42 protein-coding genes and 7 pseudogenes (2 of these 49 only partly in view) are annotated in these 57,671 nt (G+C 67.2%); 27 read left to right on the forward strand and 22 right to left on the reverse strand.

Annotated elements, in window-relative coordinates:
• Window positions 1-1,296: pseudogene (locus tag OMK73_RS32325) on the reverse strand (sensor histidine kinase N-terminal domain-containing protein) (its annotated part extends 57 nt beyond the left edge of the window); the annotation flags it as partial.
• A 282-nt stretch (window positions 1,297-1,578) separates the two neighbouring features.
• Complete coding sequence (locus OMK73_RS32330; RefSeq protein WP_006158053.1) at window positions 1,579-2,265, reverse strand: response regulator; 687 nt, start codon at window positions 2,263-2,265, stop codon at window positions 1,579-1,581.
• A gap of 297 nt (window positions 2,266-2,562) precedes the next feature.
• On the opposite strand from OMK73_RS32330, the gene recA reads away from it, so the two are divergent.
• The 10 genes and pseudogenes from recA to OMK73_RS38515 all read left to right on the forward strand — a co-directional run bounded on the left by recA (window position 2,563) and on the right by OMK73_RS38515 (window position 12,659).
• On the forward strand, window positions 2,563-3,636 hold the full coding sequence (gene recA, locus OMK73_RS32335) for a recombinase RecA (protein ID WP_267605599.1): 1,074 nt from the start codon (window positions 2,563-2,565) through the stop codon (window positions 3,634-3,636).
• 148 nt (window positions 3,637-3,784) lie between these two features.
• Window positions 3,785-4,252 carry a recombination regulator RecX gene (gene recX, locus OMK73_RS32340; protein WP_267605600.1) on the forward strand — a complete coding sequence of 156 codons (468 nt, stop codon included), beginning with the start codon at window positions 3,785-3,787 and terminating at the stop codon, window positions 4,250-4,252.
• A 312-nt stretch (window positions 4,253-4,564) separates the two neighbouring features.
• The gene (locus OMK73_RS32345) at window positions 4,565-5,239 is read left to right on the forward strand and encodes a DUF2889 domain-containing protein (RefSeq protein ID WP_267605601.1); all 675 of its coding nucleotides are present in this window, start codon (window positions 4,565-4,567) and stop codon (window positions 5,237-5,239) included.
• A gap of 69 nt (window positions 5,240-5,308) precedes the next feature.
• Window positions 5,309-6,475: an ADP-forming succinate--CoA ligase subunit beta gene (sucC, locus tag OMK73_RS32350; RefSeq protein WP_043343899.1), complete on the forward strand. Its 1,167-nt coding sequence runs from the start codon at window positions 5,309-5,311 to the stop codon at window positions 6,473-6,475.
• An 81-nt stretch (window positions 6,476-6,556) separates the two neighbouring features.
• On the forward strand, window positions 6,557-7,438 hold the full coding sequence (gene sucD / locus OMK73_RS32355; protein ID WP_043343904.1) for a succinate--CoA ligase subunit alpha: 882 nt from the start codon (window positions 6,557-6,559) through the stop codon (window positions 7,436-7,438).
• Between the two features lie 306 nt (window positions 7,439-7,744).
• Window positions 7,745-8,440: a TerC family protein gene (locus tag OMK73_RS32360; RefSeq protein ID WP_267605602.1), complete on the forward strand. Its 696-nt coding sequence runs from the start codon at window positions 7,745-7,747 to the stop codon at window positions 8,438-8,440.
• 361 nt (window positions 8,441-8,801) lie between these two features.
• Window positions 8,802-9,284 (forward strand): pilin, encoded by a 483-nt coding sequence (locus tag OMK73_RS32365; RefSeq protein WP_267606593.1) that lies wholly within the window; start codon window positions 8,802-8,804, stop codon window positions 9,282-9,284.
• Window positions 9,285-9,379: 95 nt separating this feature from the next.
• Window positions 9,380-10,630 carry an IS256 family transposase gene (locus OMK73_RS32370; protein WP_267605603.1) on the forward strand — a complete coding sequence of 417 codons (1,251 nt, stop codon included), beginning with the start codon at window positions 9,380-9,382 and terminating at the stop codon, window positions 10,628-10,630.
• A gap of 647 nt (window positions 10,631-11,277) precedes the next feature.
• Window positions 11,278-11,907 (forward strand): annotated as a pseudogene (locus OMK73_RS38510) (O-antigen ligase family protein); the annotation flags it as partial.
• A 182-nt stretch (window positions 11,908-12,089) separates the two neighbouring features.
• A complete protein-coding gene (locus OMK73_RS38515) occupies window positions 12,090-12,659 on the forward strand; it encodes a Wzy polymerase domain-containing protein (RefSeq protein WP_324291787.1) in 570 nt (189 codons plus the stop codon).
• Between the two features lie 31 nt (window positions 12,660-12,690).
• Here the strand turns inward: OMK73_RS38515 and OMK73_RS32380 are convergent.
• The 3 genes and pseudogenes from OMK73_RS32380 to moaC form a co-directional block, all read right to left on the reverse strand.
• Window positions 12,691-13,160 (reverse strand): annotated as a pseudogene (locus OMK73_RS32380) (YMGG-like glycine zipper-containing protein).
• A gap of 156 nt (window positions 13,161-13,316) precedes the next feature.
• Window positions 13,317-13,766 (reverse strand): hypothetical protein, encoded by a 450-nt coding sequence (locus OMK73_RS32385; protein WP_267605604.1) that lies wholly within the window; start codon window positions 13,764-13,766, stop codon window positions 13,317-13,319.
• A gap of 238 nt (window positions 13,767-14,004) precedes the next feature.
• Window positions 14,005-14,484: a cyclic pyranopterin monophosphate synthase MoaC gene (gene moaC, locus OMK73_RS32390; protein ID WP_267606594.1), complete on the reverse strand. Its 480-nt coding sequence runs from the start codon at window positions 14,482-14,484 to the stop codon at window positions 14,005-14,007.
• A gap of 189 nt (window positions 14,485-14,673) precedes the next feature.
• Here moaC and OMK73_RS32395 point away from each other — a divergent pair, with 189 nt between their 5' ends.
• Window positions 14,674-16,389: a M48 family metalloprotease gene (locus OMK73_RS32395; protein WP_267606595.1), complete on the forward strand. Its 1,716-nt coding sequence runs from the start codon at window positions 14,674-14,676 to the stop codon at window positions 16,387-16,389.
• Window positions 16,390-16,414: 25 nt separating this feature from the next.
• Here the strand turns inward: OMK73_RS32395 and OMK73_RS32400 are convergent, their stop codons facing one another.
• The 6 genes from OMK73_RS32400 to OMK73_RS32425 all read right to left on the reverse strand — a co-directional run bounded on the left by OMK73_RS32400 (window position 16,415) and on the right by OMK73_RS32425 (window position 21,108).
• Window positions 16,415-17,008, reverse strand: a complete 594-nt coding sequence (locus OMK73_RS32400) for a DUF2946 family protein (protein WP_267605605.1) — start codon at window positions 17,006-17,008, stop codon at window positions 16,415-16,417.
• Between the two features lie 100 nt (window positions 17,009-17,108).
• A complete protein-coding gene (locus OMK73_RS32405) occupies window positions 17,109-18,176 on the reverse strand; it encodes a YheT family hydrolase (protein WP_420715619.1) in 1,068 nt (355 codons plus the stop codon).
• A 70-nt stretch (window positions 18,177-18,246) separates the two neighbouring features.
• Window positions 18,247-18,687, reverse strand: a complete 441-nt coding sequence (locus tag OMK73_RS32410) for a YybH family protein (protein ID WP_150991864.1) — start codon at window positions 18,685-18,687, stop codon at window positions 18,247-18,249.
• Window positions 18,688-18,744: 57 nt separating this feature from the next.
• Entirely contained in the window at window positions 18,745-19,770 is a 1,026-nt protein-coding gene (gene waaF, locus OMK73_RS32415; protein ID WP_267606597.1) for a lipopolysaccharide heptosyltransferase II, read from the reverse strand.
• A gap of 117 nt (window positions 19,771-19,887) precedes the next feature.
• A complete protein-coding gene (locus tag OMK73_RS32420; protein ID WP_006158072.1) occupies window positions 19,888-20,082 on the reverse strand; it encodes a zinc-finger domain-containing protein in 195 nt (64 codons plus the stop codon).
• Window positions 20,083-20,187: 105 nt separating this feature from the next.
• Complete coding sequence (locus OMK73_RS32425; RefSeq protein WP_267605606.1) at window positions 20,188-21,108, reverse strand: branched-chain amino acid transaminase; 921 nt, start codon at window positions 21,106-21,108, stop codon at window positions 20,188-20,190.
• A gap of 1,134 nt (window positions 21,109-22,242) precedes the next feature.
• On the opposite strand from OMK73_RS32425, the pseudogene OMK73_RS32430 reads away from it, so the two are divergent.
• The 4 genes and pseudogenes from OMK73_RS32430 to OMK73_RS32445 all read left to right on the forward strand — a co-directional run bounded on the left by OMK73_RS32430 (window position 22,243) and on the right by OMK73_RS32445 (window position 28,593).
• Window positions 22,243-25,168 (forward strand): annotated as a pseudogene (locus tag OMK73_RS32430) (DEAD/DEAH box helicase).
• A 206-nt stretch (window positions 25,169-25,374) separates the two neighbouring features.
• The gene (locus tag OMK73_RS32435; RefSeq protein ID WP_267605607.1) at window positions 25,375-26,406 is read left to right on the forward strand and encodes a Bug family tripartite tricarboxylate transporter substrate binding protein; all 1,032 of its coding nucleotides are present in this window, start codon (window positions 25,375-25,377) and stop codon (window positions 26,404-26,406) included.
• 1,024 nt (window positions 26,407-27,430) lie between these two features.
• On the forward strand, window positions 27,431-28,273 hold the full coding sequence (locus OMK73_RS32440) for an AzlC family ABC transporter permease (protein WP_267605608.1): 843 nt from the start codon (window positions 27,431-27,433) through the stop codon (window positions 28,271-28,273).
• Window positions 28,270-28,593 (forward strand): AzlD domain-containing protein, encoded by a 324-nt coding sequence (locus OMK73_RS32445; protein WP_267605609.1) that lies wholly within the window; start codon window positions 28,270-28,272, stop codon window positions 28,591-28,593. Before OMK73_RS32440 ends, OMK73_RS32445 begins: the two co-directional genes overlap by 4 nt.
• A gap of 42 nt (window positions 28,594-28,635) precedes the next feature.
• On the opposite strand, the pseudogene OMK73_RS32450 reads toward OMK73_RS32445, so the two are convergent.
• Window positions 28,636-29,771, reverse strand: a pseudogene (locus tag OMK73_RS32450) (helix-turn-helix transcriptional regulator).
• A 359-nt stretch (window positions 29,772-30,130) separates the two neighbouring features.
• Here OMK73_RS32450 and OMK73_RS32455 point away from each other — a divergent pair.
• The 8 genes from OMK73_RS32455 (at window position 30,131) to OMK73_RS32490 (ending at window position 39,115) form a co-directional block, all read left to right on the forward strand.
• The gene (locus tag OMK73_RS32455; RefSeq protein WP_267605610.1) at window positions 30,131-31,339 is read left to right on the forward strand and encodes a phosphoglycerate kinase; all 1,209 of its coding nucleotides are present in this window, start codon (window positions 30,131-30,133) and stop codon (window positions 31,337-31,339) included.
• 160 nt (window positions 31,340-31,499) lie between these two features.
• Window positions 31,500-32,273 (forward strand): DUF4349 domain-containing protein, encoded by a 774-nt coding sequence (locus OMK73_RS32460; RefSeq protein ID WP_267605611.1) that lies wholly within the window; start codon window positions 31,500-31,502, stop codon window positions 32,271-32,273.
• Between the two features lie 13 nt (window positions 32,274-32,286).
• A complete protein-coding gene (pyk, locus tag OMK73_RS32465) occupies window positions 32,287-33,723 on the forward strand; it encodes a pyruvate kinase (protein WP_267605612.1) in 1,437 nt (478 codons plus the stop codon).
• A 140-nt stretch (window positions 33,724-33,863) separates the two neighbouring features.
• Window positions 33,864-34,928 carry a class II fructose-bisphosphate aldolase gene (fba, locus tag OMK73_RS32470; protein ID WP_267605613.1) on the forward strand — a complete coding sequence of 355 codons (1,065 nt, stop codon included), beginning with the start codon at window positions 33,864-33,866 and terminating at the stop codon, window positions 34,926-34,928.
• A 175-nt stretch (window positions 34,929-35,103) separates the two neighbouring features.
• A complete protein-coding gene (locus OMK73_RS32475; protein WP_267605614.1) occupies window positions 35,104-36,012 on the forward strand; it encodes a phosphoribosylaminoimidazolesuccinocarboxamide synthase in 909 nt (302 codons plus the stop codon).
• Window positions 36,013-36,293: 281 nt separating this feature from the next.
• Window positions 36,294-36,791: a 5-(carboxyamino)imidazole ribonucleotide mutase gene (gene purE / locus OMK73_RS32480; RefSeq protein WP_267605615.1), complete on the forward strand. Its 498-nt coding sequence runs from the start codon at window positions 36,294-36,296 to the stop codon at window positions 36,789-36,791.
• 50 nt (window positions 36,792-36,841) lie between these two features.
• Window positions 36,842-38,086: a 5-(carboxyamino)imidazole ribonucleotide synthase gene (locus tag OMK73_RS32485; protein ID WP_267605616.1), complete on the forward strand. Its 1,245-nt coding sequence runs from the start codon at window positions 36,842-36,844 to the stop codon at window positions 38,084-38,086.
• 42 nt (window positions 38,087-38,128) lie between these two features.
• Window positions 38,129-39,115, forward strand: a complete 987-nt coding sequence (locus tag OMK73_RS32490) for an L-threonylcarbamoyladenylate synthase (protein WP_267605617.1) — start codon at window positions 38,129-38,131, stop codon at window positions 39,113-39,115.
• 492 nt (window positions 39,116-39,607) lie between these two features.
• On the opposite strand, the gene dacB is transcribed toward OMK73_RS32490, so the two are convergent.
• From dacB to OMK73_RS32515, 5 genes and pseudogenes are all read right to left on the reverse strand, one after another.
• On the reverse strand, window positions 39,608-41,143 hold the full coding sequence (gene dacB, locus OMK73_RS32495; RefSeq protein ID WP_267605618.1) for a D-alanyl-D-alanine carboxypeptidase/D-alanyl-D-alanine-endopeptidase: 1,536 nt from the start codon (window positions 41,141-41,143) through the stop codon (window positions 39,608-39,610).
• A 70-nt stretch (window positions 41,144-41,213) separates the two neighbouring features.
• Window positions 41,214-41,801: a MarR family winged helix-turn-helix transcriptional regulator gene (locus OMK73_RS32500; protein WP_267605619.1), complete on the reverse strand. Its 588-nt coding sequence runs from the start codon at window positions 41,799-41,801 to the stop codon at window positions 41,214-41,216.
• 73 nt (window positions 41,802-41,874) lie between these two features.
• Entirely contained in the window at window positions 41,875-42,384 is a 510-nt protein-coding gene (locus OMK73_RS32505; RefSeq protein ID WP_267605620.1) for a DUF3237 domain-containing protein, read from the reverse strand.
• Window positions 42,381-43,556 (reverse strand): ABC transporter substrate-binding protein, encoded by a 1,176-nt coding sequence (locus OMK73_RS32510; protein WP_267605621.1) that lies wholly within the window; start codon window positions 43,554-43,556, stop codon window positions 42,381-42,383. Before OMK73_RS32510 ends, OMK73_RS32505 begins: the two co-directional genes overlap by 4 nt.
• Before the next feature lie 93 nt (window positions 43,557-43,649).
• Window positions 43,650-44,929: pseudogene (locus OMK73_RS32515) on the reverse strand (flavin-dependent oxidoreductase).
• 350 nt (window positions 44,930-45,279) lie between these two features.
• On the opposite strand from OMK73_RS32515, the gene OMK73_RS32520 reads away from it, so the two are divergent.
• On the forward strand, window positions 45,280-45,489 hold the full coding sequence (locus OMK73_RS32520; protein WP_267605622.1) for a hypothetical protein: 210 nt from the start codon (window positions 45,280-45,282) through the stop codon (window positions 45,487-45,489).
• Between the two features lie 97 nt (window positions 45,490-45,586).
• On the opposite strand, the gene OMK73_RS32525 is transcribed toward OMK73_RS32520, so the two are convergent.
• Window positions 45,587-46,051, reverse strand: coding sequence for a PACE efflux transporter (locus OMK73_RS32525; protein WP_267605623.1), 465 nt, complete (start codon window positions 46,049-46,051; stop codon window positions 45,587-45,589).
• 115 nt (window positions 46,052-46,166) lie between these two features.
• Between OMK73_RS32525 and OMK73_RS32530 the strand changes: the two genes are divergently transcribed.
• A complete protein-coding gene (locus OMK73_RS32530; protein ID WP_267605624.1) occupies window positions 46,167-47,072 on the forward strand; it encodes a LysR family transcriptional regulator in 906 nt (301 codons plus the stop codon).
• Between the two features lie 40 nt (window positions 47,073-47,112).
• On the opposite strand, the gene OMK73_RS32535 is transcribed toward OMK73_RS32530, so the two are convergent.
• On the reverse strand, window positions 47,113-48,090 hold the full coding sequence (locus OMK73_RS32535) for a tripartite tricarboxylate transporter substrate binding protein (protein WP_267605625.1): 978 nt from the start codon (window positions 48,088-48,090) through the stop codon (window positions 47,113-47,115).
• Window positions 48,091-48,342: 252 nt separating this feature from the next.
• Here OMK73_RS32535 and OMK73_RS32540 point away from each other — a divergent pair, with 252 nt between their 5' ends.
• Complete coding sequence (locus OMK73_RS32540; RefSeq protein ID WP_267605626.1) at window positions 48,343-49,044, forward strand: response regulator; 702 nt, start codon at window positions 48,343-48,345, stop codon at window positions 49,042-49,044.
• An 86-nt stretch (window positions 49,045-49,130) separates the two neighbouring features.
• The gene (locus tag OMK73_RS32545) at window positions 49,131-50,465 is read left to right on the forward strand and encodes a sensor histidine kinase (protein ID WP_324291788.1); all 1,335 of its coding nucleotides are present in this window, start codon (window positions 49,131-49,133) and stop codon (window positions 50,463-50,465) included.
• Window positions 50,466-50,494: 29 nt separating this feature from the next.
• Here the strand turns inward: OMK73_RS32545 and OMK73_RS32550 are convergent, their stop codons facing one another.
• From OMK73_RS32550 to OMK73_RS32560, 3 genes and pseudogenes are all read right to left on the reverse strand, one after another.
• A complete protein-coding gene (locus tag OMK73_RS32550) occupies window positions 50,495-51,994 on the reverse strand; it encodes an efflux transporter outer membrane subunit (RefSeq protein WP_267605627.1) in 1,500 nt (499 codons plus the stop codon).
• Window positions 51,995-55,297, reverse strand: a complete 3,303-nt coding sequence (locus OMK73_RS32555; protein ID WP_267605628.1) for an efflux RND transporter permease subunit — start codon at window positions 55,295-55,297, stop codon at window positions 51,995-51,997.
• Window positions 55,297-57,671, reverse strand: a pseudogene (locus OMK73_RS32560) (MdtB/MuxB family multidrug efflux RND transporter permease subunit) (it continues 765 nt past the right edge of the window). The gene OMK73_RS32555 and the pseudogene OMK73_RS32560 overlap by 1 nt, the downstream one beginning before the upstream one ends.

A 57,671-nucleotide genomic window follows, 5' to 3' on the forward strand; every position in this document is an offset into this window, starting at 1 on the left:
GAGGATGCTGACATCGCCGCCGTGCTGCTGCACGATCTCGCGCACGATGGCCAGGCCCAGGCCGCTGCCCTGGGTCTTGGTGCCGAGCACGCGGTAGAACCGCTCCATCACGCGCTCGCGCTCGGCCACCGGGATGCCGGGGCCGGTGTCTTCCACTTCGAGATACGCGAAGGGCTCGAAGGCATCCGCGCTGACGCGCACGGTGGCGTTCCCATCGGCCGGCGTGTAGCGGATGGCGTTGTCGATCAGGTTGTTGAGCATCTCGGTGAGCATCAGACGGTTGCCTTGCACCATCACCGGGTGGTCGTCGGCATCCACGCCGAGATCGATGCGGCGCGCCCACGCCTGCGGCAGCCAGTCCTTGACCACCTCGCGCGCGAGCGCGGCCAGGTCCAGCGGCGCCATGCTGCCGGCGCCGGCCAGGTTCTCCATGCGCGCCAGCGACAACAACTGCGTCACCAGGTGGGCCGCGCGTTCGGAGCTGCCGGCGATCTGCGCCAGCGACTTGCGCAGTTCCTCGGGCGATTGCTCGCGCTGCGCCAGCTCCGCCTGCATGCGCAGCCCGGCCAGCGGTGTCTTCATCTGGTGGGCGGCATCGGCGATAAAGCGCTTCTGCGTCTGCACCGAAATATCCAGCCGCGCCAGCAGGTCATTGAAGGACGCGACCAGCGGCGTGATCTCCTGCGGCGCGGCGCGCTCGTCGATGGGGCTGGTGTCGCCGGGATTGCGCGCGCGGATGCGCTGCTGGATCGAGGTAAGCGGGGCCAGCCCGCGTGTGAGGCCGAACCACACCAGCACCACCGCCAGCGGCAGGATCACGAACTGCGGCAGGATCACGCCCTTGATGATTTCATTGGCCAGCCGCGCGCGCTTGTCGAGCGTCTCGCCAACCTGCACCAGCACCGGCTGCGCGTCGCCCGCCTGCTTGAGATCGACATAGGTGTAGGCCACGCGCACGTCGTTGCCCGCGATGCGGTCGTCGCGCAGCGAGACCAGCCCGGCGTGGCCGCGATCATCCTCGCCGGGCAGCGGCATGTCGTTGTCGCCGGCGACGAACTCGCCGTGGGTGCCCACCACCTGGTAGTAGATGTTGTCGGTTTCATCGGCCCGCAGGATCTCGCGCGCGGACAGCGGCAGCTGCAGCGTGACGCGCCCGTTGACCTCGCGCACCTGCTGCGAGAGCACGATGGCGCTGGCCTCCAGCGAGCGGTCGAAGGGCCCGTTGGCGATGGATTTCGCCACCAGGTAGGTCACGGCAATGCTCATCGGCCATAGCAGCAGCAGTGGCGCCAGCATCCAGTCCAGGATTTCGCCGAACAGCGAGCGCGGCGATGGATGGCCCGCGCTGTCCTCAAGGTGCGGCAGGGCGTCGGCCAGCGTTTCGTCGCTGACGATCTCATCGGGCGGGAGGGCGGGCGCGCGGGCCGTGCGGCCCGCGCGCGCCGCCGTGGCAGTCGCAGCAGGCTCATGGGGAGGAGGTGGGGCAGGTCGTGGCGGTGTCGCCGGCCGGTCGTGAAAGGGAATCGGCGCTGATGCCGATTCTAATGCCGAAATTGATGCCGAATCTGATGGCGCTTTCTAGTCGTGCGCCACGGCGGCCTGGAATTTCTCCAGGCAGTAGCCCAGCCCGCGTACCGTGGCAATGCGGATGCCGCCCACCTCGATCTTCTTGCGCAGCCGGTGCACATAGACTTCGATGGCGTTGTTGCTGACCTCTTCGCCCCATTCGCACAGGTGGTCGACCAGCTGCTCCTTCGACACCAGCCGCCCGGTGCGGGTGAGCAGGATCTCCAGCAGCCCGACTTCGCGCGCGGACAGATCCAGCATCTGCTCGTTCAGGTAGGCGATGCGGCCAACCTGGTCGAAGGCCAGCGGGCCGTGGTGCGTGAGCGTGGCGCCGCCGCCGGCGCCGCGCCGCACCAGCGCGCGCACGCGGGCTTCCAGCTCGGACAGGGCGAAGGGCTTGGCCATGTAGTCGTCGGCGCCCAGGTCCAGGCCCTTGACGCGCTCGTCGACGCCGTCGGCCGCGGTCAGGATCAGCACCGGCAGCATGGCGCCGCGCGTGCGCAGGCGCTTGAGCACTTCCAGCCCGGGCATGCGGGGCAGGCCCAGATCGAGGATCAGGAGGTCGAAGGTCTGGGTCGAGAGGGCCGAATCGGCTTCAACCCCACTGGCAACATGGTCGACGGCATAGCCGGAGTGACGTAATGAGCGCGTCAGGCCGTCTGCCAGCACATCGTCATCTTCAGCGATCAGAATACGCATGGTTGTCTCCACCCTGGCCCGGCTTAGTCGTCGCTTTACATCAAATGACGCGTGCGGGACTTGCCAAGCATACTGTTTTTTATACAGTATCCGCTTGATCCGGTCGCGCAGTGAGCGGGCCGGATCGTACTGAATTTAGTAACGAACGTATTACCGACGTTTGCCCAATGTTTGCCCCTGCTGCCAGGTTCATTGTCATCAGGAGTTCGCAGCGCGGCGCGGGTCGGGCGGTTACCCGCAAAAGCAGGCAGCGCGCCACATGCGGCCTATTTATACACCATTGACGGAAGGACGACCATGGATGACGGCAAGAAGGCGGGTGCTGGCGTAAGCGCCGAAAAGCAGAAGGCGCTGGCGGCCGCGCTGGCCCAGATCGAGAAGCAGTTCGGCAAGGGCTCGATCATGAAACTGGGCGAGGCCGACATCGACCAGGATATCCAGGTCGTGTCCACCGGCTCGCTGGGCCTGGACATCGCGCTGGGCGTCGGCGGCCTGCCGCGCGGCCGCGTGGTGGAGATCTACGGCCCGGAATCCTCGGGCAAGACCACGCTCACGCTGCAGGTCGTGGCCGAGATGCAAAAGCTGGGCGGCACCTGCGCCTTTATCGATGCCGAGCACGCGCTCGACGTCAACTATGCCGGCAAGCTCGGCGTGTCCGTGGGGGACCTGCTGATCTCCCAGCCCGACACCGGCGAGCAGGCACTGGAAATCACCGACGCGCTGGTGCGCTCGGGCTCGGTCGACCTGATCGTGATCGACTCGGTGGCGGCCCTGGTGCCCAAGGCTGAAATCGAAGGCGAGATGGGCGATTCGCTGCCGGGTCTGCAGGCTCGCCTGATGAGCCAGGCGCTGCGCAAGCTGACCGGCACCATCAAGCGCACCAACTGCCTGGTGATCTTCATCAACCAGATCCGCATGAAGATCGGCGTGATGTTCGGCTCGCCCGAAACCACCACCGGCGGCAATGCGCTGAAGTTCTACGCCTCGGTGCGCCTGGACATCCGCCGCATCGGCTCGATCAAGAAGGGCGATGAGGTGATCGGCAACGAAACCAAGGTCAAGGTCGTCAAGAACAAGGTATCGCCGCCGTTCCGCGAAGCCTTCTTCGACATCCTCTACGGCCAGGGCATCTCGCGCCAGGGCGAAATCATCGACCTCGGCGTGGACGCCAAGGTCGTCGAGAAGTCGGGCGCGTGGTACAGCTACAAGGGCGAGAAGATCGGCCAGGGCAAGGACAACGCGCGTGAATACCTGCGCGAAAATCCGGACATCGCCGACGAGATCGAGAACAAGGTGCGCGAGTCGCTGGGCGTGGTCCTGATGAACGGCACGCCGGCCGCCGCCGGCGCCGTGGTCACCGCCGAAGACTGAGCTTCGCCGGCCGGGGCGTTCCCGGCCGCGAACCCCACCCGGGGCGGCACGCGCAGCGACGCGCGCCGCCCCGGTTTGCTTTTATACAGCGCGGTTTCTTGAGTCTCTTCCGAACCTTTTGCGAGCCTTTGCCGAGCGCTCCTCTCCCATGGCCACCCGTCCTCCTCTCTCCCTGAAAGCCCGCGCCGTCGGCTACCTGTCGCGGCGCGAGCACAGCCGGGCGGAGCTGGCGCGCAAGCTGGCCCCGCACGCCGAGTCTCCCGAGGCCCTCGAGCAACTGCTGGATACGCTAGAGCGCGAGAACTGGCTGTCCAACGCGCGCTTTGTCGACAGCCTGGTGCACCGGCGCGCGGCCCGCTATGGCGCCGCCCGCGTGATGCAGGAAGCCCGCACCCATCAGCTCGGCGGCGATCAGCTCGCCGACCTGCAGGATCGCCTGCGCGGGTCGGAGCTGGAGCGCGGCCGCGCAGTCTGGCAAAAGCGTTTTGGCACGCCGCCCGCCACGCCGGACGAAAAGGCCAAGCAGATCCGCTTTATGGTGGCCCGCGGCTTTTCCCGCTCGGTGGTGAGCCAGGTGATCAAAGGGGCGGATGAATGGCTGGACGGCAGTGACTGACGTCGGCCGACGTGGCAGCCTCAAGTGATGCCGCGGTGATGTCACGGCCGTGTCCTGCACCTTCCTGCACCGGTTTCGGGCACATACCTGTTTTGCCAGTAGGCGTATTCCGAGCGTGCCTGCCTTGCCAGCGGACCTCGCCGCAACCCTGCAATGCCGCGATTTTCCCGCATACGCGCGGCCTGCCCGTCGTTCGACAATCCCCGACAACAGCGCCGCGTGCAGTTTGTTCCCGGTCAAGGTTGTCCGGCATGTTAAAATCCTGCGGTTTTCCGGCCCAGCCGTCCATTTCTCCCGCTCCTGCCTGGTGTTATGCCGCTTTCCCCGCCCGTCAATCGCGCCCTGCGTCACCGTCGTGCCATCACGGCGGAGGCCTATGTCAGGGACGACGGCCTATGGGATATCGAAGCGCGCCTGACTGACACCAAGCCGCGCGAGATTCCGCTGGCCGGCGGCGGTGTGCGCCCCGTGGGCGAGCCGCTGCACGATTTGTGGCTGCGCGTCACCATCGACCCGCGCATGAACGTCGTGGACGCCGATGCCTGTTCCGACTGGGTGCCTTATCCCGGCCAGTGCAACACCATAGGCCCGGCCTACCGCAAGCTGATCGGCCTGAACCTGATGAAGGGTTTCCGCAAGTCGGTGAAAGAGCGCCTGTCCGGCGTGGCCGGATGCACCCACCTGACCGAGCTGGCCGGCATACTGCCGACCACCGCGATCCAGGCATTCGCCGGCGATGTGTTCAACATCCGCGACGGCGGCGCCGAAGATACCAGTACTGAGCCGCCTTACCAGTTGCACGGCTGCCATGCCCTGCATTTCGAAGGCGAGGTCGTACGCCAGTTTTACCCCCGCTGGTATGGTCACCAGCCAAAGCCGAGGATCAAGACCGAAGGGTCATCGACCCCGGCGGCGCAGCCAGCGGAGGCGCTCGCCGCCCCCGCCGACGGCGCCATGTCCCGCAGGTCAACCGGCACTTCTGGCTAAGCCAGGCCGGCCTGCAGTCCGCCGAGATTCCATCTCCACACTTTTACGCCTACCCGAAAGGAAACACGCATGAATATCCATGAGTACCAAGGCAAGGAAATCCTGCGCAAATACAATGTGCCGGTTCCGCGCGGCATCCCCGCGTTCTCGGTCGAAGAGGCCCTGAAGGCTGCTGAACAACTGGGCGGCCCGGTATGGGTCGTCAAGGCGCAGATCCACGCGGGCGGCCGCGGCAAGGGCGGCGGCGTGAAGGTGGCCAAGAGCATCGACGAGGTCAAGACCTACGCCACCAACATCCTCGGCATGACCCTGGTCACGCACCAGACCGGCCCGGAAGGCAAGAAGGTCAACCGCCTGCTGATCGAAGAAGGCGCCGACATCAAGAAGGAACTGTACGTCAGCCTGGTGGTTGACCGCGTTTCGCAAAAGGTCGCGCTGATGGCCTCCAGCGAAGGCGGCATGGACATCGAGGAAGTCGCTGCCCACAGCCCGGAAAAGATCCACACGCTGATCATCGATCCGTCGGCCGGCCTGCTCGACGCGGACGCGGACGACATCGCCCGCAAGATCGGCGTGCCCGACGCCAGCGTTGCCCAAGCCCGCCAGGCCCTGCAAGGCCTGTACAAGGCATTCTGGGACACCGACGCCTCGCTGGCTGAAATCAACCCGCTGATCCTGACCGGCGACGGCAAGGTGATCGCGCTGGACGCCAAGTTCAACTTCGACTCCAACGCCCTGTTCCGTCACCCGGAAATCGTCGCCTACCGCGACCTGGACGAAGAAGATCCGGCTGAAATCGAAGCGTCGAAGTTCGACCTGGCCTACATCTCGCTGGACGGCAACATCGGCTGCCTGGTGAACGGCGCCGGCCTGGCCATGGCCACCATGGACACCATCAAGCTGTTCGGCGGCGAGCCGGCCAACTTCCTGGACGTGGGCGGCGGTGCCACCACCGAGAAGGTGACCGAAGCCTTCAAGCTGATGCTGAAGAACCCGAACCTGAAGGCCATCCTGGTCAACATCTTCGGCGGCATCATGCGTTGCGACGTGATCGCCGAAGGCGTGATCGCTGCATCCAAGGCCGTGTCGCTGTCCGTGCCGCTGGTCGTGCGCATGAAGGGTACCAACGAAGAGATCGGCAAGAAGATGCTGGCCGACTCGGGCCTGCCCATCATCGCTGCCGATACCATGGAAGAAGCTGCCCAGAAGGTCGTGGCTGCTGCCGCGGGCAAGTAAGCCAGACGCGAACACGAACGCCAGCAGCGCGCCGGGGCCAGGCCTTCGCGCGCTGCTTTGAGCCAAGCAAAGGATTACAGCATGTCGATTCTGATTAATAAAGACACCAAGGTCATCACCCAGGGCATCACCGGCAAGACCGGCCAGTTCCACACCCGTGGCTGCCGCGACTATGCCAACGGCAAGAACTGCTTCGTTGCCGGCGTGAACCCGAAGAAAGCCGGCGAAGACTTCGAAGGCATTCCCATCTACGCAAGCGTCAAGGATGCCAAGGCATCCACCGGCGCCACCGTGTCCGTGATCTACGTGCCGCCCGCAGGCGCCGCTGCCGCCATCTGGGAAGCCGTTGACGCTGACCTGGACCTGGTGGTCTGCATCACCGAAGGCATCCCCGTGCGCGACATGATGGAGCTCAAGGACAAGATGGCCAAGGGCAACAAGAAGACCCTGTTGCTGGGACCGAACTGCCCGGGCCTGATCACGCCTGACGAAATCAAGATCGGCATCATGCCGGGCCACATCCACCGCAAGGGCCGCATCGGCGTGGTGTCGCGCTCGGGCACGCTGACCTATGAAGCAGTGGGTCAGCTGACCGCGCTGGGCATGGGCCAGTCGTCGGCAGTGGGCATTGGTGGCGACCCCATCAACGGCCTGAAGCACATCGACATCATGAAGATGTTCAACGACGATCCCGAAACGGACGCCGTGGTCATGATTGGCGAAATCGGTGGTCCGGACGAAGCCAATGCGGCTTACTGGATCAAGGAAAACATGAAGAAGCCGGTAGTTGGCTTCATCGCTGGCGTGACCGCGCCTCCGGGCAAGCGCATGGGCCACGCCGGCGCGCTGATCTCGGGTGGTGCCGACACGGCGCAAGCCAAGCTGGAAATCATGGAAGCCTGCGGTATCAAGGTCACCAAGAACCCGTCGGAAATGGCTCGCCTGCTCAAGTCGATCCTGTAATACGGAAACGCAGCCTCCCGCCTCCGGGCGGGAAAGCTTGCCGGAGCCGGCGCGCTCGCATGACTGCGACCGCACGCCGGCCCTCGATGCCCCCGCCTTCGTGCGGGGGCATGTCATTCTGGCGTGCCGGTCACCTAGGGTATCTCCCGAGGCGCGTGACATGCCGATTGAAACCGAATCGAAAGCTTGATACGGTAAATCTTCATGTCTGAAGACTCAGACATGCGAAATTCCATCGGCGCCGCAGGTTTTGGCAGCGCTGTGTGGCGTTCGAATCATAATTTAAGAAACTCGAGGAGCTTTACCGTGGAACTGCTGTCCTCCACCGCCTTCTGGATCGCGTTGGGATCCATTATCCTGACCAACATCGTGCTCTCCGGCGACAACGCCGTGGTGATCGCGCTGGCCTCCCGCAACCTCCCGCCCGCCCAGCAGAAGAAGGCCATCTTCTGGGGCAGCGCCGCCGCCATCATCATGCGGGTGGTGCTGACGGTAGCCGCGGTCAAGCTGCTGAGCCTGCCGTACCTGAAGATCGTCGGCGCCATCCTGCTGGTCTACATCGGCGTGCAACTGCTCACCGGCGACGACGACGAAGAAGGCCACTCGGCCAAGGACAATATCTGGGCCGCGATCCGCACCATCCTGATCGCCGACCTGGTGATGTCGCTCGACAACGTGGTGGCCGTGGCCGCCGCCGCGCAGAAGGGACCCGAAGGCAGCCAGCTGATGCTGCTGATCCTGGGCCTGGGCCTGTCGATCCCCCTGATCGTGTTCGGCAGCACCATCCTGCTGAAGGTCATGGACCGCTTCCCCATCATCATCGTGCTGGGCGCCGCGCTGCTGGGCTACCTCGCGGGTGAAATGCTGGTCAGCGACCCGGTGGACGCCGCGTGGTTCGAGATGCATGTGCCGCATGCCCACCTGGTGTTTGGCGCGATCGGCGCCGCGCTGGTGGTGGTGGTTGGCAAGCTGCTGAATAAGCGAGCGCCACAGACGGCTTGACGCGCTTTGTAGGGTAGGTGGCATCCCCGTTGGGGGCGCCGCCGGAAAAACGGGCGGCCCGGGAGCTGCCCGTTTTGTTTTTGGGTTGCTGTGCATCCCATGGGGTGGATATGGCCGTGATGTCAGTGCGCTTTCAGACTGACTTAAGCTAAAACATCGGTTTACTGACCCTCCGCGTCATACTTAGTGACAAAATTTGCGCCCGATCAACGCTCGGAATGGGCCTAAGTGGCGAAAATTGTCACCCGTCGACGAGCCATCAAGGCTTGCCGGCGCTGGCACGCTAAGTGCTAAGAACTTACGGCATCACATGAAACAAAATGTTTCGATTTGTATCCAAAATTCCTTCGAGGGGTCAATCATGCAACAACGGGTTCAACAACTGAAAAAACTGGGCCGCCGAGCCCAGAAGGGCTTCACGCTGATCGAACTGATGATCGTGGTTGCGATTATCGGTATTCTGGCTGCGATCGCGATTCCGCAGTATCAGGATTATGTGACGCGTAGCCGTTGGACCGAAAACATTTCGTCGATTGCTGCGTTGAAGCAGGCCATCGCGGAATGTGCGCAGACGAACGCGCTGGCAGCGGGGGCAATTGCCGCTCCCTGCAATACCTCCGCGGCACTTGCAACTGCAGCGGGTGGTGGCTTTACCGCTATGCCGACACCGACCAATGGCACTGTGGACTATGGCGTTACCGCCGCTGGCGTAATCACTATTGTTGGGAAGCTTGCGTTAGCAACCGGTGGTTGTACGGTGACGTTCACGCCGGCCGTCACCGCTTCCTCGGTGACATTCACGGCTGCGACTACTGTTTGCGGGAAGCCGCAGACAGGTGTGTGATTTAAGCTCTACTTGATCAGTAAAGAAAAAGCGCCTTCGGGGGGCCTGTACGGGATTTTGTGTGCAGGGCATAACATGTCGACAAGGAGCATGTAATGCCACGCAAACCAAAGGCCATACCCAGGGACCTTCCGACCATCCCTAAGGAGCTGATCGATCAGTTCGTTAAAGGTCCGATGACTGCTGAGGCGGTGCAAGACGCCGCCATGGCGTTCAAGAAGGCCCTGATCGAGCGGGCGATGGGCGCGGAGCTGGGCCATCACCTGGGCTACCCGGCGGGTGCCGAGCGCCCCGAGGATGCAACCAACCAGCGCAATGGCTCCAGCGCCAAGACCGTGCTTACGGACACGGGACCCTTGCGGCTGGCGATCCCGCGCGACCGCGACGGCAGCTTCGCGCCCATCCTGATTCCCAAGCACGACCGGCGTTTTACTGGCTTTGACGACAAGATCATCGCCATGTATGCGCGCGGCATGACGGTACGCGAGATCCAGGCGTTCCTGGTCGAGCAGTATGGCACTGAGGTGTCGCCCGCGTTCATCAGCTCGGTAACGGATGCGGTCATGGAGGAAGTCACCGCCTGGCAGGCCCGTCCATTGGAGGTCATGTACCCGGTCGTGTTCTTCGACGCGCTGCGGGTCAAGATGCGCGAGGATGGCGTCGTGCGCAGCAAGGCGGTCTATCTGGCGCTGGGCGTGCTGCCCGATGGCACGCGTGACATCCTGGGCCTGTGGATCGAGACCACCGAAGGGGCAAAGTTCTGGATGAAGGTGTTCAACGACCTGAAGACGCGAGGCACCCAAGACATCCTGATCGCGGTGACCGACGGCTTGAAGGGCATGGAGCAGGCCCTGAACGCGGTGTTCCCGAGCACGACACTGCAGACTTGTGTCGTGCATCTGATACGCGGCAGCCTGGACTACGCGAGCTGGAAGGACCGCCGTGTGGTGGCGGCCGCGCTCAAGCCTGTCTACACGGCTGCCACGGTTGAGGCCGCCGAGGCGGCGCTGTTGGCCTTCGAGCAAAGCGACTGGGGCAAGCGCTACCCACCGATTGCAGCCTCCTGGCATCGCGCCTGGGACCGGGTGATTCCATTCTTTGCGTTCCCGCCGGCCATCCGCAAGATCATCTACACCACGAATGCCATCGATAGCATCAACGCGCAACTGCGTAAGATTATCAAGACCCGCGGGCACTTCCCGAGCGATGAAGCGGCCACCAAACTGCTGTGGCTAGCCTTGCGCAACATCACCGGCAAGTGGGGCAGCGCCACGCACGACTGGAAAGCCGCCATGAACCAGTTCGCGATCCTCTACGAGGATCGCTTCACACAACCCCATCGCTGAGATAGGATCAAAGGCCTGCCTGCCGGGCAGCCTGCCCGGCAGGCAGGTTTTTAGCCTTGCACACAAAAATCCTGACACCCCCTTCGGGCGCTTTTTCTTTACCCAGTCCCCAAGCTATCATCCGCCTTCTGCCCCCAAGGCATAACAAGGCACCCCACATGCTGCCCTCTCGGTCAGCCATCCCTCTCAGCTTCCTCGCCGTAGCCCTCACGCTGCCGCTGCTGGTCTCCCGGCACACGCTCCCGCTCGCCACCTTCTACGGCGAATGGACCTCGGCATTGCTGTTCGCGCTCGCTGTCATCCTGCTGGGCGCCGCGGCGCTGCGGCAGGGCAGGAGCACGGCCTACAACGCTGCTCCCGCCCAATTCCCCTGGATCCTACTTTTCCCCCTCTGGCTGATCGCCACCGGCGTCACGCAAACGCTGACCGGCATGGCCGATGTGTCGGGCAGCCGGCTGATTACCGAGCTTTCGCTGGCCCTGGCTGGCGCGGTGATGTGGACAGCCTGGCGCCAGGGCCGTGCCGCGACGCCCGTGGAGCGCCAGACGATGGTCGATGTGCTGGCAATGGCCTGGCTGGTGGCCGGGTTGCTGGGCACGCTCGCACAGTGGGTCCAGGTATTCGGCCTGGAGCCCGACACGCTGGGGATGGTGTCCACTTACTTTTACGACGATAACCGCCGCCTGTGGGGCAATCTGAACCAGCCTAACCACCAGGCTACGGTTGCCGGGATCGCGCTGGCGGCGGGGGTCTGGCTGGCGGCTCGCGGGTGGCTGCGGGCGCCGGCCTGGCTGGCGGCGGCGTTGCTGCTGGTGAGCGGCATCGTGCTGTCCGGCTCGCGCACGGGCGTGCTGCATGTGGGGCTGGCTTCGATTTATGCGCTGGTCGCTGCCTGGCTGGCGCGGGGCGGGGCGGCGTTTGGCGGCCCGGGCGAGCTGGGTGGATTCGCGGGTGCCATGCAGCGCGCCGGCCACGCCGGGCGCAATCCCATGCGACGGCCTGCTGGGCTGGCGTTCGCCGCGGTGGCCATGGTGGCGCTGCTGCTGATCCTGCAGCCGGCGATCAAGAGCGCCGGGCAGGCAATGGACTGGCGCCTTTTCGATACCGTTGCGCAGATGCAGGGGGCCGACCAGCTCTCGTGGCGCGCCGCGATGTGGACGCATGCGTGGGCGATGTTCCGCGCGCATCCGTGGCTTGGAGTGGGTTGGGGTGAATACGGCTGGGCACAGTTCCAGCAGCTCGCGCAGGTGGGCGTGAAGGTGGAGATGTCGCTGCATGCGCACAATGCCGTGCTGGACATGCTGGCCAAGACGGGCGTGATCGGCGCGGCGGGTGTGTTCCTGAGCCTGCTGGCATGGCTATGGCGCGTGGCGCGCCAGCGCTTGTGGCGCGGGGTGCGCCCGAGCGCGCGCAGACGGGGCTGGTGCTGGCCTGGCTGGCGATGCTGTGTGCGCATTCCATGCTTGAGTACCCGCTGCACTACCTGTATTTCGTGCTGCCGTTCTGCTTCTTGCTGGGCTGGCTGGAGCCATCGGGGTTCGGCCGCCTGCGCGTGCCGCGCGGGTTTGCCGTGCTGGCGGGCGTGGTATTCGCTGGCGTGGCGGCGGCCATCCTGGCCACCATGTGGCAGGACTACCGCCGTGCCGAGGCGCGCGAGTACGCGCGTGCCGAGCGCCGGGCCGCACTGCCGATGCCGAACTTCTGGTTCCGGCAAGCGGCCGCGTCGGACGCGATCGAGGAGGCGAAGATCACGCCGGAGAACGCGGCGCAGTTGCTCGGGCCCCATATCGCCGCGGTGCACCTGCTGCCGACGCCGACGCTGATCTCGCGCACCGCCTGGCTGATGGCGCTGACCGGTGACCCGGTACAGGCCCGTGCATGGCTGGAGCGCCTGCGCTTTTACTTCGCGGGGGATGAGGCTAACCAGTTCGCGGCCCTCGCCCAACGCTGCGCCGAAGTCGACGCCGCGGCGCGGCCGCGGGATTTCTGCGACTGGGTGCAGCTGCGCGCCAAACACAAAGCGGAGTGAGCGTCCCTGAGCAGGGCCGCGCTACGCAGGGTTATTGCGGCGCGTAGCCCGGGGGCGGGGGCGGCGGATAGTAGTACGTCGGCGCTGCGGCAGGGCGCGGGACTGAGGCCATGCGCCCGTAGACCGGTACCCGGTGGCCGCTTGCGTACATGCATTGCACATACGCGGCGTCGTACCGACGCTGGCTGCCGTAGCCGGCATATTGGGCATTGCCTGCCCCGACCGCCGCGCCCGTGAGCAGGCCGACACCCGCGCCCACCGCCGCGCCCGAGCCGCCATTGAAAGCCGCCCCGGCCGCCGCGCCCAGCGCGGTGCCCACCACGGCGCTGCCTACCGCGCTATTGGTGGCCGCCTGGTTGGCGGTGACACCCCTACCTGGCCAAAGGCGTACTGGCGGCAGCTATTGTCGTCGGCCCGGAACTGGTCGAAGTTCTTGCCGGTGCCCGGCAGCACCATCACGCTGGGGCCGCTGGGCATCACGGCGCACCCGGCCAGCACCATCGCCGCGAGCGGCAGGCTCAGCAGGATTGGCAGGCTGGGGCGGTTGACGTGGTTAAGGACTTTCATCTCGGCACCTCGATACCTTGGTCTTCGATTGCGCGCCGCGCCGTGGGCGTTTCGGGCATTCAGCGTACCGGCCCTGTCAAGCGTCAGACGCTAGGCGGGTGGCTGTGCCGGCACCTTATGCCAGCCGCCGGGACAAGCCTTGATGTACGGGTAGTAGCCATCCGGCCGCGCGCAGCGATACCAAAACGCCTGCTGCTGGGGCACGGGTGCCGCTACACCGCCGCTGTCCATTTCCATCGTGTCGTCCTGGCCCTGCTCGATGTATTGCGGCGGCGACGCAGGTGCCCCGACGACGGCGGGACCATAGGCGTAGCCGGGCGGGTAGTAGTACGGGTAGGGGTAGCCCCACCCGTATCCGTAGCCAAATCCGGGACCGATGTAGACGCCTACGCTGCTGTGCCAGCCACCATGCCAGCCACCGCCGCCGTGCCATCCGCCACCACCGTGCCAGCCGCCGCCGCCTCTTCCCGCCAGCGCGGTACCGCTCGCGCCCAGCGCTGCCAACACCAGCAAGAGCTGGCCAACCCTACGCCCGTTCATGTTGCCCACCTTGGATCGACGCGGAACGTGGTCCCGCTGGCGGCGCAGTTCGCGCCCCTAGATTGCATTGAATACCAATTTGCCGTAGCCCGCGATGTGACGCCTGCTGGCGAAATGCGGCGTTACGCTTGTTACAGCGGAAGCGGCTCTGACGTAAGACTGTGTCAGGTTTGGTAAGAAAGGCGGCTCGCGGCGGCGATGCGGATCAGGCACATGCGGCGCGTGCCGGGCGTCCTGCTCAGGTGCCTGAGACCCAATCCCCCGACTTGCCTCCATGCTTCTCCAGCAGCTTCACGTCGCCCATCACCATGCCGCGGTCGACCGCCTTGCACATGTCGTAGATGGTCAGCAGCGCCACCTGCACGCCGGTCAGCGCTTCCATCTCCACACCGGTCTGGCCATGGGTTTCGGTGCGCACGGTGCAGCGGATGGTGGCGCTGGCCTCGTCCAGCGTGTAGTCCACCGCCACCTTGGTGAGCGAGATCGGGTGGCATAGCGGAATCAGGTCGGAGGTGCGCTTGCTGGCCATGATGGCGGCCACGCGCGCAATGCCTAGCACGTCGCCCTTCTTGGCCGTGCCGTCGCGCACCAGCGCAAAGGTGGCGGGCAGCATGGTGATGGTGCCGGTGGCGATGGCCACGCGGTGGCTGTGCGCCTTGGCGCCGACGTCGACCATATGGGCTTGTCCGGCGGAATCGAAATGGGTGAGCTGGCTCATGGCGTGGACCTGGCGGATGGCGGGAATGAATGCGTGACGGATGCGCTTGCCGCGCATGCCGGGGCAGTGCGTGGCAAGACCGGGCGACGCCCGATGGGAATGGCTTGCGCAGGCCGCTATCATAGCAACATGCGTAAGAACCAAACGCTCGCCGGAGCGCTCTCCTCGCCCGCCCGACGGGCGCGCCTCATGTCTTCCAGGCCTCCCGGGGGCCTTGGCCGCCGCTCGCTCGCGGCGCTGCTGGCGCTGACGGTCGCGCTGCCCGCTTGGCCCCAGCAACGCCTGCTGCTGAACGACCCCACGCGTACCGCGGCGGCGGCGGCTGCCGCGCCGGAGAGCGACAGCCGCGACGGCGGCGACCAGGTCTATGACAACCTGAACCGCAGCGTGAAGGCGGGGCAGAAATCCGATTTTGGCCTGCGCAGCAACAACACCGTGGTGGAGACCTCCGGCGTGCAGCTGCCCGACCTGGGCGATCCGTCCACCGCGTCCCTCACGCCCGACATGGAGCGGCGCCTGGGCGACCGCATCATGCGCGAGATCCGGCGCGATCCGGACTACGTGTCCGACGCGCTGCTGGCCGACTACCTGAACGCGCTTGGCTATCGCCTGGTGCAGGCGGCGCGCCGGCAAAACATCTCCGGCTCCACCGGCGCCGGCACCTTTGCCACGGGCTTTGAGCTGTTCGCGGTGCGCGACCGCAGCATCAACGCTTTTGCGTTGCCCGGCGGGTATATCGGTGTGCACACCGGCCTGCTGGTGCAGTCCGATACCGAATCCGAGCTGGCCTCGGTGCTGGGGCACGAAATCGGCCACGTGATGCAGCGGCATATCGCGCGCGGCATCACCACGCAGGACCAGTCGATGTGGATCGCGCTGGCCTCGATGGTGCTGGCCGGGCTGGCCGCCACCAAGAGCGGCGACGCGGCCGCGGCGCTGGCCATGGGCGGGCAGGCTGCGGCGGTGTCCAACCAGCTGTCTTTCTCGCGCGGCGCCGAGCGCGAGGCCGACCGGGTCGGCTTCCAGATCATGACCGCGGCGGGGTTTGACCCCCAGGGCATGCCCGACTTCTTCAAGCGGCTGCAGCGCGTGGTGGGGATTTCGGAGAGCTCGATGCCGTCGTATGTGCGCACCCACCCGCTTACCTCCGAGCGGATCGCCGACATGCAGGACCGCGTAAGCCATGTGGCCGTGCGCCGCGTGGCGAGCACGCCCGAGTATGAGTTCGCGCGGATGCGCTCCCGCATCCTGCAGGAAACCACGCCGAGCGATCTGCAGAACGCGCGCGCGGCGCTACAGGCGCAGCTGGCGGCAGCCTCGCCGGCGCGGCTGCCTGCGCTTTACTACGGCATCGCGTTCGCCGAGCAGCGGCTGGGCCGCAACGCCGCGGCCGAGCAGTCGCTGGCCGAAGCCCGCCGCTTCTACGGCACGATCCCAAGCGCTACCTCGGGCAGCCCCATGCTGGATGTGATGGCGATCGAGCTGGCGCGCGCGCAGGGACGCCAGCAGGACGCGCTGAACCAGGCGGTGGCGTCGATGAAGGCGTTCCCGTTGTCGCACGCGGTGGCACTGAGCTATGCCGCGACCTTGCTCGGCGCCGGCCGGATGGACCAGGCAGTGACCTTCCTGCGCGAGCGCACGCGCGAGGAGATCGCCCGCTCCGAGTGGTGGGACATGCTGGCGCGGGCCTACGCCGCGCAGGGCCGGCGCGTGCAGCAGCACCAGGCGCTGGCGGAGAAATACGCGGTGGATGGCGCCTACCAGGCCGCCATCGAGCAGTTGCAGATCGCGCGCAAGGCGGGCGACGGCGATTTCTACACGCTGTCGGAAGTCGATGCGCGGCTGCACCAGCTGGAGCGCCAGTACCGCGAGGAAAAGCAGGACAACAAGGGCATGCCTAACTGACGCGATGGCGCACTGGCGCCGTCACTCAGGCAGCCTGTTCCCCCGCGGGCGGTTGCGGCTGGCGCACAAAGCCGTAGCGCGCCGGCACTTCGTCCTCTGCGATCGGCTCGACCTGCACGTCGGTGCCGTTGAAATGAAACACGCCGAGGTTGCCGCCGCAGGCCTCGCCGTGCCAGGTGCAGGCGCTGCTGAAGCCATCGAGATCATGGTCGTGCAGGAGCGCGGCCTGCAGGCCGCCGCCGCTCTCGCCCTCCACCGTGCCCGCCAGCACCACATTGCCGTGCTCGTCCGCATGGCAGCCATGCAGCGTGAAGGCACGCTGCGAGCTGGTGTGCAGCTTGCCCTGGTGCAGCCGCACGATCCACGGCGCATAGGCCAGCGACACGAACACGCGCTGCGGGCCGTTCTGGAAATACCAGGCGCCGCGTTCGTCGCGCTGGTAGTTCCGCTCGATAAAGGCGATCAGCGCCTCGTGGCGGATCGGGTCGCCGGACAGGCCGTGCTGCTGGGCGTACTCGTTGCGTATGCGCCATTGCCCACGCCGGTCCAGCGCCAGCCAGCCGTAGCAGTTGGGTACGTTGGGCCAGCGGGCCATGGCTTGCTTGACTGTCTCATCCATCTTCGGTGCCTCCTTGCGGGACCGCCCGTGCCCGGGCACCCCGCTCGCATTCGTTCTGGCGACGCCTGTTGCGCAGGCGCGGCCCGCACTCTCCGTGGCCTTAAGCCACGGCGTCGAAAAACCGCAGCATGCGCGCTGGCAGCCACTCGATATGCCCCGCATAGGGTAGCAACGGCAGGGCGCGCAGCCCATCTTCGCGCGGTGTCATGAAACCGACGTGACCACCATGCTCGGGCTGCTCCAGCCAGACCTGCGGGCTGACCTCGGCGGGGCCCGGCAGGTGGCGCGCCGGCAGGAAGGGGTCGTTGCGCGCGTTGAGCACCAGCGTGGGCACTTTGATTTCGCCGAGCACCGGCTTGCTGGATGCGCGCGCCCAGTAGTCATCAGTATCGCGAAAGCCGTGCAGCGGCGCCGTCACGATATTGTCGAACGCGTACAGGTCGCGGCTGGCGAGCATGGCCTCGCGGTCGAACAGCCCGGGATACTGGCTCAGCTTGGCCAGCGACTTGCGTTTCAGGGTTTGCAGGAACATGCGCGTGTACAGCATGTTGAAGCCCTGCGACAGCGCCGCGCCGCCGCCGGCCAGGTCCAGCGGGGCCGAGACCGATGCCGCCGCGCTGATAAAGCCCGCGGCGCTGCCTTGTTCGCCGAGCAGGCGCAGCAGGGCATTGCCGCCGAGCGAAATGCCTACCACCAGCAGCTTGCGCCCGTGGCCGCAATATTGGCGGTGCAGACGTTCCAGGATCCAGTGGAGTTCCTCGGCGTCGCCGGAGTGATAGAAGCGCGGCGCCAGGTTCAGCTCGCCCGAGCAGCCGCGAAAGTGCGGAATCACGCCCTGCCAGCCGCGCGCCGCCAGCGCATGCATCAGGGCCTGCGCGTAATGGCTGCCGGAGTCGCCTTCCAGGCCATGGAACATCACCAGCAGCGGGGTATCGGGCGTGACCGGGTGCGTGGTCCAGTCCAGGTCGACGAAGTCGTCGTCCGGGGCGGTCCAGCGCTCGCGCTTGAAGCTGACGCGCGGCGGGCGCTGCGCGAAGCGCGCCGGGATGATGGTCTGCGCATGGCCGCCGGCGAGCCACCAGGGCATGCGGCGGCCGCCGCCGAACGCGGAGGCGGCGCGGATGTCGTCCGGTGCGGGCCGGTGGTGCGAAGGCGGAAGCTGGCTCATGCCTGCAAGGCTTTAGGCGATCATGCGACGCGCGCACGGGCTGGCCGGCCCGTGCGCGCTGCGTCCAATCCTAGTGGAGGGCCTGGCCTGGCGCCGTGCTCACGGTCGCGACCTGGGCAGCGTTGGCCGGGCTGCAATGGATGTGCGCCAGGCGCCAGCCCTCGTGGTTCTGCATCAGGACATAGGTGGTGTGCACGTAGAGGTCGGCTTCGACGCGGTCGTCGCCAAAGCGCAGGGCTTCGGTCACGTCGAAGATGGCGACGCCCATCGAGGTATGGCTGCTGGTCTCGATCACGTCGATCAGCACCGGCTGTACGTCCAGCAACTGCGCGAAGGCCTGGCGCAGGTGCTCGTGGCCGATCAGGCGCTGGCCGTCCGGCATCACGCAGGTAACCGAGTCTTCATCCAGCCACAGGCGCAGCGCGCCGTCGGCATCGCGCAGCTTCATGGCCTCGCGAAAGGCTTCGACGATGTCTTCGGCGGAATCGAACAGGCGGGCAAAACGCGGCATGGTGGACTGGGCTCAGGGATTCGTTGGCCGGATAAACACGAACGGCGGGTCAGCGCTTCAGGCCCGGTGCAGGAGCTTGCGCAGCTCCACAAACACCATTTCGGGCTCGATGTCCTTCAGGCAGCGCAGGTGGCCAAGCGGGCACTCGCGCTTGAAGCACGGACTGCATTCGAGCTGCAGCCACATGATACTCGCAGCCTGCGACAGCGGGGGTGTATGGCGCGGGTCACTGGAGCCAAACACCGCCACCTGCGGCCGGTTCAGCGCTGCGGTGACGTGCATCAGGCCGGAGTCGTTGCAGACAGCCGCTTCCGACATGGCCAGCAGGTCCACGGCATCGTCCAGCGAGGTCTGGCCGCACAGGTTGCGCACGAAGGGCGCGCCCTTGGCGATCTCGTCGGCGATCTCGGCGTCCTTGGGCGAGCCCAGGGTGATCATCTGCGCATACGGGAACGAGCGCTTGAGCATCTGCGCGAGCTCGGCGAAGTGCGCGGCCGGCCAGCGCTTGGCGGGGCCAAACTCCGCGCCCGGGCAGAAGGCGATCAGGCGCGTCTGCGGGGCAATGCCGAAGCGCTCCGCGGTCTTGGCCATGCGCACCGGGTCGGTCCGCAGCCGCGGCTCGGGCAGGTTCTCCGGCAGGCGGGCGCCGGGCTTGAGCGCCAGCCGCGCGTAGTGCTCCACCATGGGCGGGCGCTGGTCGCGGGGCGGATTGCCATGGCGGATATTGAGCAGGCCGAAGCGGGCTTCGCCGCGATAGCCGACGCGCAGCGGGATGCCGGCCAGCCAGGGGATCAGCGCGGACTTGAGCGAGTTCGGCAGCACATAGGCCGCGTCGTAGCCTTCGTTCTTGAGCTGCTGGGAGAACATCAGCCGTGCCGAGAGCTGCAGCTTGCCGTGCGCCAGTTCGCTGGGGAAGACCTGGTGGATCTCGGGCATGCGGGCCAGCACCGGCGCCACCCATTTAGGGGCGAGGGCGTCGATCTGCAGGCGCGGATGGCGCGCTTTCATGAGGGTGAAGAGCGGCTGCGCCATCAGGGCGTCGCCGATCCAGTTGGGGGCGATGACGAGGGCTTTTTCATGAATGGGGCGCTGCCGGAAGGGTTGGCGTGGCGCAAGCTGCGCGCGCCACGCACGCCAACGCGCCGGCGCGCCGCATGGCGGGCCGGAGCATCGGGGTGGTGCGGTCAAGCGTGGGCCGTGTCAGTGGTGACCCTTGATCACGGTGCCGGGCTTGAGCTTGTAGACGGTACCGCAGTACGGGCACTTCACCTCGCCGGTGTCGGTCACGTCGAGGAAGACGCGCGGATGGTAGTTCCAGGTCGGCGTGTTGCCGGTGGGGCAGTGCAGCGGAAGGTCTTCCGCGCCGATTTCGATCAGGGAGGCGGTTTGCGTCATGGTGTTGCGGGGATGGTTTTAGTCTTTAGTCTTTTGTATGGACTGAAGTATGACTGGTTAAGCGGTTCGTGATTGCCTGGCGAGTTTCCGGGTTCCGGGGTGGTTTCAGACCACGGTCAGCCAGTGCTTGTATTGCTCATTGGTGCCGCCGACCGCCGAGAAGAAGGCGTCCTGCACGCGCTTGGTCACCGGGCCGCGGCGGCCTTCTCCGATCACGCGGTCGTCGAGCTCGCGGATCGGCGTGACTTCGGCCGCGGTGCCGGTGAAGAAGGCCTCGTCCGAGCAGTACACCTCGTCGCGGGTGATGCGCTTCTCGCGCACCTCGATGCCGAGATCGCGGGCGATGGTGAGGATGGCGTCGCGGGTGATGCCGTCCAGGCACGAGGCCAGGTCAGGCGTATAGATCACGCCGTCGCGCACCACGAACACGTTCTCGCCCGAGCCTTCGCTGACGTAACCTTCGGTATCCAGCAGCAGGGCTTCGTCGTAGCCCATGCTGGTGGCTTCCTGGTTGGCCAGGATCGAGTTGATGTAGTAGCCGCTGGCCTTGGCCCGCACCAGCGACACATTGACGTGGTGGCGGGTGAAGGAAGAGGTCTTGACGCGGATGCCGCGCTCCAGGCCTTCCTCGCCAAGGTAGGCGCCCCACGGCCACGCGGCAATGGCCACGTGGATGGTGTTGCCCCTGGCCGAGACGCCCATTTTTTCCGAGCCGATCCAGACCAGCGGGCGGATGTAGCAGGACTCGAGCTGGTTGGCCTTCACCACCTCGCGTTGCGCCGCTTCCAGCGTAGCCGCGTCGAACGGCATCTGCATCTGGAAGATCTTGGCCGAGTTGAACAGGCGGCGGGTGTGCTCCTTGAGGCGGAAGATCGCGGTGCCGGCCGGCGTCTTGTAGGCGCGTACGCCCTCGAACACGCCCATGCCGTAATGCAAGGTATGGGTCAGCACATGGATCTTGGCGTCACGCCATTCGATCAACTTGCCGTCCATCCAGATTTTTCCGTCGCGATCCGCCATCGACATGGTTCTCTCCCTGAGCGCCGTCAGCAATGCAAAAAAGACATTGTAAACCCCGGGACCCCCTGTGCCAACGCGGCCGCGGGTCCGCGGGGGTCTAAAATCGTCACATTGTGTATGCCGCCACTGCCACCTGTGACCCTGCCGCCGTCGTCCGGACCTATCGCCTTCCACCTCGATCCGCATGGGTCCAGGCGTGCTGCGCAGTTGCGCGAGATGCTGTTCTCGGGGGCTGCGCAGGCGGAGATCGACGCCCTGGTGGCGCCGTGGGAGATAGGTCCCAGCCTGCCCCGCATCCTGCTGTCCGTGGCGTATGGGAACGACGATCCCGCAGCGCTCGAACGCGTGGCGCCGCCGTGGCGATGGCGCATCCTGCAGGCGGCGCTGAATGCGCTGTGCGCTGACTGGGACCCGCGCCTGCGGCCTTACCTCGACTATCTGGCTGCCATGCAGGCGGGGCGGGCCGCCGAATTCGCGGCGCTTCCGGCTTCATTGCGCGCGGCGTTCGCAGAAGGCTTGCTGTACGGCGAAGAGCGCCAGCGTGCGATGGCGGCGGTGGCGCCTTCTGCCACGTCCGCCCCGGATGCTCCGGATGCCGCGCCGGGCAACGGTTTCGGGCCGGCGCTGCGCGCCTTCGCCGAGGTCGGGGACGGCGACTGGGCGGCCGCGCAGGCGGGGTTCGAGACCGCGCTCAGGCGCCTCAGGGCGCAGCTCGGCCGGCGCACCGGATTGCTGCCGGCTGCGCTGGCGCCTTACTACCCGCTGTCGTTGCTGGCCCAACGCACGCCCGCCCACCTCGAACAAGCCCGCAAGTTCTGCCAGGCGGAAGCGGGCACGCGCAACCCGGAGCCCACCGAGCGCTGGGGGCTGTGGTGCCACGTGCTGGCGGTGCATAAGGGTGAAGCGCGCCTGGACGAAGCCGCGTTCGAATTGCGCCCCGAGGTGCCGCCGCTCGCGCAGTTCTGGCGCGTGCTGCTGCGCGCATGGGCCGGCGATGTGGCGCAGGCCAGCGGCCGGCGCCAGCCGGCTGCCGCCCGTGCCGAAGCCATCGCGGCCCTGCGCGAGCGCCTGCAGGCCTGCGGCCATCACTGGTTCAACCAGCAACTGGACGCCGCCCTGGCGCTTGAAGCCGGCGAACCCGTGCCGGAAACCTTCTTCGCCGGCCAGCGCCAGGAAAGCTGGCGGCTTGCGCTCGAGGCTTTGCAAGCCCTCGCGGGCGAGACGCGCGCGCCCGACGGCGCCAGCGCCAGCCGCCTGCTGTGGGCGTTGACCATCGACGCCGATGGCGCGGTCGGCACCATCGAGCCGCTCGAGCAGCAGCGCGGCCCGCGCGGCTGGAACAAGCCGCGTCCCGTGCCGCTGGCCCGCCTGGCCGAAGACGACCGGCTCGAGCCGTGGGACGCCCGCGTGGCCCGTGCGGTTCGTCGCGACCAGTCCTATCACCGGCGCTACGTGCTCGATCGCGCCGCCGCCATGCTGGCGCTGGTCGGGCATCCGGGCGTGGTGCTGGCGCAGACCCCCGAGCAGACGCTGGAAGTGGTGGAGGGCGCGCCCACGCTGGAAGTGGTGCGCCAGGGCGGCCGCTATACCTTGCGGGTCTCGCCCCGGTGCGCGAGGCCCCGGCGATGGACAGCTTCCTGCCCGCCGGCAGCCGCGCCGATGCCGAAGCCTTGCGCCAGATCACCGTGCTGCGCGAAGGCTCGCAGCGCCTGCGCGTGATCCGGCTCACGCCGGCGCAGCAGGGCGCGGCGCAACTGATCGCCGACGGGCTGGCCGTGCCGGCCGAGGCGCACGCCCAGCTCGACGCCACGCTGCGCGCGCTGTCGGGGCATTTCCAGGTGCACTCCGACCATGATGGCAGCGCCCGCGAGCTCGAGACCGAGAGCCGGCTGCGCGCCGAACTATCGCCGCTGGGCGAAGGCCTGGCCCTGCGGCTGGTGGTCACCCCGCTGGGCCCGCTCGGGCCGCGGCTGGCCCCGGGCAACGGGCGCGAGCGCCTGATGGCGGCGGTCAAGGGGAAAGCCTGGCCACGGTGCGCGAGCTCAAGGCCGAGCTGGCCCACGTGGCCGAGGTCTTCGACGCGCTGCCCTTCCTGGTGCCGCGCTCGCCGGAAAGCGGCGAATACGACTGGACCCTGGCCGACCCGGAGGAAGCCTTGTCGGTGGTCGAGCAGTTGCCCGGGCTGCCCGGCGTGCTGGCGGTGGAATGGCCCCGGGGCAAGGAAATCCGCGTGGTGGGGGCCGACATCCCCCAACTGGCGGTGCACATCGAAACCGAGAGCGAATGGTTCAAGCTGGTCGGCGAGCTGAGCGTGGCCGAGGGGCTGGTGCTGCAGCTCGGCCAGTTGCTGGCCTGGGCCGGCAGCCATGCCGGGCGCTTCATGCCGATGGGGCAGGGTGTCTATGTGGCGCTCACGCGCAGCCTGCGCGCGCGGTTGCGCGACCTGGCGAGCGTGGCGCACAACGTGCCCGACGGCATCAAGGTGCCGCTGATGGCGGCGCCCTGGCTGGACGACGTGCTGGCCGGCGCGGGCATCGACCCCGACCAGCATTTCCGCCAGCGCGTGGCGCGGCTGCGCCGGGCGCGCAATAGCGACGCGGTGTTGCCGCCCAACCTGGCCGCCGAGCTGCGGCCCTACCAGGAAGACGGTTACCGCTGGGCCATGTCGCTGGCCGAGGCCGGCTTTGGCGCCTGCCTGGCCGACGACATGGGGCTGGGCAAGACGCTGCAAGCGCTGGCGGTGATGCTAGCGCGTGCCGACGGCGGCGCCGCGCTGGTGATCACGCCGACCTCGGTGTGCGGCAACTGGGCCGAGGAAGCAAGGCGCTTCGCGCCGACGCTGCGCGTGCACATCTACGCCGAGGGCGAGCGCGCGGCCTTGCTGGACCAGGCCGGGCCGCATGACGTGGTGATCGTCTCTTACACGTTGCTGCTGCAGGCGCGCGACGCCTTCTGCCAGCGCGAGTGGCACACGGTGGTGGCCGACGAGGCGCAGGCGTTCAAGAACGCCGCCACCAAGCGCTCGCAGGCGGTGTTCGAGCTGCGGGCCGATTTCCGCATGGCGCTGTCGGGCACGCCGGTGGAAAACCGGCTGGCCGAGCTGTGGTCGATCATGCGCTTTTGCAACCCCGGCCTGCTCGGCTCGCTGGTCCGTTTCAACGAGCACTTCGCGGTGCCGATCGAGCGCAATGGCGTGCGCGAGGCGGCCCAGCGGCTGCGCCGCATGATCGCGCCGTTCGTCCTGCGCCGGACCAAGGCCCAGGTGCTGGACGAACTGCCGCCGCGCACCGAACTGGTGTTGCGCATCGAGCAGGACCCGATCGAGGCGGCCCACTACGAAGCGCTGCGCCGCCAGGCGCTGGCCGAAGCCGAGGCCGTGGTCAAAGGCCCGAAGGCTCGCAAGACCGCCGCCGGCCAGCCCGCGGCCGAGGCGCGCATCCATGTGCTGGCCCAACTGATGCGGATGCGCCGCGCCGCCTGCGACGCGCGCCTGGTCACGCCCGAGCTGGAACTGGAACTCGGGCAGGAGGGCGCCAAGGTGCGCGCTTTCGTGCAACTGGCGGGCGAGCTGGCTGCCAACGGGCACAAGACGCTGGTCTTCAGCCAGTTCGTCGATTTCCTGCAGTTGCTGCGCCGGGGGCTCGATGCGGCCGGCCTCGCCTGGCAATACCTCGACGGCGCCACGCCGGCGGCCGAGCGCACGCGGCGCGTGGCAGCGTTCCAGGCCGGCGCGGGCGATGTCTTCCTGATCAGCCTGAAGGCGGGCGGCTTTGGCCTCAACCTGACGGCTGCCGACTACGTGATCATCGCCGACCCCTGGTGGAACCCGGCGGCGGAGGACCAGGCCATGGGCCGCGCCCACCGCATCGGGCAGCAGCGCCCCGTGACGGTCTACCGCCTGATCAGCGCGGGCACCATCGAGGAACGCATCCTCACGCTGCATCACGGCAAGCGCGCGCTGGCCGATGGGATCCTGGAGGCGGGCGAGGACGGCGGGGCCGGCTTTACCGGCACGGCGGCAGCGCTGCCGGACATCGACGAACTGGTGGGGCTGCTGCGCAGCTAGGGGCGCAAGGGGTGCTTCCGCCAGCCGGGTCGATCGGGATGGCACCGGGGTTCCGCCCCATGTCTGCTTATACCAACATGGCATACCTTCAAGCGAACTCCGTCGTTGGTAATGCGGCGGATCGTTGGTATCTTGCTGTCTTGGCCCGGGGCGCCAGACCCCGGCCGGCAGCCCCGACCCGCATTCTTTTTCTCGACGGTACCCCCATGTTCCGCACAGCTACCCGCCGCATCTCGCCCGTTTTCCATTCGTCCCGCGCATCCCGCCTGGCCGCCGGCCTTGGCTTGCTGGCCGCGCTGAGCACGCTGGCCGCGCCGGCCCGCGCGCAGGACCCGGCGTGGCCGACCCAGCCGATCACCATCCTGATGGGCTTTACCCCTGGCTCCGGCGTGGACATGGTTGGCCGCACGCTGCAGGAATCGCTGCAGAAGTCGCTCAAGGCCACCATCATCTATGACTACCGCCCCGGCGCCGGTGGCAATGTTGCCTCCGAAGTGGTGGCGCATGCCAAGCCCGATGGCTACACGCTGCTGCTCGGCACCGCGGCCACGCACGGCATCAACCCGGCCCTGTACAAGAGCCTGCCGTTCGACGCCGAAGCCGATTTCACGCCCGTGGCGCCGCTGGTGGAAGTCTCCAACGTGCTGACCGTGAACCCCGCCGTGATCGACGTGAAGTCGGTCAAGGAGTTCATCGAGAAGGTCAAGGCCAACCCCGGCAAGTACAACTATGCGTCGACCGGCAACGGGACCGGCACCCACCTGGCCTTTGTGGAGTTCAACGCGCGCGCCGGCCTGGATATGGTCCACGTGCCGTACAAGGGCGGCCCCGATGCGCTGCAGGCCGTGCTCAAGGGGGAGGTGTGCTGCATTTTTAATCAGGTGCAGAGCGTGTTGCCGCAATATCGCGCCGGCAAGGTGCGGCTGCTTGGCGTCACCACCAAGAACCATGTGGCGGTGATTCCCGAAGTGCCTACCATCGCCGAGAGCGGCTTGCCTGGCTTCAACAGCACCATCTGGTTTGGCTTCTTCGGTCCCAAGGGGCTCGACCCCAAGATCAGCAAGAAGATCAATGATGCGGTCAAGGTCGCGCTGGAAACGCCGGCGATCCGGCAGAAGCTGATCGAGGCAGGCAATTCGCCACGGATCGAGACGGTCGAGCAGTTCCGCGGCACTGTGAAGGCGGATCGGCAGAAGTGGGCGGGGGTGGTGAAGAGTGTTGGGGCGTCTATTGATTGATATGGTGTTGGGTGATTTGGGGCAAGGGCAGAACCGTTGGCTCTTGCTGCGGGGTTGGGCTTTGTTTTCTTGGCGTTGGCTATTGCACCCAAGAGCCGTACGACATCCCCCTGCGGGGGCTGCCGGTCACTCTTCTTTGCGCGGCAAAGAAGACTAACGAGAAGAAAGCCGCCCTGCCGGGGGCAGAGCAATAAGGCTGTTTTTGCCTCTGTGAATGCGTCGTACGGCCCTGAGTGTTGGCTGGCGTGCCTTACCTGCCCAAAGGTCATCGCACCTGCATGACCCACGGGTTTCGTGGTGCGGCCCCTGACCTCGCGTGCGGTGACCATTCCCACATCTGCCGTTCGCGGCGCGGAGGGCCACGATGCTGCCGGCCTTGCTGGTTTCGTGGTTTTGTCTCTGGCGGCGGGCGCCCGGCCATTTGAGGCCCTGCCGTACCGGCTCATCCGGCAACTTGCTATCAGCGCCCCTGGTTTCGTGGTGGGCACCGTGGCCCGGTCCGCAAGGGTTACGCTCGAACATCACCGCGCTTGCCCTCCGAGACAAAACCACGAAACCAGCCACACCCGAAACGGCGCAGCACCTCGCGCCGCGAACGGCAGATGGCCGAACGCGCACCGCACACGAGGTCAGGGGCCCCACCACGAAACCCATGGGTCATGCAGTTTCGATGACCTCCAGGCTGGTAGGACACGCCAGCCAACACTCAGGGCCGTACGACGCAACCCCCGAGGCCCATGAGCCTTATTGCTCTGCTCCCGGCAGGGCGGCTTTCTTCTCGTTAGTCTTCTTTGCCGCGCAAAGAAGAGTGACCGGCAGCCCCCGCAGGGGGATGTCGTACGGCACTTGGGTGCAAAAGCCAACGCCGCAACAAAGAGCAGCGACTGATCCAGCACACCCCCCGCCACAACGTCCAACAACTGTTAAGCAACCACTTACCACCCCCTCCCACTCCCCCTATAATGCCCAATTCCCCCTAAGGGCTTTCCCGCCCGCGGCGGCAGCCATCCCCCTATCTTCAGTTATGACATTCCGACCGCCCCAGGCACTGCTGCGTCCCTGGCATCGTTTTGCCCCGGCCGAGCGGGCCGGCTTTATCGAGGGGGCGCGGTATTTTGCGCCGTCCCTGCCTGCCGTGTTCTCCTGGGGGCTGGTGACCGGCGTGGCCATGAGCAAGTCGGTGATGAACGTGCCCGAGGCGATCGGCATGTCCTTGCTGGTCTATGCGGGCTCGGCCCAGTTGTCCGTGCTGCCGCTGTTTGCGGCGGGCCTGCCGTTGTGGACGGTGTGGCTGACCGCTGCCATCGTCAACCTGCGCTTCGTGATCTTCAGTGCGGGGCTGCAGCCGCATTTCAGCTACCTGCCGCTGTGGCGCCGCACGCTGCTGGGGTCGTTCAACGGCGACCTGCATTTCGTCTACTTCATGCAGCGCTATGCCACGCCGGGCCATGAGCCGGGCAAGGAAGGGTACTTCTGGGGCATGGCGCTGACCAATTTCACCATGTGGCAGGTCTCGTCGATCATCGGCATCGTGCTGGCCAGCGCGTTCCCGGATAGCTGGGGCCTTGGGCTGGCCGGCACGCTGGCGCTGATTCCGGTGATGGTCACGACCATCCGCTCGCGTTCCACGCTGCTGGCGGTGGCGGTGGCTGCGACGCTGGCGCTGCTGTGCTTCCAGCTGCCTTACCGGCTCGGCCTGGTGGCGGCGGTGGTGGGGGCGATCGCCGCCGGCATGGCCAGCGATGAGCTCGCGGCCCGCGCGACCTTGCGCGGCATCCGCCGCCGCAAGGCGGAGCATGCGCCCGCGCAGTCAGCTTCTCAGTCGGCCCCTCAGTCAGCCTCCCCGGCTGCGGAGGACCGGGCATGAGCCATCTCGAGATCTGGATCGCGCTGGTCGGCATGGCGCTGGTGACCATTGTCACCCGTGCGCTGTTCCTGATGGCGGGCGAGCGCGTGACGGTGCCGGACCGCATCCAGCGCGCGCTGCGCTACGCGCCGGCGGCGGCGCTGGCGGCCATCATCCTGCCCGACCTGATGACCTGGCACGGGCATTTCACGCTGGCACCCAGCAACTACAAGCTGGTGGCCGGCGCGGTGGCGCTGGTGTTCTACCTGGCGACGCGCCGCATGGTGGGCATGATCGTGGCGGGCATGGCGGTCTATACCGGCCTGCGGCTGCTCGGCTGAGCCGGGGCCCGGCGTTCGCCGGGCCCCGAAGGCGCGATGCGGCTAGGCAGCGTCGCCGGGGCCGTCTTGCCCCTCGGGCCCGGGCCCGAGTGCCGTGCCCAGCTGGGTCAGCAGCCGCGTCAGGCGGGCCTGCGTGCTGGCGCCGGTCTTGAGGAATACCGCCTTGAGCTGGCTGCGCGCAGTTTCGTGCCGCACGCTCAGGCGCTCGCTTGCTTCGGGCAGGCCCATGCCGGTGGCCAACAGGCTGGCCAGGCGGATCTCGGCGGGCGTCAGGCCATAGACTTCGCGCAGCAACTGCGGGAGTTGCGCCGGCGTCTGCGCGTCTTCATGGATCACCACCAGCGCGGCGGGTTGCTGCCAGGGCAGCGCAAAGACGTGGGACGGCGGCAGCGGCAGCACGATCAGCTGCGCGCAGGCGCCGCTGGCATGGCGGGCGATGGCCGCATGCGCCGGCACCGTGCTGTGCGGCGCGCAGGCAGCGGTCACCAGGTCGGCCAGCGAGCGCGACAATTGCCACTCGCCGGCCTTGCCGGCGGGGTCCAGCCGCCGCACCCAGCGCTCGCCGATGCCGTTGCTCAGCAATACGCGCCGCTCGGGCGAGAAGGCGATTACGCCGAACGACAGGCGCTCCAGGATCTGCGCTGACAACTGCGCCAGCCTCGACAGCCCGAGGGTGCGGTCGCGCATGGCCATGGCGCTGCGCATGTGGGGCAGCGCCCAGTCCAGCGCGCTGACGTCCGCCGGCGTGAAATTGCCTTGGGAGAACGAGCGCTGCAGCGCGAAATACACCTCGTAGTGGGGCTTTCGCTCGACCAGGCAGGCCGCGTAGGAGCACAGGTCGAAGCGGTGGAAGAAATCGCGGTAGAACGGGCTGCGCTGCATCGAGCCCTCGCCAAAATCGCGCGCATCGATGTACCACTCCCCGGGGAGAGGTTATGGGCAAACAGCTTGCCCGGATCGAGTTCGTGGAACTCCTTCTCGTAAGCGCTGAACAGCTCCTGCACCGGGCGCACCATCTCGTTGACCGTCATCAGGTCCCGATCGGTATCGCGCACGATCATCGATGCGTGCGCGCTGCCTACGATGTTGCTCAGGGTGCTCAGACTTTGCTGCCAGGCCTGCGCGTCAAGAATCCCTTCATACAAGCCACGGATCGCCCCGTGCATGTCTTCGTTCATGATTACCCCTGCCTTCGCGACAACGGCGTTAGCCGTGTGGCGCCGACGCCGCTTCCCGTAAGCGCGTCCGGCACCCGTGCCTTGGGTCCCGTCTGAAGCGGGCCTCTGGCTATGTTTTTGCGTGCTCTTCTTGTACCAACTTGTGCATACAGTGCGCGCTTTGGCAGCAGCGTACGAGACCAAGCGTGATTGTCGCACCCCCATTCAGGGGTGCGTTGCAAGGGTGTGGCTCGCCGCCCGCTGTATGTGGCGAATAGTACACCTGCAGCCGGGTGCATCCGGGGCCCAATCCCGCAAAACGGCCCTTGCGATCAGGTAAAATGCCGATTTTCCCCGATTTTCGCTCTCCAGCCACCGCCATGACCTCTGTCCTGCGTCTTTCCGATCTCATCTCCCAAGGCAAAATTGCCGGCAAGCGGGTTTTTATCCGCGCCGACCTGAACGTGCCGCAGGATGACGCCGGCCAAATCACCGAAGACACCCGCATCCGCGCCTCGGTGCCTGCCATCGAGGCCTGCCTGCAGGCAGGCGCCGCCGTGATGGTGACGTCCCACCTGGGCCGCCCGACCGAAGGCGAGTTCAAGCCCGAGGATTCGCTGGCGCCCGTGGCCATGCGCCTGTCCGAGCTGCTCGGCAAGCCGGTCAAGCTCGTGCAGAACTGGGTCGACGGCAACGGCGACGTCAGCGCGGTCAAGCCCGGCGAAGTGGTGTTGCTGGAAAACTGCCGCGTCAACAAGGGCGAAAAGAAGAACAGCGACGAACTGGCGCAGAAGATGGCCAAGCTGTGCGACGTCTACGTAAACGATGCCTTCGGCACCGCGCACCGCGCCGAAGCCACCACCCACGGCATCGCCAAGTACGCCCCCATCGCCTGCGCCGGCCCGCTGCTGGCCGCCGAGATCGATGCGCTGGGCAAGGCCCTGGGCCAGCCGGCGCGTCCGCTGGTGGCGATCGTCGCCGGCTCCAAGGTGTCCACCAAGCTGACCATCCTCAAGACGCTGGCCGGCAAGGTCGACAACCTGATCGTCGGCGGCGGCATCGCCAATACCTTCATGCTGGCTGCCGGCCTGAAGATCGGCAAGTCGCTGGCCGAGGCTGACCTGGTGGCCGATGCGCGCACCATCATCGACCTCATGGCCGCGCGCGGCGCCTCGGTGCCCATCCCCGTGGACGTGGTGTGCGCCAAGGAATTCAGCGCCACCGCTGTTGCCACCGTCAAGGACGCGAAGGACGTGGCCGACGACGACATGATCCTCGACATCGGCCCCAAGACCGCGCAGATGCTGGGGGACCAGCTCAAGCTGGCCGGCACCATCGTGTGGAACGGCCCGGTTGGTGTGTTCGAGTTCGACCAGTTCAGCAATGGCACCAAGGTGCTGGCGCAGGCCATCGCCGAGTCCAAGGCGTTCTCGATCGCCGGTGGCGGCGACACGCTGGCGGCCATCGCCAAGTACGGCATCGCTGACCAGGTGGGCTACATCTCCACCGGTGGCGGCGCTTTCCTGGAATTCCTGGAGGGCAAGAAGCTGCCCGCGTTCGAGGTGCTGGAACAGCGCGCCGCGGGCTGAGGGTGGCAGGTTTGCGTGGGTTTGGCGCGGGCATGGCCGGCAAGCGTGGGCTGGCGGCGTTGCTGCTGGCTGCCTCGATGATGCTGGCCCTGGCCGCATGCGGCCGCCCGGGCGGCGGCGCGCCCGAGGGCGTCCCCAGGCTGCCGCGTCGGTGGCGGGAATGCCCGCCGGCGAGCTGGCGCGGGGTGGAGGCGGCGGCGAGCAGCAGGAGGCGGAGCGCCGCTACCTGGCGCTGAAGTACGCGCTGACGGTGGAGAACGCCGCCGACGCGCTGGAGACTGGCTGGAAGAGCGTGGTGCAACGCTGCCAGGCGCTCGGCTGCGAGTTGCTGGAGGCGGCCTTCACCCGTAGCCGCGACGGTGCGCTGCCGCACGGCGAGCTGCGCGCGCGCATCGCGCCGAAAGCCTTGCCGGATCTGCTCAAGGCGGCCGAGCAGGGCGGCACCGTGGTGTCCAACGCGGTGTCGAGCGAGGACAAGACCGACCAGGTGATCGATGCCGAAGCCCGCATCAAGAACACCACCGAGCTGCGCGACCGCCTGCGCGCCATGCTGCAGAACGCGCGCGGCCCGCTGCGCGACGTGATCGAGCTGGAGCGCGAGCTGGCGCGCGTGCAGGGTGAGCTGGACACGATCAACGGACTGCGCAAGATGCTGGCGGCGCAAACCGACCGCAATGAGGTCCGCATCGACTTCGTCGCGCGCGAGACGTTCGTCAGCCGGCGCAAGGTGTCGCCGCTGCGCGACGCCGTGAGCGATATCGCCGAGTTGTTCCTCGGCAGCCTGGCGATGCTGATCCGCGTGGCCGCCGGCGCGCTGCCGTGGCTGCTGGTTGGTGTGCCGCTGCTGTGGTTCGCGCTGGCCTGGCGCCGGCGCCGCGCGGCGCGCAGGAAGCAAGCCGTGCCGGCGCCGCCGGGCGGCGCTGGCCCTCGATAAGGAAAATCAGTTCATGACCCGTTCCACCAAGATCGTCGCTACCATCGGCCCCGCTTCCAGCACGCTGGAAATCCTGACGCGCATGATCGCGGCCGGGGTCGACGTGGTGCGCCTGAATTTCTCCCACGGCAAGGCCGAAGACCACATCGAGCGCGCCCGCCTGGTGCGCGAGGCGGCCAAGGCCTGCGGCCGCGAAGTCGCCATCATGGCCGACCTGCAAGGCCCCAAGATCCGCGTCGGCAAGTTCGAAAACGGCAAGATCACGCTGAAGGTGGGCGAGCCCTTTATCCTCGACGCCACCTGCACACTGGGCAACCAGGAACGCGCCGGCCTCGACTACGAGGACCTGCCGCGCGACGTCGGCCCGGGCGACCTGCTGCTGCTCAACGACGGCCTGATCGTGCTGGCGGTGGAGCGCGTGCTCGGCAACGAGATCTTCACCAAGGTGAAGATCGGCGGCGAGCTGTCCAACAACAAGGGCATCAACCGCCAGGGCGGCGGGCTGTCGGCGCCGGCGCTGACCGCCAAGGACATGGAAGACATCAAGACCGCCATGGCGTTGGGCGCGGACTATGTCGCGGTGAGCTTCCCCAAGAACGCCACCGATATGGAAATGGCCCGCCAGCTCGCCGCGGTGGCCGGCCAGCCGCACCAGCACAAGGCCCGCATGATCGCCAAGATCGAGCGCGCCGAGGCCATCCGTCCGGGCGTGCTCGAGGAAATCCTGCAAGCCTCCGACGGCATCATGGTGGCCCGCGGCGACCTCGCCGTGGAGGTGGGCAACGCGGCCGTGCCGGCGCTGCAAAAGCGTATGATCCGGCTGGCGCGCGAAGCCAACAAGCTGACCATCACCGCCACCCAGATGATGGAGAGCATGATCGTCAACCCGGTGCCCACGCGGGCCGAAGTGTCGGACGTGGCCAACGCCGTGCTGGATGGCACCGACGCCGTGATGCTGTCGGCCGAGACCGCCGCCGGCAGCTACCCGGTGGAGACGGTGGAAACCGTGGCCCTGGTGTGCGTGGAGGCCGAGAAATCCGAGGTGGTCCAGCTCGACACCGATTTCCTGAACCAGACCTTTGGCCGCATCGACCAGTCGATCGCCATGGGCGCGCTGTTCACCGCCTATCATTTGCAGGTGAAGGCCATTGCCGCGCTGACCGATTCCGGCGCCACCGCGCTGTGGATGAGCCGGCATCGCATCCATGTGCCGATCTACGCGATGACGCCCAACCTGGCCTCGCAGCGCAAGATGCAGCTATACCGCAATGTGGTGCCGCTGCCGCTGGAAGCCAGCGCCGACCGCGACACCGCGCTGGAACAGGCCGAAGAACTGCTGCTGTCGCAAGGCGTGGTGCAGCGCGGCGACTTTATCGTGCTGACCATTGGCGAGCCGATGGGCCAGCCAGGTGGCACCAATACGCTGAAGATTGTCCGGGTAGGTGCCTGATATGTGCCGCGCCGGACAGACAGCCGGCGCCTGGGCGCTCAGCATCACTCCCGGAATCATCGCGTAGAGACGGTGTGCTACGCGAGCAAAACGATTACATGATTAAACGAGATACCCCATTCTTTCTTTAGGAGTTTGACATGCCACTCGTATCGATGCGCCAGCTGCTCGACCACGCCGCCGAAAACGGCTACGCGCTGCCCGCCTTCAACGTGAACAACCTGGAACAGGTACAGGCCATCATGCAGGCCGCCGACGAAGTCAATGCGCCGGTGATCATGCAAGCCTCCGCAGGCGCGCGCAAGTATGCCGGCGAGCACTTCCTGCGCCACCTGATCGAAGCCGCGGTGGAAGCCTACCCGCATATCCCGGTGGTGATGCACCAGGATCACGGCCAGTCGCCGGCGATCTGCCAGGCCGCCATCGACCTGGGCTTCTCCTCGGTGATGATGGATGGCTCGCTGCGTGAAGACGGCAAGACTCCGTCCGACTACGAGTACAACATCGACGTGACCCGCAAGGTGGTGCAGCTGTCGCACGCCATCGGCGTGACCGTGGAAGGCGAACTCGGCTGCCTGGGCTCGCTCGAGACCGGCGAAGCCGGCGAAGAAGACGGCATCGGCGCCGAAGGCAAGCTGGACCACTCCATGCTGCTGACCGATCCCGAGCAGGCTGCCGACTTCGTCAAGGCCACCCAGCTGGACGCCCTGGCGATCGCCATCGGCACCTCGCACGGCGCCTACAAGTTCACCCGCAAGCCCACCGGCGACATCCTGGCGATCAACCGCATCAAGGAAATCCACGCCCGCATCCCCAACACCCACCTGGTGATGCATGGCTCGTCGTCGGTGCCGCAGGAACTGCTGGAAGAAATCCGCCAGTTCGGCGGCGACATGAAGGAAACCTACGGCGTGCCGGTCGAGGAAATCCAGGAAGCCATCAAGTACGGCGTGCGCAAGATCAATATCGATACCGATATCCGCCTTGCCATGACCGGCGCGATCCGCCGCTTCTTTGCCGAAAACCCGAGCAAGTTCGACCCGCGCGAATACCTGAAGCCGGCCCGCGAAGCCGCCAAGCTGGTTTGCAAGGCACGCTACGTCGCCTTCGGCTGCGAAGGCCAGGCCGCCAAGATCAAGCCGGTCTCGCTCGCCGCCGTCGCGCAGAAGTACAAGTCGGGCGAACTCGCCCAGGTCGTGCAGTAAGCAGGACCCGTGCCGTCCCCGCCCCGATCCCGTCAAAAGGAGAGGTGCGGGACGACGCTTTTCAGGCCCCGGCGCCGGAGCCTGAAAAGCGCTAACAAAATGAAGCGAAGCAGTTGTTCTGGCCCGACGCCAGAATCATTCTGTTAGTGCCTCCTATCGGAACCACCGAACCACCATGTCGAACGCTCTCTATCAGTCCTCCATCACTTCGCTGCCGCTGCTCGGCCACGGCAAGGTCCGCGACAACTACGCTGTCGGCGACGACAAGCTGCTGATCGTCACCACCGACCGCCTGTCGGCCTTCGACGTCATCCTGGGCGAGCCGATCCCGGCCAAGGGCCGCGTGCTCAACCAGATGGCCAACTTCTGGTTCAAGAAGCTGGCCCACATCGTGCCGAACCACGAAACCGGCATCGCCGCCGAGACCGTGGTGAGCCCGGCCGAGGTCGAGCAGGTGCAAGGCCGTGCCGTGGTGGTCAAGCGCCTCAAGCCGATCCTGGTGGAAGCCGTGGTGCGCGGCTACCTGGCAGGCAGCGGCTGGAAGGACTACCAGGCCACCGGCAGCGTGTGCGGCATCGAGCTGCCCGCCGGCCTGCAGAACGCGCAGAAGCTGCCCGAGCCGATCTTCACCCCGGCCGCCAAGGCCGAGATGGGCGAGCACGACGAGAACATCTCCTTTGCGGAAACCGAAGCCCGCGTCGGCGCCGAACTGGCGCGCCAGATGCGCGACATCTCGATCCGCCTGTACAAGGAAGCGGCCGACTACGCCGCCACCCGCGGCATCATCATCGCCGACACCAAGTTCGAGTTCGGCCTGGACGAGAACGGCACGCTGACGCTGATGGACGAAGTGCTGACCGCCGATTCCTCGCGCTTCTGGCCCGCGGATTCGTACCAGGTCGGCACCAACCCGCCGTCCTTCGACAAGCAGTTCGTGCGCGACTGGCTGGAAGCCGTGCGTATCGACGGCAAGCCCTGGCCCAAGACCGCACCGGCGCCGGCACTGCCCGCCGACGTGATCGGGAAGACCGCCGCCAAGTACCGCGAGGCGCTGACGCGCCTGACCGGCGAGGAACTGCAGTAATTGTTGGGGCGGCGCAGGTGCTGGCCGAAGCCGGCAGGCGCGCCAATGCCGTTCGGAATGACGACGGTGTTGACTCCCTCTCCCCTCAGGGGAGAGGGCCGGGGAGAGGGGTGGCTTAGCTAGGAGCCACTTCAAGCGAAGCCCGTGGTGTTTTCCAGCACGCAGGCGTAACCAGCGCCCGCCCTCTCCCCAACCCCTCTCCCGCGCGCGGGAGAGCGAAAAAACGCAAGGCGAAAGCTGACGCAATCAATATGCGCCAGACTGATTTTTAAGGATTTAACGTGAGCAATACAGCCAAGCCGCTGGTCGGCGTTGTGATGGGCAGCAGTTCCGACTGGGACGTGATGCAGAACGCGGTTGCCATGCTGAAGGATTTCGGCGTGGCCTTCGAGGCACGCGTGGTCTCCGCCCACCGCATGGCCGACGATATGTTCGAGTACGCCGCCACCGCGCGCGCGCGCGGCCTGCGCGCCATCATCGCCGGTGCCGGCGGCGCTGCGCACCTGCCCGGCATGATCGCCGCCAAGACCATCGTGCCGGTGTTCGGCGTGCCGGTGCCGTCGCGCTACCTGCGCGGCGAGGACTCGCTGCTGTCGATCGTGCAGATGCCCAAGGGCGTGCCGGTTGCCACCTTCGCCATTGGCGAAGCGGGTGCCGCCAATGCCGCGCTGCACGCCATCGCCACGCTGGCCACCACCGACGACGCGCTGGCCGCCGCGCTGGAAGCGTTCCGCGCCAAGCAGACCGAAGCCGCCCGCGCCATGACGCTGCCGGTGTAAGGCGCACGCACACCGACTAGCCCTAAGCCCCGAATCCGGAAAGACGCGCCATGCCCACCGATATCCATCCCCACCTGGTCGAAGCCCACACGCCGGAGTCGCGTGCCGAGTTCGGCATCGACAATCCCAGCGCGCCGGTGCTGCCCGGCGCCTGGCTAGGCATGCTGGGCGGCGGCCAGCTTGGCCGCATGTTCACCCATGCCGCGCAGTCGATGGGCTACAAGGTTTGCGTGCTCGATCCGGACCAGGACAGCCCGGCCGGCACGATCGCCGAGAAGCACATCTGCGCGGCCTATACGGATGAAGCTGCGCTGGCCGAGATGGCCAAGCTATGCCCGGCGGTGACCACCGAGTTCGAGAACGTGCCCTCGCTCTCGCTCGACCGGCTCGAGCAGCTCGGCGCCTTCGTCGCGCCGCGCGGCTATTGCGTGTCGATCGCGCAGAACCGCATTGGCGAGAAGAAGTTCTTCGCCTCCTGCGCCGAGCGCACCGGCGTGCCCACCGCGCCGCACTGGGTGATCCAGCACGACGCCGACGTCGACCAGTTGCCCGAGCACCTGCTGCCCGGCATCCTCAAGACCGCGCGCATGGGTTATGACGGCAAGGGGCAGGCCCGCGTCAAGACCCGCGAAGACGTGCGCGCCGCCTGGCGCGCGATGCAGCACGTGCCGTGCGTGCTGGAGCAGATGCTGCCGCTGGCCTACGAGGTCTCGGTGCTGGCCGCGCGCGCCGCGGACGGCACCACCGCCACTTGGCCGCTCGCCGAGAACGTGCACCGCGACGGGATCCTGTTCTCCACGGTGATGCCGTCCGCCAGCGTCTCCGACGAGATCGCCGCGCGCGCGCGCGCCGCCGCCGCCACCATCACCACCGAGATGGGCTATGTGGGCGTGCTGTGCATCGAGTTCTTCGTGCTGACCGACGGCTCGCTGGTCGCCAACGAAATGGCGCCGCGCCCGCACAACTCCGGCCACATCACCATGGACGCCTGCGAGACCAGCCAGTTCGAGCAGCAGGTGCGCGCCATGGCTCGCCTGCCGCTGGGCAGCACGCGCCAGCATTCGGCCGGCAAGATGCTCAACCTGCTGGGCGATGTGTGGTTCGAGTTCGGCCTGGAGCGCACGCCGGCCTGGGACGAAGTCGTGGCGCAAGCGGGCGCCAAGCTGCACCTGTATGGCAAGAGCGATGCCCGCCCCTCGCGCAAGATGGGCCACGTGAATTGCGTGGGCGGCGAGGCAGCTGACGCCGAGCGCGCCTTCGACGCGGCCCTGACAGCGCTGCATATTGCGCCCTGATAGCTTCGTAGCTTCGTAGTAACGCCACCCAAGAGATTCCCGATGTCGCGCATGCCCACGTCCGCCGAACTTGACCAAGCGGTCCAACTGCTGGAGGCCGGCGAACTGGTCGCCTTCCCGACCGAGACGGTCTACGGCCTCGGCGCCGACGCGGAGAACCCCGAGGCCGTCGCCCGCATCTACGCGGCCAAGGGCCGCCCGTCCAATCACCCGATCATCGTCCACGTGGTGGACGGCGGCGATATCAGCTACTGGGTGGACGACGTGCCGCCGGCCGCGCAAGCGCTGATCGACGCCTTCTGGCCCGGCCCGCTCACGCTGATCCTCAAGCGCGCCGCGCATATCCCGGCGGCGGTTGCCGGTGGCCAGGACAGCATTGGCCTGCGTTGTCCCTCGCATCCGGTCGCGCAGGCGCTACTTAGCCGCTTCAAGCGTGGCCGTGGCGGCATTGCCGCGCCGTCCGCGAACAAGTTTGGCCAGGTCAGCCCGACCACGGCGCAGCATGTGCGCGATGAGTTTGGCGACGCTGTCTTCGTGCTTGAAGGCGATGGCGTTGAGGTTGGCATCGAATCGACCATTGTCGACCTGTCGCGGCTGGAGCAGGGCATTGGACCGGTATTGCTGCGCCCCGGCGCGATCACGCCGGCCATGATGGCGCAGGTGCTGGGCGTCACGCCGCTGCCGCCGGATGCCGCGGCGCCGCGCGCGTCAGGTACGCTGAAGGCGCACTATGCGCCGCATACGCCGTTGGGTTTGTGTTCTGCTGCGGATCTGCCTGCGCAACTGGTCGATTTGCCCGCCGACGCGCGAGTGGCGTGGGTTGGTGTTCAGGCGGCTGCTGATCCGCGGTGCGTTTGGGTGCAGGCGCCTGCCGATGCCGAGGGTTATGCGCGTGCGCTTTATAGCTTGTTGCGCAGGCTGGATGGGGATGGGTTTGCGCGGCTGGTGTTTGAGGCCTTGCCGGCTGGGCATGAGTGGGATGGGGTTCGAGATCGGTTGCAGCGGGCTGCTGCTGCGTTTGGGGGGTAAGGGGGCGGGGTCGGCTGCAACTGCAAAATCAGCTTCAACGGCTTAACTTCAAGGTCAAAGGCAACTGCAGTTTCACCGCCCCTGCGGGGCGGCGACCTACTTTTTTGTCTTGCCAAAAAGTAGGCAAAAAAGGCGCGCCGGATGGGGCGACACCCCTCGGGATTCGGCGAAAAGAGCGGCCGGGACCCAAACTCGCATCGCCTTAAGGCGATACTCAGACATGGGTCCCTCTTTTCCGCTCTTTTCGCCGAATCCCGAGGCGCCCCATACGGCCTTGGCACACCTCCACGGCTCGCTTCGCATCGCGCGTGGGTGTTTCCCGCCTGGGGGCGGGAAACACGGCTACACCGAATTGTTGTCTGGCGATGTCGTTTCTGCTCCCGCTGGTTTGCTCCCCTCTCCCGCTTGCGGGAGAGGGGCCGGGGAGAGGGCGGGCGCTCGCAAGGGCGTGATCTCACCGTTCTTCCGTACCGGCTGCCAGTATCACGCCACTCAGGGTGCGCCCTGATACACCCATTGCAGCAGGGCGTCGTGGGCTTCGCGGGCTTGTGCTGCGTTGGCGTGGTTGATGTAGCTGACCACCACATACCGATCGCCGTTCAGGGCATCGACATAGCCGGCGAGTGCCCGGACATCGTTCAACGTTCCTGTCTTCATGTAGGCATTGCCGGCCGCGCCGGCGCGCGTCAGGCGGTTGCGCAGCGTGCCATCGACGCCGAGGATCGGCAGCGAATCCATCAGCACCGGCCCGACTTCGCTGGCCAGCGCTTGCTGCAGCAGCCGCGACATATCGTAGGCACTGATCCGTTCTTCACGCGATAGCCCGGAGCCGTTGTCCAGCACCAGGCCGGGCATGTCCAGCCCCTGGCGCGCCAGCCAGCGCTGCACCACCTTGGCCGAGCGTGTCGTGCTGGCCGGGCCGCCGCGATCCATCTCCGCGCCGATGGTCAGGTAAAGCTGGCGAGCCATCACATTGTTCGAGAACTTGTTGATGTCGCGCACGATTTCCGACAGGGGCTGGCCGTAGTGGCGTGCCAGCAGGAAGGCGTTGCGCGGGGCGCGGCCCATGCGCAGGGCTGGCTGGTGGGTGAAGCGGCCGCCGGCCAGTTGCCACTCGGCGACGAAGCCGCCCCAGGCGAACTCGTTGTGTGAGAGCGTGGCGATATTGACCACGTGTTCGCCGCAGTCGGCGGCGTAGCTGCCGTCGAAGGAGGCCAGCACGGTGCCGTCGGGTTGCGGCGTGACGGCGGGGCGGGCGCGTGCCGACCAGTTGCCGCATTTGCCGTTGGACAGCGCGAGGCGGTTGTCGAGCTTGAGCTGCGCCAGCGCGGGCGTGACCGATACCGCGACCGACTGGTTGACCGGGTCGGGCGTGATGGTAAACGACAGCGTCTTGAAGGCGTAGAGCAGCGCGTCGGGGCTGACGTTGTAGGCGCGCTGGGTTTCGCCGTCGATGGTGGCGCCGTTGTCGAGGGTGGAATCGAAGTAGCTGCGGTCCAGCACCAGGTCGCCGTTGATGGTGGTGGCGCCCGCGGTGCGGGCGGCGTTGACCAGCTTGGCCATTTCTTCGGGCACCAGCTTGGGGTCGCCATAGCCACGCAGATAGACATTGCCGTTGACGGTGCCGTCGGCACCCGGCTGGTTGTCGGCGTAGAGCGCGGTCTGCCAGCGGTAGCCGGGGCCAAGCAGCTGGAGCCCGGCGAAGGTGGTGACCAGCTTCATGGTGGAAGCCGGGTTCATCGGCGTCTGCGCGTTCCAGCTTGCGCGCGGCGCCGGCGCGCCGACCTTGATCACGTAGAAGCTGGTGGCCGAGGCGGGCACATGCGCGCGCTTGAGCGCGGCCGCCACGCTGCCCGGCAGGCCCGAGTGCGGCTCGGCGGGCTGGGCAGCGGCGTGGGCGGCCTTGGTCTTGTGAACGGTGGTCTTAGCGGTGGCGGCGCTCAGGCCGCTGATGCACAACAGCCCGGCGACGCAAAGCGGCAGCAGGCGGCGAAGAATTGGGGAAGGGCGTTTCGGCATGGTGCCCATGTTAACGCATGGGCCTGGGCGCGGATGACGCCGCCTTTCGATTTCCGCAGGATTTCCCCAGAATTTCCGTCTAGTCTTGCGCGGCGTTCGTCGGCTCTGCCATCTGGGCCGCACCCACTGGCTGAGGTGGCGCGAGCTTGCCGAGCAGCGCGCGCAGCGTGTCTTGCTCCTGCGCCGACAATGCACCCGCAACGCGCGCGTCATGCGCGCACACCGCGGCGGTGGCGGCTTCCAGCGTGCGCCGTCCCGCTGGGGTCAGCACCAGGCTGTAGGCGCGGCGGTCGTGCGGCGCCGGGCGGCGCGCAACCAGCTTCATGTCTTCCAGCGCGTCGACCAGCAGCACCGCACCCGAGCGCGCAATGCCCAGGATGCTGGCCAGCTCGGTCAGCTTGAGCAGCGGATTGCGCGAGACGATCACGAGCGCGGAGAAGCGCGGCGGCGTGATGTTCCACTGCGCTAGCGATTGCACGAAGTCTTCGTAGATGCGGATCTGCGCGCGGCGGATGGCGTAGCCGACCAGGCTGTCGAGCACACCATAGTCGACGTCGGCGATATGCGGATCGAACCCGCCGGGTGCATCGGCTGCCTGGCTCGCGCCGGCGGGATCGGGGGCGAGGGCATCGCGGCCGCGGCGCGCTCGCGCCTTTGCTGTGGTCATGAGGCCTTGGCGTCAGTCGATGAGTGTGGGTGGTAGCGGTAAGGGGGATGGGCCGGCGGAAAAACCGGGTCGCCTACATGACGCGAAAATACCGCATTTCCACCCGGTCCGGATAGCGGGCGCCGGTGGCGACAAACAGGTGCTGCATGAGCCAGTCGTAGCCGGGCGCCGACGTCTCGAAGCGGGGCGCGGTGCGGAAATAGATCAGGCGCGGGTCGACGATCTCGCCGCCGGCCAGGCGCGCGATCAGCTCGGCCGGCCCGCTGCGCACGCCGGCGTTGACGATGTAGATGCGCTCGCCGTCGCCGGTCTCCAGCACGTAGCGAGCCTCGATGTCGGCCACGACGATGCCGTTGCCGGCGTCGTGGCGCACCAGCTGAAAATCCGCCCCGCCGGGCAGGATGCGCCCTTGCAGGCGCGGCCCGGAAACTACGCCGTCGAGGATGGGGATGACCCGCCGGTTGCCCAGCGCGCTCGTGCCCACCTCGGTGGCCGGCGCCAGCCGGAAGCTGAAGTCCGCCACATGCTCCAGCGTGGGCGTGGGCAGGGCGGCGATGGCGAGGGGCGCGGCGGGCGAGGTCATTTCAGCAGCTTCCAGTTGCCGTTGTCGATGGTCAGCATCACGCGGCCGCGTGTGTCGAAGCCGAAGTGATCCTGCGCGGTGTAGTTCAGCACGCCGTGCGACACCACGATATCGCGTTCGCTCTCCAGCGCGGTCTTGAGGGCTTTGCGGAATGCCGGCGTGCCCGGCTTGGCCTGCTTGAGCGCCACCGGCACGATGCGCTGCAGCACCAGGCCCGCATCGTAGGGGTGGGCGCCGAACTGGGTGCGGCTGTCGGGCCCGTACAGTTTCTCGTAGCGGCCCACATAGTCCAGTCCCGGCTTCTTGGTGGCGGCGCTGTCGGGCAGCTGCTCGGCCACGATCACCGGCCCGGCCGGCAGGATGGAGCCGTTGACGGCCTTGCCACCGATGCGGATCAGGTCCTTGGTGGCCGCGCCGTGCGTGTGGTAGACCGGGCCCGCGAACCCGCGCTCGCGCAGCGTGGTGTGGGGCAGGGCCGCGCCGGTGCCGGCGCCGGCGATCAGCACCGCGTCGGGGCGGGCGGCGATCAGCTTGAGCGTTTGCGCGGTCACGCTGGTGTCCGAGCGCGCATAGCGTTCGGTGGCCACCAGGCGCATGCCGCGCGCGGTGGCGGCGGTGGTGAATTCCTTGAGCCAGGTTTCGCCGTAGGCGTCGGCAAAGCCGATGAAGGCGATGGTCTTGACGCCTCTCGCGTGCGCCGCATCCGCCACGGCTTCGGCCATCAGCTTGACCGGCTGTGCCAGGCGATAGGTCCATTCGCCGCGCCCGGGCTTGAGCTCGATCGGCGAGAAGGCCAGCTGCACGGTCTGGCTCTCGTCGGCCACTTCGGCAATCGCGATCGATGGCGCCACCGCCGACGAGCCGAGGATGATGTCGACCTTGTCTTCGCTGACGAAGCGGCGCGCCACCTTGGTGGCCTGGGTGGGATCGGAGCCGTCGTCCAGCACGATGTAGCGGACCTTTTCGCCGCCGATGGTCTCCGGCAGGAAGGGCATGCTGTTTTTCTGCGGGATGCCGAGCGAGGCCGAGGGACCGGTCGACGCGATGCTGACGCCGACCGTCACTTCGGCAAACACGGGTGCGGCGCCAAGCGCGCAGGCAAGGCCGGCGGTGACGGCGAGCGCAAGGCGGGTGGCGGGCGTGGCAAGGCGGGTAAGGCTGGGGCGCGGCACGATGTCTCCTTATCTTCGAATGACGCCGGCTTCTCAGGGCCGGTCGGGGGGCATGACGCGACGGACTGGCGCAATCACAGGCGCGCGGCCCGCTTAGCGCGGCGGCACCTGCAGCGATTGCCGGTCGAAGCCGGCGAGCTGCTTGTAGCGCAGCGCAATCGCTTCGAGCTCGGTGCGCGGGATCACGCTTTCGATATCGCTGAAGCCTTGCGGCGCGCGCTGCTCGGCCAGCTGCATGACCTGCTCGGGCCCGTTCATGCGGTTGCGCAGCACGATGGCCGCGGTGCGCGGCAGTCGCTCCGCCTCGTACTCGCGCAGCGCGTAGCCGGCGCCGCAGACGTCGCGCGGCGCGCCGTTGGCCAAGAGGCTGTCCATCAGGTAGCGCGCATCGAGGATGGCCTGCGCGCTGCCGTTGGAGCCGATCGGGTACATCGGGTGGGCGGCGTCTCCCAGCAGCGTCACGCGGTCGAAGGTCCAGCGCGGCAGCGTGTCCTTGTCGACCATGGGGAATTCGTAGATGGCCTGCGCGCCGTCGATCAGCGCGGGGATGTCGATCCAGTCCCAGCGCCAGCCGGCGAAGGCTTCGCGGAACACGGACTTGTCGACCTCTTTGTTCCAGTCGCTGCGCGGCGGGGTATCCGGCACGCTGTCGGGCACGCGCAGCTCGGCGATCCAGTTGACCAGCGAGCGCCCCTTGCGGCGCAGCGGCTCGGAGATCGGGTAGGCCACGAACTTCTGGTCCTGGTGGCCCGCCATGAACATCGAGCTGCCGTCCAGGTACGGCGGCGCCTCGGTGACGGCGCGCCACAGCGTGCGGCGCGAGAAGCGCGGCGCGTCGCCCTGCGGATAGAAGTGGCGGCGCACGGCGGAGTGGATGCCGTCGGCGCCCACCAGCACATCGGCCCGCGCCGTGACTTGCGCGTTGTCGCTGCGCCGGCGCAGCGTGAACTCCACGGGGTCTGCGGCGCGCGCGCCGGTGCTCGCGACCGCCTCAAACGTGTGGCCGGCATGCACGCTGTCGGCCCCCAGGCGTTCCACCACGGTGCGGTAGAGCAGCATCTGGAATTCGCCGCGATGGATGGAGAACTGCGGCTGGCCGTAGCCCGCCGCGCGCCCGCGCGGCTCGTGCCAGATGCGCTGGCCAAGCTTGTTGTAGTAGGAGAGGAGGAGGTCTGCACCGCCAGCTCGGCCAGCGCATCGTGCAACCCGAGCTCGGACAGCTCGCGCACGGCGTGCGGCAGCAGGTTGATGCCAACGCCGAGCGGGCGCAGCGTCTCGCTGGCTTCCCAGACCTCGACCTCGATGCCGTGCCGGTGGCAAAGCAGTGCCAGCGTCAGGCCACCGATGCCGCCACCGGCAATCGCGATCTTCATGGTGTTGTCTCCACGGCTTGTCATGGATTGCCCGTGCCGCGCGTGCTCCATGCGGAGCGGGCGGCCGGCAGCAATATTGTTATGTAGTATAACTAAATGCGCGGAGGCTTCAAGATGGCCGGTGTGCGGGGAAACCCGCAAGTAAGCGGCGCATACACGTCCTGGGCACGGGATTTGTGGGAATCCGCTGACACGATGTTCGGCCATGCCCCCGTCACGCAAAGCGGCCCCGAGCCCCATACTGAACGCACCTGCCGCAGATGTGGACCTTGCGGTAATACGCGATAACGATGCCTGGTTGCATTGCCAGGCCCAAAGCAAATGCCGCATATCCCACAAGGAGCCTCATCATGCGTACCGTAACCCTGTCTATCCTGCTTGCCACCCTGCTGAGCGTGGCGGGTTGTGCCGACATGACGCCCAAGCAGCGCAATACCGCCATCGGCGCGGGTGTCGGCGGCGTGGCTGGCGCAGCACTGGTCGGCGGCCCGGCGGCTACCATCGGTGGCGCAGCGCTGGGCGGCGTGGTCGGTAACGTGGCCACGCCCGACCGCAGGTAAGGATCAACGCCGCCACGCGTAGCCATTACGAAGCGGCTCGCCAAAAAGCAAAAAGCGGATGCCGTCGGCATCCGCTTTTGCTTTTCTTATCGCCGGGTCAGCAGGCTGACTTCGCGATCGCCTCCGTGGCCTGCCCGCTTTTCCCCACAGTGTTGGCCACCGGGAACACGGCGTCGTAGGCCCAGTTGTAGACGAACGCATAGACCACGTAGAAGGCCGCCAAGGCGATGTCCATGATGAACGCATCGATGAGGCTCATGTCGAGGTACCACGCCACCATCGGCAGGAACACGACCAGCAGGCCCAGTTCGAACAGGATGGCGTGGAGCACCCGCACGGGCACCGGCTTACGCAGCTGCCCGGTGAACCGAAGCATGGCCTTGTCGAACAGCACGTTGTAGATGTAGTTCCAGGCGGCGGCGATCACCGATGCCACCACGGCGAGGATGCCGATCTGGTGCAGGGCGAAGCCAAACACCCAGCTGCCGACCGGAGCGACAATTAGCAAGCCGATCACTTCAAAGCCGATGGTGTGACGAATTCTGTCCTTGGTGCTGCGCATGATCCTTCCTGTCTGGCGTGAATGAGGCCATTCTATCGAGTATTCTGGGATGGTAAAGTTAGGTTCTATCGCTAAAACCGATGAATGGGCTAGCGGCCCGTCTCAAGGAATCGACATGAGCCTCTCGCTAGAGCAACTGCAGGCCTTTGCCGCCGCCGCCGAGTGCGGCTCTTTCTCCGCTGCCGCGCGCCGCCTGGGCAAGGCCCAGTCGGTCGTCAGCGCGGCCGTGTCCAATCTCGAGATCGACCTGGGCAACCAGTTGTTCGACCGCGGCGGGCGCTATCCCACCCTGACCCCCGCGGGCGAACGCCTGTTGGCAGAAGCGCGCGTGATCCTGGAGCGCTGCGAGCATTTCCGCGGCGTGGCCAAGAGCCTGGGCGAGGGCGTGGAGAGCCGCCTGGTGCTGGCGGTGGACGAGCTGTATCCGGAGGAAACCCTGGGCGTGATGCTGGAGGAATTCTCCGCGCGCTTCCCGGCCGTGGAGCTGGAGCTGCTGTTCCCCTTGATGGAAGACGTAAGCCGGCTGGTGCTGGAGCGCTGCGCGGACTTGGGACTCATGTGGCGCCAGGAAGTGCTGCCGCCGGAGCTGGGTTTCCGCGCGCTGGGCTGGGTGCCGATGCGGATCATCTGCGCCCCCGACCATCCGCTTGCGGACCAGCGCGTGGGCTGGGAAGAGCTCAAGCGCTACCGCCAACTGATGGTGGCGACCCGCACCGACAGCGAGGAAAAAATGCGCCTGCGCGTGGCCGCCGAAGTCTGGTGGGTGGAGAGCCAGTGGGTCATCGTCGAGCTGGTCAAGCGCCGGCTGGGATGGGCCTTCGTGCCCTGGCACGTGGCGGCCAACTCGCCGGCGGGCACGCAACTGGTGTCGCCCGCGCTGGAGTTCGACGACCAGGACTGGCCGGTGGCCATGGAGCTGGTGTGGCACAAGCAGCGGCCGCTCGGCAAGGCCGCCACCTGGCTCAAGGAGCGGGTGAGCAAGCAGCCGCTGCCGCGTCCGGAGGTGCCTGCCCGGCCGTAGCCGATATCGGCAGCTATCGGGGCTATCGGGCCTATCGGGCCTATCGGGCCAGCCCGAATTCCTTGGCCAGCGTGCTGTAGCGCTGCACCGTCCGCTGCACGTAGGTATCCAGGTCCGCACCGCCCAGGTCGACAGGAAACAGGCCTTGCTCCGCGCGCAGCCTGGCGAATGCGGGGCTGGCCTGCAACCTTTCGAAGCGGTTGACCCAGCGCCGGTAGTCGGCCTGCGGCACCTTGGGGCCCATGTAGAAGCCGCGCAGGATGGGCCAGACAATGTCGAAGCCCTGCTCGCGCGCAGTGGGCACGCTGGCCAGCCTGCCGGGCAGGCGCTGCTCCGCCAGCACGGCCAGGATGCGGATGCCGCCCGCGCCGAGCTGCATGGCGGCTTCCGATGCGTCGCCGGACACCGCCTGGACGTGCCCGGCCTGCAGCGCCGTAAAGGCCTCGCCACCGCCCTCGAAACCCACGAAGCGCATGCGCTTGTAGCCCACCCCGGCCTGCCGGGCCACCAGCGCGGCCTTTATCCAGTCCTGGTTGCCGATGGTGCCGCCTGCCCCGAACAGCACCTGGTCCGGGTCCGACCTGAGCGCGGCCACCAGGTCCTTCAGGCTCTTGAAGGGCGAATCGGCGCGCACCGCGATCACGCCGTAATCGGTGCCGAGCGCGCCGACCCAGCGCACGTCCGCCGCGCCGTACTTACCGAACTTGCCTTCAGCCAGAGCCAGAAGCGAGCCGCCTGAAAAGGCTACGATGGTATCGGGCTCGGCGGGGCGTTGCGCCACGATGCTGTTGTAGGCCACCGCGCCGATACCGCCCGGCACGTAGGCCAGCCGCATCGGCTGCTCGGTCAGTCCGGCTTCGAGCAGCGCGCGCTGCGCCAGCTTGCAGGTCAGGTCGAAGCCGCCGCCGGGCTTGGCGGGCACGATGCATTCCGGCGCGGCGGCCGCCGGCCGCGCGCAGGCAGCGGCGAGGGCGAGCGCCGCGCAGGCAAAACGCAGGGCGGCCAGGACGTGGCGCATCGATTCTCCTCGGGGGCGATTGGACGGCAGACAGCTTACCGGGAAATCCCGAACAAATCCGCTGGCCGCCAATGCGAAAATCAGGCATAACAAAGCGCGCCCAGAAGCGCTGGACGAAGCCGCCGAACGGGCCAAAGCGGCGCACCATGACGACGGCTGTCTCTCCCTCTCCCGCCATGCAGGAGAGGGGAGCAAACCATGCGCATGGCATGGCGTGACGCCAGCTGGAAACATGCAGGAGTAGACCTTTCCATGAGAGTACTGCTGGTCGAGGACCACGATGAACTGGCCACCTGGGTGATGCAGGCGCTGCGCGCGCTGCATTTCACCGTGGAGCGCGCGGCCGACGCGGCCAGCGCGGAATCCTTGCTGTTCAGCACCCACGCCGGCAGCGCGGGCGGGGCCGGCAGCGACTACGCGCTGGTGCTGCTGGACCTGACCCTGCCCGACCGCGACGGCCTGGACCTGCTCGCGCGCCTGCGCGCTCGCGGCTGCCGCGTGCCGGTGATGATCCTGACCGCGCGCGGCGAGGTGGGCGACCGGGTCAAGGGCCTGGATCTTGGGGCCGACGACTACATGGCCAAGCCCTTCGACCTGGCCGAGTTCGAGGCGCGCGTGAAGGCGCTGCTGCGCCGCGCGCGCCAGACCGAAGCGCCGCTGGTGGTTTGCGGCGGCCTGGGCTTCGATACCGTGTCACGCCATTTCCAGGTGGGCGGCGTGCCGCTGGCGCTGACGCCGCGCGAGCATGCGGTGCTGGAGATCCTGATGACGCCGCCGGGCAAGACCGTCAGCAAGGACCGCATCTACGCCAGCATCTTCACCCTGGCCGACGACACCCTGCCGGATGTGATCGAGGTCTACGTGCACCGCCTGCGCCGCAAGCTCGAAGGCTCGGGCGCCGCCATCGTGACCCTGCGCGGGCTGGGCTACGTGCTGGAGCCCAGCGGTGGCTGAGCCGAGCAAGCGCGCCGCTAGCCTGCGCGCGCGCCTGCTGTGGTGGCTGATCCCGCCCATGCTGGTGCTGCAGGCCGTACTACGGCGTGGTGGCTTACTCCAATGCGCTGGAATCCGCCGACCAGGCCTATGATCGCACCTTGCTGGCATCGGCGCGCAATATCTCCGAGCGCATCACGCTCACCCCGGAAGGCGTGCGCGTGGACGTGCCGTACATCTCGCTCGATACCTTCGAGGTGGGCATGAACGCCACCATGTTCTACCGCGTCAGCGGCGTGCATGGCGAGTTCGTCTCGGGCTACGACGACCTGCCGCCGTTCGATGCCAGCCAGCCGCGCACCAAGCTGTATCCCGCGCTGGTGAGCTTCTACGACCGCACGTACCGTGGCCAGCCGATCCGCATCGCCGCGCTGCGCCAGCCGGTGATGGACGCCAGCGGCACGCACGGCGGCATGGCCTTGATCGAGGTCGGCGAAACCCTCGACTCGCGCCAGGCGCTGACGCGCAACATCCTGTTCGACGTGCTGTGGGGCCAGCTGATGCTGGTGCTGGCCGCGGTGCTGGTGATCTGGCTGTTCACGCGGCGCGCGCTGGCGCCCCTCGATGCGCTGCGCGAAGAGGTGGCGCAACGCCAGCCCGGCGCCACCACGCCGCTGTCGCTTGACAGCGCCCCGCGCGAGGCCGCGCCGCTGGTGGTGGCCATGAACGGCTATATGGCGCGGCTGGAACAGGTGCTCGCCGCGCAGCGCCGCTTTATCGCCGACGCCGCCCACCAGCTGCGCACGCCGCTCGCGGTGCTGCACACGCAAGCCCAGCTGGCCGCGCGCGAGCACGATCCCGACGAGCAGCGGCGCATCGCGCAGGGCCTGGCCGACAGCACCGCGCGCATGGCCGCGCTGGCCGACCGCCTGCTGTCGATGGCGCGCGCGGCGCACGGCGGGGCCGAGGCGCCGCGCGCGCTGGATCTCGCGGCGTTGGTGAAAGAGGTCTGCCTCGAACTCACGCCCGCCGCGCGCACGCGCCGCATCGACCTGGGCTTCGAGGGCGAGTGCGTGCAGCAAGTGCTCGGTACCGACCTGCTGCACGAGCTGGTGACCAACCTGGTCGACAACGCGCTGCGCTATACGCCATCGGGCGGCGTGGTCACGGCGCGTGTCTTGCGCGCTGGCGAAGCCGTGGTGCTGGAAGTGGAGGACGACGGCCCCGGCATTCCCGTCGCGGAACGCGCGGCGGTGCTGGAGCCGTTCTATCGTGGCAAGGCGGCGGGTTTGAAGGCGCCTGGTGAGGCGGCGCCCGCGGGCTCGGGGCTTGGCCTCACCATCGTGCGCGATATCGCTGCCGCGCATGGCGCCTCGCTGGCGCTGCTGGATGGGGCGCGGGGCAAGGGCCTGCTGGTGCGGGTGTGCTTCCCGCCGGCATAGTGCGGCGGCAAGGCTCCCATGGCTACGCGCTATTGCGTTGCCGAGCCGCCGGGCGCCGTGCCAGCCGGCGCCGTATTCGACGCGCTATCCGTCTCGATATGCCACCCGCCACCCAGCGCCTTGATCAGCACCGAGCTGGTCGTGTACTGGCGGCCTGCAATGGTCAGCGCGGTGCGCTCGGCCGTATAAGCCGTAGTCTGCGCGGTCAGCACATCCAGCAGGCTGGCGGTACCGGCGCGGTAGCGGTTGTTGACCAGCGCCAGCGCATCGCGCGCGGAGCGCAGCGCGTCGTTCTGCACCGCGAATTCCTGCTCCAGCAGCCGGGCGGCGGCCAGGTTGTCCTCGACTTCCTGGAACGCGGCTAGCACCGTCTGGCGGTAGTTGGCCACGGCCTGGTCGTAGGCGGCCACCGCTTGCGCCTTGGCCGCGCTGCGCAGGCCGCCGTCGAACAGCGTGCCGGCCAGCGCCGGGCCGATCGACCACACGCGGTCCGGCAGCGACAGCCAGCGCGCCAGCGTGCTGGCGGAAAGCCCGCCGGTGGCCGACAGCGACAGCGTCGGGTAATAAGCCGCCTGCGCCACGCCAATCTGGGCGTTGGCCGCGGCCATGCGGCGCTCGGCCGCGCCGATATCGGGCCGGCGCTCCAGCAGCGCGGACGGCACCGCGATGGGTACGCGCGGCACGGCGGCGGCGTAGTCCTGCGGCGCGATGGAGAGGTCGGCTGGTGGCCGGCCGGTCAGGATGGCCAGGGCGTGCTCGAGCTGCGCGCGCGTGATCTGGATATCGATCTGCTGCGCCTGGGCGGACTTGAGCTGGGTCTCGGATTGCAGCACGTCGGAGCGCTGGGCGGTGCCGGCCGCGTACTGGTTGCGTACCAGCTGCAGGGATTTTTCGTAGTCGACCACCGTGCGGTCCAGCAAAGCCTTCTGCTGATCGGCGATGCGCAGCAGGAAGTAGCTTTGCGCGAGCGTAGCCTGCGTGGACAACAGCGTCGAGGCCAGGTCGGCCTGGCTGGCCTGCGCGCTGGCTTCGCTGCTTTCCACCTGCCTGCGCACGCGGCCCCACACATCGATTTCCCAGCTGGCCGACAGCGAGGCGCTCTGCCCGTTGCCGATCTGGCCGTTGCTGCCGCGCGCGCGGTCGAGCGCGGCGGAGGCGCCCACCGTGGGGAAATAGCCCGCGCGCGCCGATTGCAGCGCGGCGGCGGCCTGCCGGTACTGTGCCTCGGCGGCCTTGATGTTCTGGTTCGACACCTTCACCTGCGCCATCAGCGCGTCGAGCTGCGGATCGTTGAACACCGCCCACCAGTTGCTGCGCGCGCTGGCATCCTGCGGCTCGGCCTGTTTCCACTCGCCCCACTGCGAGGTGTCGGCGGGTGCTTCCTTGAAGGCCGGGGTGGACGGTGCGTCGGGCCGCTTGTAGTCGGGACCCACGGCGCAGCCGCCCAGCAGCACGGCGCAGGCTACCGTCAGCGCGGTCGCCGAAAGGGAGAGGGTAGGGAGGCGGAGAAAAGCGTTCATGGATCGCATTCAGGGTTCGAGGCTGGCCGTGGCCGTGGCCGGAGGCAGGGCGGAGCGGCGCTGGCGCCAGGCTTTCACCTTCAGGCGCCAGCGGTCCAGCGTCAGGTACACCACGGGCGTCGTGTACAGCGTCAGCAACTGGCTGACCACCAGCCCGCCGACGATGGAGATGCCCAGCGGCGCGCGCAGCTCGGCGCCGTCGCCGTGGCCGATCGCCAGCGGGATGGCGCCGAGCAGGGCGGCCATGGTGGTCATCAGGATGGGGCGGAAGCGCAGCAGGCACGCACGGTAGATGGCGTCGTGCGGCGACAGGCCCTCGCGCCGCTCGGCGTCGATGGCGAAGTCGATCATCATGATGGCGTTCTTCTTGACGATGCCGATCAGCAGGATCACGCCGATCAGCGCGATGATGCTGAAATCCGTGCCCGAGGCCAGCAGCGCCAGCAGCGCGCCCACGCCGGCGGACGGCAGCGTGGACAGGATGGTGAGCGGATGCACATAGCTCTCGTACAACATGCCGAGCACGATATAGATGGTGATCAGCGCGGCCAGGATCAGCAGCGGCTGGCTCTTGAGCGAATCCTGGAAGGCCTTGGCGCTGCCCTGGAAATTGGCCTGCAGCGTCTCCGGCACGCCGATGCGCGCCATCTCCGCCTTGACCGCGTCGGTGGCCTGCGACAGCGAGACCCCTTCGGCAAGGTTGAAGGAAATGGTGGAAGCGGCGAACTGGCCCTGGTGGTTGACGCCCAGTGGCGTGCTTGTGGGCGCGAAGCGCGCGAACGCCGACAGCGGCACCCGCTTGCCGCCACCGGTGACCACATAGATATCCTGGAGCGCATGCGGGCCCTGAAGGTACTCGGGGCTGAGCTCCATCACCACCCGATACTGGTTGAGCGGGTTGTAGATGGTGGACACCAGGCGCTGGCCAAAGGCGTCGTTGAGCACGGCATCGATCTGCTGCGCGGTGACGCCGAGCTTGGACGCGGTATCGCGGTCGATGATGACTGAGGTCTGCAGGCCCTTGTCGTTGGTGTCGGTGTCCACGTCTTCCAGCCCCTTGAGGTTGGAGATGGCCGCACGGACCTTGGGCTCCCACTCGCGCAATACGTCGAGGTCGTCCGACTGCAGCGTGAACTGGTAGGCCGAGCTGCTCTGCCGGCCACCGATGCGGATGTCCTGCACCGAGGTCAGGAACAGGCTGGCGCCGGGCTCCTTGGCCAGCTTGACGCGCAGCCGGGCCACGATGGCGTCGGCCGATTCGCGCTCGGAGATCGGCTTGAGCGTGACGAACATCTGGCCGGTATTGCGCTGCGAGCCGCCGGTAAAGCCGGTCACGTTAACCACCGCCGGGTCGGACTGCACGATCTTGATGAAGTTATCGAGCTTGGGGCGCATGGCCTGGAACGAGGTGGCCTGGTCGGCGCGGATAAAGCCGATCAGGCGCCCGGTATCCTGCTGCGGGAAAAAGCCCTTGGGCACGATGGTGTAGAGCCAGACATTGAGGCCGATGGTCGCCAGCAGCACCAGCCACACCAGCGCGCTGTGGCGCAGTGCCACCGCCAGCGTGCGCGAGTACCCGTCGTGCATCCAGGTGAACACGCGCTCGCTGGCGCGGTAGAAACGGCCTTGCTTCTCGGGGCGTACCGGTTTGAGCAGCCGCGCGCACATCATCGGCGTGGCGGTCAGCGAGACCACCAGCGACACCAGGATCGCCACCGACAGGGTGATGGCGAACTCTTGGAACAGGCGTCCGACGATGCCGCCCATCATCAGCAGCGGGATGAATACCGCGATCAGCGACAGGCTCATCGACAGCACCGTGAAGCCCACCTCGCGCGAGCCCCTGAGCGCGGCTTCGAGCGGCTTCATACCCTCCTCGACATGGCGCGAGATATTCTCCAGCACCACGATGGCGTCATCGACCACGAAGCCGGTGGCGATGGTCAGCGCCATCAGCGACAGGTTGTTGAGCGAGAAGCCCGCCAGGTACATCACCGAGAAGGTGCCGATCAGCGACACCGGCACCGCCACGCTGGGAATCAGCGTGGCGCGCACATTGCGCAGGAACAGGAACACCACCATGATCACCAGCGCCACCGAGATCATCAGCGTGCGCTCCACCTCGCGCAGCGAACCGCGGATGGTGGGGGTGCGGTCCATCATCACTTCCATCTTGATGGCAGACGGAATCATCTGCTGCAGCGACGGCAGCATCGCGGTCACACGGTCGACGGTTTCGATGATGTTGGCGCCGGGCGAGCGGTTGAGCACCAGCAGCACCGAGGGCTGGCCGTTGGCGGAGCCGGCATTGCGGATGTCCTGCACCGAGTCGGTCACGTTGGCCACGTCGGCCAGCCGCACCGGTACCGAGAAGGCGTTCGGGCCGCGGCTGGTGGCGTTGCCGCCGGTGGCGCCGGTGGAAATGGTGGTGGTGCCGCTGCTGGTGGTCAGCGTGGTGGTGGTGACGCCGTTGACGGTCTTGGTGCTGACGCCACCGCCCGCGGCAGCGTTGGCCGTGCTGGCGATCAGCGCGCCGGCCGAGGCCGACGAGAAGGTGCCGGGGGTGGCGTAGCGGACGATCAGCGGCATGTAGTCCGCCGCCTTCATGGCCTGGTCGTTGGCGTAGACCTGCCAGTTGGTGGTGGCGTTTTCCAGCGTGCCGAGCGGGCGGTTGGCATTGGTGGCGCTGATGGTGTTGCGCACATCCTCCAGCGAGATGCCGTACTTGTTGAGCGCCGTGGGGTTGAGCTCCACCCGCACCGCCGGCAGCGACGAGCCGCCGATGGTGACCTGGCCCACGCCCTCGATCTGCGACATCTTCTGCGCCAGGATGGTCGAGGCCGCGTCGTAGAGCTGGCCGCGCGTCATGGTGGGCGAGGTCAGCGCGATGATCATGATCGGCGCGTCGGCCGGGTTGACCTTGCGGTATGTCGGATTGCTCGGCAGGCTGGTGGGCAGCGTGGCGCGCGAGGCATTGATGGCGGCCTGCACGTCGCGCGCGGCGCCGTCGATGTCGCGCGAGAGCTCGAACTGCATCGTGACGCGGGTCGAACCCAGCGAGCTGCTGGAGGTGATCTCCGTCACGCCGGCGATGGCGCCCAGGGCGCGCTCCAGCGGCGTGGCCACGGTAGCGGCCATGGTCTCGGGGCTGGCACCGGGCAAGGAGGCGGACACCGAGATGGTGGGGAAATCCACCTGCGGCAGCGGCGAGACCGGCAGCAGCCGCAGCGCCGCCAGCCCGGCCAGCAGGATGCCGATGGTCAGCAGCGCGGTGGCGACCGGGCGATGGATAAAGGTGGCCGACAGGTTCATCACGGCCTCGGCTCGGGTGCGGGGCCGCCGGTTTCATCGCCGCCGCCGGTGTCGCCATACCGGCGCCGGCGCCAGTCCTTGAGGCGTGCTGCCACGCTGTCGAACGCCAGGTAGATCACCGGCGTGGTGAACAGCGTCAGCACCTGGCTGACCAACAGCCCGCCCACCATGGTGATGCCCAGCGGGCGGCGCAGCTCGGAGCCGATACCGGTGCCCAGCATCAGCGGCAGCGCGGCCAGCAGTGCCGCCATGGTAGTCATCAGGATCGGGCGGAAACGCAGCAGGCAGGCCTGGAAGATCGCGTCGCGCGGTTTCATGCCGCCCTCGCGCTCGGCTTCCAGCGCGAAGTCGATCATCATGATGGCGTTCTTCTTGACGATACCGATCAGCAGGATGATGCCGATGATCGCGATGATGCCCAGGTCCTGGCCCGACACCAGCAGCGCCAGCAGCGCGCCCACGCCGGCCGACGGCAGGGTGGAGAGGATGGTCACCGGGTGGATGGTGCTCTCATAGAGCACGCCCAGCACGATGTACATCGTGATCACCGCGGCCAGGATCAGCCACAGCGTGTTGGACAGCGAAGCGCGGAAGGCCAGCGCGGCACCCTGGAAATCGGTCTGCATCGAAATCGGCAGGCCGATTTCCTGCTCCACCTTGGTGATCTTGTCGACGGCGGCGCCGAGCGATTCGCCGGAGGCCAGGTTGAACGAGATGGTGGCGGAGGGGAACTGGCCCTGGTGGTTGATCACCAGCGGGCCGGTGCGCTCGCTGATGTGCGCGAACGCGCCCAGCGGCACCTGCCCCCGGAGGAGGAGGGCAGGCGCAGCTCCGCCAGCGACTGTGGATCGGTGCGGAACTGCGGCATGGCCTCCAGCACCACGCGGTACTGGCTCGACTGCGTGAAGATGGTCGACACCAGGCGCTGGCCGAAGGCGCTGTACAGCGCGCTGTCGATCACCGCGGTGGTGATGCCGAAGCGCGCCGCGGCGTCGCGATCGATATCCACATAGGCGCGCAGGCCGTTGTTCTGCTGGTCGCTGGCCACGTCGCGCAATTCGGGCTCCTGCTTCAGGCGCTCGACCAGCCTTGGCACCCAGGTGGCCAGCGTCGCCGGGTCCGGGTCCTGCACGGTGAACTGGTACTGGGTGCGGGAGACGCGGTCCTCGATGGTCAGGTCCTGCACAGGCTGGGTGTAGAGCGAGACGCCGCCGAGCTTGTCGACCGCGGCCTGCAACCGGCGCGTCACGTCCTCGATGGAATCGCTGCGCGCATCCTTTGGCTTCAGGTTGATCAGCAGGCGCCCGGCATTGAGCGTGGTGTTGGTGCCGTCCACGCCGATGAAGGAGGACAGGCTTTCCACTGCCGGATCTTCCAGCACCACCTTCGCCACCGCTTGCTGCTTGAGCGCCATGGCCGGGAACGAGGTGGTCTGGGAAGCCTCGGTAATACCCTGGATCACGCCGGTGTCCTGCACCGGGAAGAAGCCCTTGGGCACCAGCATGTACAGCAGCACGGTCAGCACCAGCGTGCCGATGGCGACCAGCAGGGTGGTCTTCTGGCGGTCCAGTACCCAATCCAGGGCGCGCCCGTAGCTGGCGATCACGTTGTCGAAGAAGCGGCCGGTGGCGAGATGGAAGCGCGACTGCTTCTCCTCGGGCACATGGTGCAGCAGGCGCGCGCACATCATCGGCGTGAGCGTCAGCGAGACCACCGCCGAGATCAGGATCGAGACCGCCAGCGTGATGGCGAACTCGCGGAACAGGCGTCCCACCACATCGCCCATGAACAGCAGCGGGATCAGCACGGCCACCAGCGAGAACGTCAGCGAGATGATGGTGAAGCCAATCTGCTTGGATCCCTTGAGCGCCGCCTCCATGGGCGGATCGCCTTTCTCGATGTAGCGCATGATGTTCTCGATCATCACGATCGCATCGTCCACCACGAAGCCGGTGGCGATGGTCAGCGCCATCAGCGTCAGGTTATTGATCGAGAAGCCCGCCAGGTACATCACGCCGAAGGTGCCTACCAGCGACAGCGGCACCGCCACGCCCGGGATGATGGTGGCGGGCACATTGCGCAGGAAGACGAAGATCACCATCACCACCAGCGCGACGGCCAGCAGCAGCTCGAACTCCACGTCGCGCACCGAGGCGCGGATGGTGGTGGTGCGGTCGGTCAGCAACTGCACCTTGACCGAGGCCGGCAGCGCGTTCTGCAATTGCGGCAGCAGGGCCTTGATGCGGTCCACCACCTCGATCACATTGGCGCCGGGCTGGCGCTGGATGCTCAGCACGATGGCCGGCTTGTCGTTGGCCCAGGCCGCCAGGCGGCTGTTCTCGGGCCCGTCGATGATGTTGGCCACATCGGTGAT

The organism is Cupriavidus sp. D39, assembly GCF_026627925.1.
Lineage (GTDB): Bacteria > Pseudomonadota > Gammaproteobacteria > Burkholderiales > Burkholderiaceae > Cupriavidus > Cupriavidus ulmosensis.

Coding starts and splice junctions, on each gene's coding strand:
- OMK73_RS32330 (WP_006158053.1), bottom strand. CDS start 2,265: ATGCGTATTCTGATCGCTGAAGATGACGATGTGCTGGCAGACGGCCTG.
- recA (WP_267605599.1), top strand. CDS start 2,563: ATGGATGACGGCAAGAAGGCGGGTGCTGGCGTAAGCGCCGAAAAGCAG.
- recX (WP_267605600.1), top strand. CDS start 3,785: ATGGCCACCCGTCCTCCTCTCTCCCTGAAAGCCCGCGCCGTCGGCTAC.
- OMK73_RS32345 (WP_267605601.1), top strand. CDS start 4,565: ATGCCGCTTTCCCCGCCCGTCAATCGCGCCCTGCGTCACCGTCGTGCC.
- sucC (WP_043343899.1), top strand. CDS start 5,309: ATGAATATCCATGAGTACCAAGGCAAGGAAATCCTGCGCAAATACAAT.
- sucD (WP_043343904.1), top strand. CDS start 6,557: ATGTCGATTCTGATTAATAAAGACACCAAGGTCATCACCCAGGGCATC.
- OMK73_RS32365 (WP_267606593.1), top strand. CDS start 8,802: ATGCAACAACGGGTTCAACAACTGAAAAAACTGGGCCGCCGAGCCCAG.
- OMK73_RS32370 (WP_267605603.1), top strand. CDS start 9,380: ATGCCACGCAAACCAAAGGCCATACCCAGGGACCTTCCGACCATCCCT.
- OMK73_RS38515 (WP_324291787.1), top strand. CDS start 12,090: ATGCTTGAGTACCCGCTGCACTACCTGTATTTCGTGCTGCCGTTCTGC.
- OMK73_RS32385 (WP_267605604.1), bottom strand. CDS start 13,766: ATGAACGGGCGTAGGGTTGGCCAGCTCTTGCTGGTGTTGGCAGCGCTG.
- moaC (WP_267606594.1), bottom strand. CDS start 14,484: ATGAGCCAGCTCACCCATTTCGATTCCGCCGGACAAGCCCATATGGTC.
- OMK73_RS32395 (WP_267606595.1), top strand. CDS start 14,674: ATGTCTTCCAGGCCTCCCGGGGGCCTTGGCCGCCGCTCGCTCGCGGCG.
- OMK73_RS32400 (WP_267605605.1), bottom strand. CDS start 17,008: ATGGATGAGACAGTCAAGCAAGCCATGGCCCGCTGGCCCAACGTACCC.
- OMK73_RS32405 (WP_420715619.1), bottom strand. CDS start 18,176: ATGAGCCAGCTTCCGCCTTCGCACCACCGGCCCGCACCGGACGACATC.
- OMK73_RS32410 (WP_150991864.1), bottom strand. CDS start 18,687: ATGCCGCGTTTTGCCCGCCTGTTCGATTCCGCCGAAGACATCGTCGAA.
- OMK73_RS32420 (WP_006158072.1), bottom strand. CDS start 20,082: ATGACGCAAACCGCCTCCCTGATCGAAATCGGCGCGGAAGACCTTCCG.
- OMK73_RS32425 (WP_267605606.1), bottom strand. CDS start 21,108: ATGTCGATGGCGGATCGCGACGGAAAAATCTGGATGGACGGCAAGTTG.
- OMK73_RS32435 (WP_267605607.1), top strand. CDS start 25,375: ATGTTCCGCACAGCTACCCGCCGCATCTCGCCCGTTTTCCATTCGTCC.
- OMK73_RS32440 (WP_267605608.1), top strand. CDS start 27,431: ATGACATTCCGACCGCCCCAGGCACTGCTGCGTCCCTGGCATCGTTTT.
- OMK73_RS32445 (WP_267605609.1), top strand. CDS start 28,270: ATGAGCCATCTCGAGATCTGGATCGCGCTGGTCGGCATGGCGCTGGTG.
- OMK73_RS32455 (WP_267605610.1), top strand. CDS start 30,131: ATGACCTCTGTCCTGCGTCTTTCCGATCTCATCTCCCAAGGCAAAATT.
- OMK73_RS32460 (WP_267605611.1), top strand. CDS start 31,500: ATGCCCGCCGGCGAGCTGGCGCGGGGTGGAGGCGGCGGCGAGCAGCAG.
- pyk (WP_267605612.1), top strand. CDS start 32,287: ATGACCCGTTCCACCAAGATCGTCGCTACCATCGGCCCCGCTTCCAGC.
- fba (WP_267605613.1), top strand. CDS start 33,864: ATGCCACTCGTATCGATGCGCCAGCTGCTCGACCACGCCGCCGAAAAC.
- OMK73_RS32475 (WP_267605614.1), top strand. CDS start 35,104: ATGTCGAACGCTCTCTATCAGTCCTCCATCACTTCGCTGCCGCTGCTC.
- OMK73_RS32485 (WP_267605616.1), top strand. CDS start 36,842: ATGCCCACCGATATCCATCCCCACCTGGTCGAAGCCCACACGCCGGAG.
- OMK73_RS32490 (WP_267605617.1), top strand. CDS start 38,129: ATGTCGCGCATGCCCACGTCCGCCGAACTTGACCAAGCGGTCCAACTG.
- dacB (WP_267605618.1), bottom strand. CDS start 41,143: ATGGGCACCATGCCGAAACGCCCTTCCCCAATTCTTCGCCGCCTGCTG.
- OMK73_RS32500 (WP_267605619.1), bottom strand. CDS start 41,801: ATGACCACAGCAAAGGCGCGAGCGCGCCGCGGCCGCGATGCCCTCGCC.
- OMK73_RS32505 (WP_267605620.1), bottom strand. CDS start 42,384: ATGACCTCGCCCGCCGCGCCCCTCGCCATCGCCGCCCTGCCCACGCCC.
- OMK73_RS32520 (WP_267605622.1), top strand. CDS start 45,280: ATGCGTACCGTAACCCTGTCTATCCTGCTTGCCACCCTGCTGAGCGTG.
- OMK73_RS32525 (WP_267605623.1), bottom strand. CDS start 46,051: ATGCGCAGCACCAAGGACAGAATTCGTCACACCATCGGCTTTGAAGTG.
- OMK73_RS32530 (WP_267605624.1), top strand. CDS start 46,167: ATGAGCCTCTCGCTAGAGCAACTGCAGGCCTTTGCCGCCGCCGCCGAG.
- OMK73_RS32535 (WP_267605625.1), bottom strand. CDS start 48,090: ATGCGCCACGTCCTGGCCGCCCTGCGTTTTGCCTGCGCGGCGCTCGCC.
- OMK73_RS32540 (WP_267605626.1), top strand. CDS start 48,343: ATGAGAGTACTGCTGGTCGAGGACCACGATGAACTGGCCACCTGGGTG.
- OMK73_RS32550 (WP_267605627.1), bottom strand. CDS start 51,994: ATGCGATCCATGAACGCTTTTCTCCGCCTCCCTACCCTCTCCCTTTCG.
- OMK73_RS32555 (WP_267605628.1), bottom strand. CDS start 55,297: ATGAACCTGTCGGCCACCTTTATCCATCGCCCGGTCGCCACCGCGCTG.